At 72.2% G+C, this 56,560-nt stretch carries 55 protein-coding genes and 2 tRNA genes (2 of these 57 running past the window's edge); 36 read left to right on the forward strand and 21 right to left on the reverse strand.

All coding sequences use genetic code 11. The annotated features are described in order from the left end of the window. The 10 genes from gnd to ACF07V_RS29770 all read left to right on the forward strand — a co-directional run. On the forward strand, positions 1–409 hold the 3' end of the coding sequence (gene gnd / locus ACF07V_RS29725; RefSeq protein WP_026058396.1) for a phosphogluconate dehydrogenase (NAD(+)-dependent, decarboxylating). Its footprint begins 470 nt before the window's first position; the window shows 409 of its 879 coding nt (coding positions 471–879); its start codon lies beyond the left edge, outside the window; its stop codon occupies positions 407–409. A gap of 60 nt (positions 410–469) precedes the next feature. Continuing rightward, entirely contained in the window at positions 470–1,591 is a 1,122-nt protein-coding gene (gene recF, locus ACF07V_RS29730) for a DNA replication/repair protein RecF (protein WP_392158765.1), read from the forward strand. Continuing rightward, the gene (locus ACF07V_RS29735) at positions 1,588–2,142 is read left to right on the forward strand and encodes a DUF721 domain-containing protein (RefSeq protein WP_392158766.1); all 555 of its coding nucleotides are present in this window, start codon (positions 1,588–1,590) and stop codon (positions 2,140–2,142) included. The genes recF and ACF07V_RS29735 overlap by 4 nt, the downstream gene beginning before the upstream one ends. Before the next feature lie 379 nt (positions 2,143–2,521). Further along, positions 2,522–4,552 carry a DNA topoisomerase (ATP-hydrolyzing) subunit B gene (gene gyrB, locus ACF07V_RS29740; protein ID WP_392158767.1) on the forward strand — a complete coding sequence of 677 codons (2,031 nt, stop codon included), beginning with the start codon at positions 2,522–2,524 and terminating at the stop codon, positions 4,550–4,552. 41 nt (positions 4,553–4,593) lie between these two features. Further along, positions 4,594–7,191 (forward strand): DNA gyrase subunit A, encoded by a 2,598-nt coding sequence (gene gyrA / locus ACF07V_RS29745; protein WP_392158768.1) that lies wholly within the window; start codon positions 4,594–4,596, stop codon positions 7,189–7,191. Between the two features lie 106 nt (positions 7,192–7,297). Next, positions 7,298–7,858, forward strand: a complete 561-nt coding sequence (locus tag ACF07V_RS29750) for a DUF3566 domain-containing protein (RefSeq protein ID WP_392158769.1) — start codon at positions 7,298–7,300, stop codon at positions 7,856–7,858. Between the two features lie 101 nt (positions 7,859–7,959). Next, positions 7,960–8,033, forward strand: a tRNA-Ile gene (locus ACF07V_RS29755). Between the two features lie 161 nt (positions 8,034–8,194). Continuing rightward, positions 8,195–8,329 carry a DLW-39 family protein gene (locus tag ACF07V_RS29760; RefSeq protein WP_003958712.1) on the forward strand — a complete coding sequence of 45 codons (135 nt, stop codon included), beginning with the start codon at positions 8,195–8,197 and terminating at the stop codon, positions 8,327–8,329. Between the two features lie 155 nt (positions 8,330–8,484). Then, positions 8,485–10,407 carry a VWA domain-containing protein gene (locus ACF07V_RS29765; protein ID WP_392158770.1) on the forward strand — a complete coding sequence of 641 codons (1,923 nt, stop codon included), beginning with the start codon at positions 8,485–8,487 and terminating at the stop codon, positions 10,405–10,407. Beyond that, a complete protein-coding gene (locus ACF07V_RS29770; protein WP_392158771.1) occupies positions 10,404–11,720 on the forward strand; it encodes a hypothetical protein in 1,317 nt (438 codons plus the stop codon). Before ACF07V_RS29765 ends, ACF07V_RS29770 begins: the two co-directional genes overlap by 4 nt. Position 11,721: 1 nt before the next feature. Here the strand turns inward: ACF07V_RS29770 and ACF07V_RS29775 are convergent, their stop codons facing one another. Together ACF07V_RS29775 and ACF07V_RS29780 are read right to left on the reverse strand one after the other, a co-directional pair. Further along, the gene (locus ACF07V_RS29775) at positions 11,722–13,110 is read right to left on the reverse strand and encodes a protein kinase (RefSeq protein ID WP_392158772.1); all 1,389 of its coding nucleotides are present in this window, start codon (positions 13,108–13,110) and stop codon (positions 11,722–11,724) included. 63 nt (positions 13,111–13,173) lie between these two features. Next, complete coding sequence (locus ACF07V_RS29780) at positions 13,174–13,722, reverse strand: helix-turn-helix domain-containing protein (RefSeq protein ID WP_392158773.1); 549 nt, start codon at positions 13,720–13,722, stop codon at positions 13,174–13,176. A 130-nt stretch (positions 13,723–13,852) separates the two neighbouring features. Between ACF07V_RS29780 and ACF07V_RS29785 the strand changes: the two genes are divergently transcribed. Both ACF07V_RS29785 and ACF07V_RS29790 read left to right on the forward strand, forming a co-directional pair. Next, positions 13,853–13,925, forward strand: a tRNA-Ala gene (locus ACF07V_RS29785). A gap of 222 nt (positions 13,926–14,147) precedes the next feature. Further along, positions 14,148–14,990 carry a BTAD domain-containing putative transcriptional regulator gene (locus tag ACF07V_RS29790; RefSeq protein ID WP_392158774.1) on the forward strand — a complete coding sequence of 281 codons (843 nt, stop codon included), beginning with the start codon at positions 14,148–14,150 and terminating at the stop codon, positions 14,988–14,990. 21 nt (positions 14,991–15,011) lie between these two features. Here ACF07V_RS29790 and ACF07V_RS29795 read toward each other — a convergent pair whose 3' ends face one another. The 5 genes from ACF07V_RS29795 to ACF07V_RS29815 form a co-directional block, all read right to left on the reverse strand. Further along, positions 15,012–15,638, reverse strand: a complete 627-nt coding sequence (locus tag ACF07V_RS29795) for a response regulator (protein WP_392158775.1) — start codon at positions 15,636–15,638, stop codon at positions 15,012–15,014. A 28-nt stretch (positions 15,639–15,666) separates the two neighbouring features. After that, positions 15,667–16,851, reverse strand: coding sequence for a sensor histidine kinase (locus ACF07V_RS29800; RefSeq protein WP_392158776.1), 1,185 nt, complete (start codon positions 16,849–16,851; stop codon positions 15,667–15,669). 269 nt (positions 16,852–17,120) lie between these two features. Continuing rightward, a complete protein-coding gene (locus tag ACF07V_RS29805) occupies positions 17,121–19,427 on the reverse strand; it encodes a TOMM precursor leader peptide-binding protein (RefSeq protein WP_392158777.1) in 2,307 nt (768 codons plus the stop codon). A gap of 28 nt (positions 19,428–19,455) precedes the next feature. After that, positions 19,456–19,629 carry a hypothetical protein gene (locus tag ACF07V_RS29810; RefSeq protein ID WP_392158778.1) on the reverse strand — a complete coding sequence of 58 codons (174 nt, stop codon included), beginning with the start codon at positions 19,627–19,629 and terminating at the stop codon, positions 19,456–19,458. A gap of 142 nt (positions 19,630–19,771) precedes the next feature. Continuing rightward, positions 19,772–20,923: a glycosyltransferase gene (locus tag ACF07V_RS29815; protein WP_392158779.1), complete on the reverse strand. Its 1,152-nt coding sequence runs from the start codon at positions 20,921–20,923 to the stop codon at positions 19,772–19,774. A 222-nt stretch (positions 20,924–21,145) separates the two neighbouring features. Between ACF07V_RS29815 and ACF07V_RS29820 the strand changes: the two genes are divergently transcribed. The 6 genes from ACF07V_RS29820 to soxR all read left to right on the forward strand — a co-directional run bounded on the left by ACF07V_RS29820 (position 21,146) and on the right by soxR (position 27,385). Further along, positions 21,146–22,831 (forward strand): MDR family MFS transporter, encoded by a 1,686-nt coding sequence (locus ACF07V_RS29820; RefSeq protein WP_392158780.1) that lies wholly within the window; start codon positions 21,146–21,148, stop codon positions 22,829–22,831. Between the two features lie 467 nt (positions 22,832–23,298). Next, positions 23,299–24,360: a glucose-1-phosphate thymidylyltransferase gene (locus tag ACF07V_RS29825; RefSeq protein ID WP_392158781.1), complete on the forward strand. Its 1,062-nt coding sequence runs from the start codon at positions 23,299–23,301 to the stop codon at positions 24,358–24,360. Then, entirely contained in the window at positions 24,357–25,322 is a 966-nt protein-coding gene (rfbB, locus tag ACF07V_RS29830; RefSeq protein ID WP_392158782.1) for a dTDP-glucose 4,6-dehydratase, read from the forward strand. The genes ACF07V_RS29825 and rfbB overlap by 4 nt, the downstream gene beginning before the upstream one ends. 112 nt (positions 25,323–25,434) lie before the next feature. Continuing rightward, the gene (locus ACF07V_RS29835; protein ID WP_392158783.1) at positions 25,435–26,043 is read left to right on the forward strand and encodes a hypothetical protein; all 609 of its coding nucleotides are present in this window, start codon (positions 25,435–25,437) and stop codon (positions 26,041–26,043) included. A 147-nt stretch (positions 26,044–26,190) separates the two neighbouring features. Then, on the forward strand, positions 26,191–26,814 hold the full coding sequence (locus ACF07V_RS29840; RefSeq protein WP_392158784.1) for a DsbA family oxidoreductase: 624 nt from the start codon (positions 26,191–26,193) through the stop codon (positions 26,812–26,814). Between the two features lies 1 nt (position 26,815). Next, positions 26,816–27,385 (forward strand): redox-sensitive transcriptional activator SoxR, encoded by a 570-nt coding sequence (gene soxR / locus ACF07V_RS29845; RefSeq protein WP_392158785.1) that lies wholly within the window; start codon positions 26,816–26,818, stop codon positions 27,383–27,385. 346 nt (positions 27,386–27,731) lie between these two features. Here the strand turns inward: soxR and ACF07V_RS29850 are convergent, their stop codons facing one another. Next, positions 27,732–28,889: a hydrolase gene (locus ACF07V_RS29850; protein ID WP_392158786.1), complete on the reverse strand. Its 1,158-nt coding sequence runs from the start codon at positions 28,887–28,889 to the stop codon at positions 27,732–27,734. Between the two features lie 146 nt (positions 28,890–29,035). Between ACF07V_RS29850 and ACF07V_RS29855 the strand changes: the two genes are divergently transcribed. Both ACF07V_RS29855 and rfbH read left to right on the forward strand, forming a co-directional pair. Beyond that, positions 29,036–29,989, forward strand: a complete 954-nt coding sequence (locus tag ACF07V_RS29855; RefSeq protein ID WP_392158787.1) for an NAD-dependent epimerase/dehydratase family protein — start codon at positions 29,036–29,038, stop codon at positions 29,987–29,989. Positions 29,990–30,072: 83 nt separating this feature from the next. After that, positions 30,073–31,374 (forward strand): lipopolysaccharide biosynthesis protein RfbH, encoded by a 1,302-nt coding sequence (gene rfbH / locus ACF07V_RS29860; protein ID WP_392158788.1) that lies wholly within the window; start codon positions 30,073–30,075, stop codon positions 31,372–31,374. Positions 31,375–31,481: 107 nt separating this feature from the next. On the opposite strand, the gene ACF07V_RS29865 is transcribed toward rfbH, so the two are convergent. From ACF07V_RS29865 to ACF07V_RS29900, 8 genes are all read right to left on the reverse strand, one after another. Beyond that, positions 31,482–32,669 carry a DUF6365 family protein gene (locus ACF07V_RS29865; protein WP_392158789.1) on the reverse strand — a complete coding sequence of 396 codons (1,188 nt, stop codon included), beginning with the start codon at positions 32,667–32,669 and terminating at the stop codon, positions 31,482–31,484. Next, entirely contained in the window at positions 32,666–33,283 is a 618-nt protein-coding gene (locus ACF07V_RS29870; protein WP_392158790.1) for a dTDP-4-dehydrorhamnose 3,5-epimerase family protein, read from the reverse strand. The genes ACF07V_RS29865 and ACF07V_RS29870 overlap by 4 nt, the downstream gene beginning before the upstream one ends. Positions 33,284–33,304: 21 nt before the next feature. Beyond that, the gene (locus tag ACF07V_RS29875; protein WP_392158791.1) at positions 33,305–34,378 is read right to left on the reverse strand and encodes a Gfo/Idh/MocA family protein; all 1,074 of its coding nucleotides are present in this window, start codon (positions 34,376–34,378) and stop codon (positions 33,305–33,307) included. After that, positions 34,339–35,679: an NDP-hexose 2,3-dehydratase family protein gene (locus ACF07V_RS29880; RefSeq protein WP_392158792.1), complete on the reverse strand. Its 1,341-nt coding sequence runs from the start codon at positions 35,677–35,679 to the stop codon at positions 34,339–34,341. The genes ACF07V_RS29875 and ACF07V_RS29880 overlap by 40 nt, the downstream gene beginning before the upstream one ends. Continuing rightward, complete coding sequence (locus tag ACF07V_RS29885) at positions 35,676–36,440, reverse strand: DUF6081 family protein (RefSeq protein WP_392158793.1); 765 nt, start codon at positions 36,438–36,440, stop codon at positions 35,676–35,678. Before ACF07V_RS29885 ends, ACF07V_RS29880 begins: the two co-directional genes overlap by 4 nt. A 200-nt stretch (positions 36,441–36,640) precedes the next feature. Then, a complete protein-coding gene (locus ACF07V_RS29890) occupies positions 36,641–37,660 on the reverse strand; it encodes an LLM class flavin-dependent oxidoreductase (RefSeq protein ID WP_392158794.1) in 1,020 nt (339 codons plus the stop codon). Between the two features lie 33 nt (positions 37,661–37,693). Further along, on the reverse strand, positions 37,694–38,434 hold the full coding sequence (locus ACF07V_RS29895) for an SDR family NAD(P)-dependent oxidoreductase (RefSeq protein ID WP_392158937.1): 741 nt from the start codon (positions 38,432–38,434) through the stop codon (positions 37,694–37,696). A 53-nt stretch (positions 38,435–38,487) separates the two neighbouring features. Continuing rightward, positions 38,488–39,306, reverse strand: a complete 819-nt coding sequence (locus tag ACF07V_RS29900; RefSeq protein WP_392158795.1) for an SDR family NAD(P)-dependent oxidoreductase — start codon at positions 39,304–39,306, stop codon at positions 38,488–38,490. Positions 39,307–39,552: 246 nt separating this feature from the next. On the opposite strand from ACF07V_RS29900, the gene ACF07V_RS29905 reads away from it, so the two are divergent. From ACF07V_RS29905 to ACF07V_RS29920, 4 genes are all read left to right on the forward strand, one after another. Next, on the forward strand, positions 39,553–40,818 hold the full coding sequence (locus ACF07V_RS29905; RefSeq protein WP_392158796.1) for a beta-ketoacyl-[acyl-carrier-protein] synthase family protein: 1,266 nt from the start codon (positions 39,553–39,555) through the stop codon (positions 40,816–40,818). Then, entirely contained in the window at positions 40,815–42,077 is a 1,263-nt protein-coding gene (locus tag ACF07V_RS29910) for a ketosynthase chain-length factor (protein ID WP_392158797.1), read from the forward strand. The genes ACF07V_RS29905 and ACF07V_RS29910 overlap by 4 nt, the downstream gene beginning before the upstream one ends. Before the next feature lie 17 nt (positions 42,078–42,094). Beyond that, complete coding sequence (locus ACF07V_RS29915) at positions 42,095–42,352, forward strand: acyl carrier protein (RefSeq protein ID WP_392158798.1); 258 nt, start codon at positions 42,095–42,097, stop codon at positions 42,350–42,352. A 141-nt stretch (positions 42,353–42,493) separates the two neighbouring features. After that, entirely contained in the window at positions 42,494–43,471 is a 978-nt protein-coding gene (locus ACF07V_RS29920; RefSeq protein ID WP_392158799.1) for an aromatase/cyclase, read from the forward strand. 15 nt (positions 43,472–43,486) lie between these two features. Here ACF07V_RS29920 and ACF07V_RS29925 read toward each other — a convergent pair whose 3' ends face one another. Next, positions 43,487–44,272, reverse strand: a complete 786-nt coding sequence (locus tag ACF07V_RS29925; protein WP_392158800.1) for a DUF6081 family protein — start codon at positions 44,270–44,272, stop codon at positions 43,487–43,489. A 143-nt stretch (positions 44,273–44,415) separates the two neighbouring features. On the opposite strand from ACF07V_RS29925, the gene ACF07V_RS29930 reads away from it, so the two are divergent. Genes ACF07V_RS29930 through ACF07V_RS29940 form a run of 3 tightly spaced genes read left to right on the forward strand, consistent with a single transcriptional unit; the run spans position 44,416 to position 46,548 of the window. Then, complete coding sequence (locus ACF07V_RS29930) at positions 44,416–44,844, forward strand: nuclear transport factor 2 family protein (RefSeq protein WP_392158801.1); 429 nt, start codon at positions 44,416–44,418, stop codon at positions 44,842–44,844. A gap of 14 nt (positions 44,845–44,858) precedes the next feature. Next, a complete protein-coding gene (locus ACF07V_RS29935; protein ID WP_392158802.1) occupies positions 44,859–45,608 on the forward strand; it encodes a 4'-phosphopantetheinyl transferase family protein in 750 nt (249 codons plus the stop codon). A 19-nt stretch (positions 45,609–45,627) separates the two neighbouring features. Next, positions 45,628–46,548: an MBL fold metallo-hydrolase gene (locus ACF07V_RS29940; RefSeq protein WP_392158803.1), complete on the forward strand. Its 921-nt coding sequence runs from the start codon at positions 45,628–45,630 to the stop codon at positions 46,546–46,548. 215 nt (positions 46,549–46,763) lie between these two features. On the opposite strand, the gene ACF07V_RS29945 is transcribed toward ACF07V_RS29940, so the two are convergent. Beyond that, positions 46,764–47,297 (reverse strand): flavin reductase family protein, encoded by a 534-nt coding sequence (locus ACF07V_RS29945; RefSeq protein ID WP_392158804.1) that lies wholly within the window; start codon positions 47,295–47,297, stop codon positions 46,764–46,766. 254 nt (positions 47,298–47,551) lie between these two features. Here ACF07V_RS29945 and ACF07V_RS29950 point away from each other — a divergent pair, with 254 nt between their 5' ends. Beyond that, positions 47,552–47,929: a DUF6344 domain-containing protein gene (locus ACF07V_RS29950; protein ID WP_392158805.1), complete on the forward strand. Its 378-nt coding sequence runs from the start codon at positions 47,552–47,554 to the stop codon at positions 47,927–47,929. Positions 47,930–48,271: 342 nt separating this feature from the next. Here the strand turns inward: ACF07V_RS29950 and ACF07V_RS29955 are convergent, their stop codons facing one another. Continuing rightward, entirely contained in the window at positions 48,272–48,979 is a 708-nt protein-coding gene (locus ACF07V_RS29955) for a DUF5324 family protein (protein ID WP_392158806.1), read from the reverse strand. Positions 48,980–49,175: 196 nt separating this feature from the next. Here ACF07V_RS29955 and ACF07V_RS29960 point away from each other — a divergent pair, with 196 nt between their 5' ends. Both ACF07V_RS29960 and ACF07V_RS29965 read left to right on the forward strand, forming a co-directional pair. After that, entirely contained in the window at positions 49,176–49,703 is a 528-nt protein-coding gene (locus ACF07V_RS29960; protein ID WP_392158807.1) for a peptidylprolyl isomerase, read from the forward strand. A gap of 22 nt (positions 49,704–49,725) precedes the next feature. Beyond that, positions 49,726–50,589, forward strand: a complete 864-nt coding sequence (locus tag ACF07V_RS29965) for a rhomboid family intramembrane serine protease (RefSeq protein ID WP_392158808.1) — start codon at positions 49,726–49,728, stop codon at positions 50,587–50,589. A gap of 315 nt (positions 50,590–50,904) precedes the next feature. On the opposite strand, the gene crgA is transcribed toward ACF07V_RS29965, so the two are convergent. After that, positions 50,905–51,159 (reverse strand): cell division protein CrgA, encoded by a 255-nt coding sequence (crgA, locus tag ACF07V_RS29970; RefSeq protein WP_056565215.1) that lies wholly within the window; start codon positions 51,157–51,159, stop codon positions 50,905–50,907. Positions 51,160–51,299: 140 nt separating this feature from the next. Here crgA and ACF07V_RS29975 point away from each other — a divergent pair, with 140 nt between their 5' ends. The 6 genes from ACF07V_RS29975 to ACF07V_RS30000 all read left to right on the forward strand — a co-directional run bounded on the left by ACF07V_RS29975 (position 51,300) and on the right by ACF07V_RS30000 (position 55,673). Beyond that, positions 51,300–52,067 (forward strand): DUF881 domain-containing protein, encoded by a 768-nt coding sequence (locus ACF07V_RS29975; protein WP_392158809.1) that lies wholly within the window; start codon positions 51,300–51,302, stop codon positions 52,065–52,067. A 15-nt stretch (positions 52,068–52,082) separates the two neighbouring features. Further along, entirely contained in the window at positions 52,083–52,754 is a 672-nt protein-coding gene (locus tag ACF07V_RS29980; RefSeq protein WP_392158810.1) for a class E sortase, read from the forward strand. 64 nt (positions 52,755–52,818) lie between these two features. Beyond that, a complete protein-coding gene (locus ACF07V_RS29985; RefSeq protein ID WP_015034837.1) occupies positions 52,819–52,980 on the forward strand; it encodes a hypothetical protein in 162 nt (53 codons plus the stop codon). Next, positions 52,977–53,615, forward strand: coding sequence for an aminodeoxychorismate/anthranilate synthase component II (locus ACF07V_RS29990; protein WP_369145287.1), 639 nt, complete (start codon positions 52,977–52,979; stop codon positions 53,613–53,615). Before ACF07V_RS29985 ends, ACF07V_RS29990 begins: the two co-directional genes overlap by 4 nt. Beyond that, positions 53,612–54,958 carry a class E sortase gene (locus tag ACF07V_RS29995; protein WP_392158811.1) on the forward strand — a complete coding sequence of 449 codons (1,347 nt, stop codon included), beginning with the start codon at positions 53,612–53,614 and terminating at the stop codon, positions 54,956–54,958. The genes ACF07V_RS29990 and ACF07V_RS29995 overlap by 4 nt, the downstream gene beginning before the upstream one ends. 37 nt (positions 54,959–54,995) lie before the next feature. Further along, a complete protein-coding gene (locus ACF07V_RS30000; protein WP_392158812.1) occupies positions 54,996–55,673 on the forward strand; it encodes a class E sortase in 678 nt (225 codons plus the stop codon). A gap of 80 nt (positions 55,674–55,753) precedes the next feature. On the opposite strand, the gene pknB is transcribed toward ACF07V_RS30000, so the two are convergent. Continuing rightward, positions 55,754–56,560, reverse strand: partial view of a Stk1 family PASTA domain-containing Ser/Thr kinase gene (pknB, locus tag ACF07V_RS30005; protein ID WP_392158813.1) — the 3' end only. Its footprint extends 1,200 nt past the window's final position; 807 of the gene's 2,007 nt are visible here — the last part of the coding sequence; its start codon lies off the right edge, out of view; its stop codon occupies positions 55,754–55,756.

Raw genomic sequence — 56,560 nt, forward strand, 5'->3', positions numbered from 1 at the left:
CGGCGCCGGCCACTTCGCGAAGATGGTCCACAACGGCATCGAGTACGCGATGATGCAGGCCTACGCCGAGGGCTGGGAGCTCCTGGAGAAGGTCGACTCCGTCACCGACGTGCGCGAGGTCTTCCGCTCCTGGCAGGAGGGCACGGTCATCCGTTCCTGGCTGCTCGACCTCGCGGTGAACGCGCTGGACGAGGACGAGCACCTGGACAAGCTGCGGGGCTACGCGTCGGACTCCGGCGAGGGCCGGTGGACGGTCGAGGCCGCCATCGACAACGCCGTCCCGCTCCCGGCGATCACCGCCTCGCTGTTCGCGCGGTTCGCCTCCCGTCAGGACGACTCCCCGCAGATGAAGATGATCGCCGCGCTGCGCAACCAGTTCGGCGGCCACGCGGTCGAGACGAAGAAGTAATCCACAGGCTGTGCACCCCGCGGTGCACAGCCGCCGGGGGAAGAAGGTCGGCGCCCAACCATGCACGTCACGCATCTCTCGCTGGCCGACTTCCGCTCCTACGCCCGGGTCGAGGTCCCGCTCGACCCGGGCGTCACCGCTTTCGTGGGCGCGAACGGCCAGGGCAAGACCAACCTGGTCGAGGCCGTCGGCTATCTCGCGACCCTCGGCAGCCACCGCGTCGCCTCCGACGCCCCGCTCGTCCGCATGGGGGCGGAGCGCGCCGTCATCCGCGCCGCCGTCACCCAGGGCGAGCGCTCCCAGCTGATCGAGCTGGAACTCAACCCGGGCCGGGCCAACCGCGCCCGTATCAACAGGTCCTCGCAGGTCAGACCGCGTGACGTGCTCGGGATCGTGCGGACCGTGCTGTTCGCCCCCGAGGATCTGGCGCTGATCAAGGGCGACCCCGGCGAGCGCCGGCGCTTCCTCGACGAGCTGATCACGGCACGCACGCCGCGCATGGCGGGCGTGCGCTCCGACTACGAGCGCGTGCTCAAGCAGCGCAACACCCTCCTGAAGTCGGCGGCGATGGCCAGACGCCACGGCGGCCGGGGCATGGACCTGTCGACCCTGGACGTCTGGGACCAGCACCTGGCCAGGGCGGGCGCCGAGCTGCTCGCCCAGCGGCTCGACCTCATCGGCGTACTGCAGCCGCTCGCCGACAAGGCGTACGAGCAGCTCGCCCCCGGCGGCGGACCGATCCTCCTCGAGTACCGCCCCTCCGCGCCGGGCACCGGGCACACCCGCGAGGAGCTGTACGAGCAGCTGCTCGCCGCGCTCGCCGAGGTCCGCAAGCAGGAGATCGAGCGGGGCGTCACGCTCGTCGGACCCCACAGGGACGAGCTGCTCCTCAAGCTCGGCGACCTCCCCGCGAAGGGGTACGCGAGCCACGGCGAGTCCTGGTCGTACGCGCTGGCGCTGCGGCTGGCCTCGTACGACCTGCTGCGGGCCGAGGGCAACGAGCCGGTCCTCGTCCTCGACGACGTCTTCGCCGAGCTGGACGCGCGGCGGCGCGAGCGGCTCGCGGAGCTGGTGGCGCCCGGTGAGCAGGTGCTCGTCACGGCGGCTGTGGACGACGACGTGCCGGGCGTGCTCACGGGCACGCGCTACGCCGTGTCCGGAGGGACGGTGGAACGCGTATGAGCGAGGAGAACTCCCCACAGCCTGTGGACAGGCCGGCCGCACCCGAGCCGTCGGGTGTGGATCTCGCCCGGGTCGCGTTGCGCGCGGCCAAGGAGCAGGCCCGCGCGAAGGGCGCGGCCGCGGCGCAGAAGAAGCAGGCCCGGCGCGGGGGCGGTCTGCGCTCCGGCGCGCGCGCCGACGGACGCGACCCGATGGCGCTCGGCTCCGCGATCAACCGGCTGATCACCGAGCGCGGCTGGGAGACCCCGGCGGCGGTCGGCGGGGTCATGGGCCGCTGGCCGCAGATCGTCGGCGAGGACCTGGCGAAGCACTGCGTACCGCTGAAGTTCGACGACGAGCCGGACGCGCGGGTGCTGACCGTGCAGTGCGACTCGACGGCGTGGGCGACGCAGCTGCGGCTGCTCGCGCCGACGCTGGTGGCGCGGCTCAACGAGGACCTCGGGCACGGGACGGTGCGGCTCATCAAGGTGCTGGGGCCCGGTGCGCCTCGGCGGGGGTACGGGCCGCTTCGGGCGCCGGGGTCGGTCGGGCCCGGGGACACGTACGGCTAGAGCGCCGGGCGGATCGGTGCGGGGCCTCGCGCTGCGGGGTCTACCGCAAGGTCCTCGTGGTGCGGGTCCAAGCACGGGGCGCCGCGCGGGTGGCGTTGTGCCCACCCGTTCCGCCCTGCGGAACGATTGCCCACAACGCGGCGGCGGACGTGCCCACAGCCTGCTACTGCTCGAAGCGCTGGGTGGCCGTCTAAGGCCTCTGGGGCCCCTATCCGGATATGGGGAGTCGTCTCGCTCCCGCCCAGGGCGGCACATGCGCATTCAGGTACCGGCAAACCCCCATGAGTGTCGGCGCTACCGGTAGACTGGGAGACAATCCCGCCACCCTGCGGAACATGTCGAACGACGCAGCCGCTCCGGTATGCCCGGAGAACGGCCTGTGCTGTGCCAGAAAGGGCGCTTCGTGGCCGATTCCGGCGACCCCAACGAGAACAACCAGTACACCGCCAGCAACATCCAGGTCCTCGAAGGCCTGGATGCCGTGCGCAAGCGCCCTGGTATGTACATCGGCTCGACCGGCGAGCGCGGTCTGCACCACATGGTGCAGGAGGTCGTCGACAACTCGGTCGACGAAGCACTGGCCGGCCACGCCGACACCATCGACGTGACGATCCTGGCCGACGGCGCCGTGCGCGTGGTCGACAACGGCCGTGGCATCCCCGTGGGCATCGTGGCCTCCGAGGGCAAGCCGGCCGTCGAGGTCGTGCTGACCGTGCTGCACGCGGGCGGCAAGTTCGGCGGCGGCGGCTACGCCGTCTCCGGCGGTCTGCACGGTGTCGGTGTGTCGGTCGTGAACGCCCTGTCCACCAAGGTCTCCGTCGAGATCAAGACGGACGGCCACCGCTGGACGCAGGACTACAAGATGGGCGCCCCGACGGCTCCCCTCGCCCAGCACGAGACGACCGACGAGACCGGCACCTCGGTCACGTTCTGGGCCGACCCGGACATCTTCGAGACCACCGAGTACTCCTTCGAGACGCTCTCGCGGCGCTTCCAGGAGATGGCCTTCCTCAACAAGGGCCTGACGATCACGCTCACCGACGAGCGCGAGTCCGCGAAGGCGACCGTCGGCGCCGACGACCCGGACGCCGAGGCGGCCGCCGAGCCGAGCGCTCGCACGGTCAGGTACCACTACGAGGGCGGCATCGTCGACTTCGTGAAGTACCTCAACTCGCGCAAGGGCGAGCTGATCCACCCCACCGTGATCGACCTCGACGCCGAGGACAAGGACAAGAACCTGTCCCTCGAGGTCGCGATGCAGTGGAACAGCGGCTACAGCGAGGGCGTGTACTCCTTCGCCAACATCATCCACACCCACGAGGGCGGCACGCACGAGGAGGGCTTCCGTGCGGCGCTGACCTCGCTGATCAACAAGTACGCGCGCGACAAGAAGCTGCTCCGCGAGAAGGACGACAACCTCACGGGCGACGACATCCGCGAGGGTCTGACGGCGATCATCTCGGTCAAGCTGAGCGAGCCGCAGTTCGAGGGCCAGACCAAGACCAAGCTGGGCAACACGGAGGTCAAGACCTTCGTCCAGAAGGCGGTCTACGAGCACCTCAACGACTGGCTGGACCGCAACCCGAACGAGGCCGCGGACATCGTCCGCAAGTCGATCCAGGCCGCCACCGCGCGCGTGGCCGCGCGCAAGGCGCGCGACCTGACCCGCCGCAAGGGGCTCCTGGAGTCGGCCTCGCTGCCGGGCAAGCTCTCCGACTGCCAGTCGAACGACCCGTCCAAGTGCGAGATCTTCATCGTCGAGGGTGACTCCGCCGGCGGCTCGGCCAAGTCCGGCCGCAACCCGATGTACCAGGCCATCCTGCCGATCCGCGGCAAGATCCTGAACGTCGAGAAGGCCCGCGTCGACAAGATCCTGCAGAACACCGAGGTCCAGGCGCTGATCTCCGCCTTCGGCACCGGTGTGCACGAGGACTTCGACATCGAGAAGCTCCGCTATCACAAGATCATCCTGATGGCGGACGCCGACGTCGACGGCCAGCACATCAACACCCTGCTGCTGACCTTCCTCTTCCGCTTCATGCGGCCGCTGGTCGAGGCCGGGCACGTCTACCTCTCCCGCCCGCCGCTCTACAAGATCAAGTGGGGCCGGGACGACTTCGAGTACGCCTACTCGGACCGGGAGCGGGACGCGCTCGTCGAGCTGGGCAAGCAGAACGGCAAGCGGATCAAGGAAGACTCGATCCAGCGCTTCAAGGGCCTCGGCGAGATGAACGCCGAGGAGCTGCGCGTCACCACCATGGACGTCGAGCACCGCGTGCTCGGCCAGGTCACCCTGGACGACGCCGCCCAGGCCGACGACCTGTTCTCGGTGCTCATGGGCGAGGACGTCGAGGCACGGCGCTCGTTCATCCAGCGCAACGCCAAGGACGTTCGCTTCCTCGACATCTGAGTCGGTCTCAGCTGACCGTACGAAAGGACTGACGACCAGCAATGGCCGACGAAAACACCCCTGGCACCACCGAAGAGCAGGAACCCGTGCTGCGGATCGAGCCCGTCGGGCTCGAGACCGAGATGCAGCGCTCGTACCTCGACTACGCGATGTCCGTCATCGTGTCCCGCGCGCTGCCCGACGTACGGGACGGGCTCAAGCCCGTCCACCGGCGCGTGCTGTACGCGATGTACGACGGCGGCTACCGGCCCGAGAAGGGCTTCTACAAGTGCGCCCGCGTCGTCGGTGACGTCATGGGTACGTACCACCCGCACGGCGACTCCTCGATCTACGACGCGCTCGTCCGCCTCGCCCAGCCCTGGTCGATGCGCATGCCGCTCGTCGACTCCAACGGCAACTTCGGCTCCCCGGGCAACGACCCGGCCGCCGCCATGCGCTACACCGAGTGCAAGATGGCGCCGCTGTCGATGGAGATGCTCCGCGACATCGACGAGGAGACCGTCGACTTCACGGACAACTACGACGGCCGCAACCAGGAGCCGACGGTCCTCCCGGCCCGGTTCCCGAACCTGCTGGTCAACGGCTCCGCCGGCATCGCGGTCGGTATGGCCACCAACATCCCGCCGCACAACCTGCGCGAGGTCGCGGCCGGCGCCCAGTGGGCGCTGGAGCACCCCGAGGCCAGCCACGAGGAGCTCCTCGACGCGCTGATCGAGCGGATCAAGGGCCCCGACTTCCCCACCGGCGCGCTCGTCGTCGGCCGCAAGGGCATCGAGGAGGCGTACCGCACCGGCCGTGGCTCGATCACGATGCGCGCGGTCGTCGAGGTCGAGGAGATCCAGAACCGCCAGTGCCTGGTGGTCACGGAGCTGCCGTACCAGACCAACCCCGACAACCTCGCGCAGAAGATCGCCGACCTGGTGAAGGACGGCAAGATCGGCGGCATCGCCGACGTCCGCGACGAGACCTCGTCCCGGACCGGCCAGCGCCTGGTCATCGTGCTCAAGCGCGACGCGGTCGCCAAGGTCGTCCTCAACAACCTGTACAAGCACACCGACCTGCAGACGAACTTCGGCGCGAACATGCTGGCGCTCGTCGACGGCGTGCCGCGCACCCTCTCGCTCGACGCGTTCATCCGCCACTGGGTGACGCACCAGATCGAGGTCATCGTCCGCCGGACGAAGTTCCGGCTGCGCAAGGCCGAGGAGCGCGCCCACATCCTGCGCGGTCTGCTCAAGGCCCTCGACGCGATCGACGAGGTCATCGCGCTCATCCGCCGCAGCGAGACCGTCGAGGTCGCGCGGACGGGCCTGATGGACCTCCTCACGATCGACGAGATCCAGGCCAACGCGATCCTGGAGATGCAGCTCCGCCGGCTCGCCGCCCTGGAGCGCCAGAAGATCATCGCCGAGCACGACGAGCTCCAGGCGAAGATCAACGAGTACAACGCGATCCTGGCCTCCCCGGAGCGCCAGCGGGCGATCGTCAGCGAGGAACTGGCCGCGCTCGTCGAGAAGTTCGGCGACGACCGCCGCTCCAAGCTCGTGCCCTTCGACGGTGACATGTCCATCGAGGACCTGATCGCCGAGGAGGACATCGTCGTCACGATCTCGCGCGGCGGCTATGTGAAGCGGACGAAGACCGAGGACTACCGCTCGCAGAAGCGCGGCGGCAAGGGTGTGCGCGGCACGAAGCTGAAGCAGGACGACATCGTCGACCACTTCTTCGTCTCCACCACCCACCACTGGCTGCTGTTCTTCACGAACAAGGGCCGGGTCTACCGTGCCAAGGCGTACGAGCTGCCGGACGCCGGCCGGGACGCGCGCGGCCAGCACGTGGCCAACCTGCTCGCCTTCCAGCCGGACGAGCAGATCGCCCAGATCCTGGCGATCCGCGACTACGAGGCCGCGCCGTACCTGGTGCTCGGCACCAAGGCCGGTCTGGTGAAGAAGACCGCGCTGAAGGACTACGACTCGCCCCGCTCCGGCGGTGTCATCGCGATCAACCTGCGGGAGCGCGAGGACGGCAGCGACGACGAGCTGATCGGCGCCGAGCTGGTCTCCTCCGAGGACGACCTGCTGCTCATCTCGAAGAAGGCGCAGTCGATCCGCTTCACCGCCACGGACGACGCGCTGCGTCCGATGGGACGTGCCACCTCGGGCGTCAAGGGGATGAGTTTCCGTGAGGACGACGAGCTGCTCTCGATGAATGTCGTCCGGCCCGGTACTTTCGTCTTCACCGCGACCGACGGCGGGTACGCGAAGCGCACCCCCGTCGACGAGTACCGCGTCCAGGGCCGTGGCGGCCTCGGTATCAAGGCCGCCAAGATCGTGGAGGACCGCGGCTCGCTCGTGGGCGCGCTGGTGGTCGAGGAGACCGACGAGATCCTCGCCATCACGCTGTCCGGCGGTGTGATTCGTACGCGAGTCAACGAAGTCAGGGAGACCGGCCGTGACACCATGGGCGTCCAGCTGATCAACCTGGGCAAGCGCGATGCCGTCGTCGGCATCGCACGGAACGCCGAGGCGGGCAGCGAGGACGAGGACATCGACGACGCCGAGGGCGTGGTCGAGTCGGTCGAGGTCGACGCCGAGGCGGTCGAGGGCACGGAGCCTTCGACCGGGGAGCACGAGGAGTAAGAGCGTGAGTGGAGCCACGGGCGCCGGATCGGCGGCTGCCGGAGCTTCTGCTGGTGCTGGAGCGAACGGCGCCCGTGGCCCCGCCACGGACTCCCAGGGGGTTGCGGTGACGGACACTCGGGGGCAGCAGCCCTCGTACGAGACCTACAACGGGCCGCTGCCCGGCGAGCGCCCCCAGGGGCAGCCGGGCGGGCCCTACCACCCGCCGCAGGCGTACGGCACGCCTGCGGGCGGTACGCAGGGCGGACAGACCGGGGCCGTGCGCCGGCCGCGGACCGGGGCGAGCACGACGCCCAGGACGCGCAAGGCGCGGCTGCGGGTGGCCAAGGCCGATCCGTGGTCGGTGATGAAGGTGAGCTTCCTGCTCTCCATCGCGCTGGGCGTCTGCACGGTCGTGGCCGCGGCGGTGCTGTGGATGGTCATGGACGCCATGGGCGTCTTCTCGACGGTCGGCGGCACGATCAGCGAGGCCACGGGCTCGAACGAGTCCAACGGCTTCGATCTGCAGTCCTTCCTGTCGCTGCCGCGGGTGCTGATGTTCACCTCGGTGATCGCCGTGATCGACGTGGTCCTGATGACCGCGCTGGCGACGCTGGGTGCCTTCATCTACAACCTGTCGGCCGGTTTCGTGGGCGGTGTCGAGCTGACGCTGGCCGAGGACGAGTGACGTGCGCGGGGGCCGGGGAAGGAACCGATTTTGGGACTGGCCCCCACGTGCGCTAATGTTCAGGAGTCAGCGCGGCGGACACGAAAACCGCAAAGCGCGGCGGGGCTATAGCTCAGTTGGTTAGAGCGCATCCCTGATAAGGATGAGGCCACAGGTTCAAATCCTGTTAGCCCCACAGTTCAGATCGACCCGGATGGTTCCTCCATCCGGGTCGATTTGTTTGTGCGCGGGTTTGAAGCGGGGGTACGAAGACCGCACAGGTCACCGATCGGTATCGGTCGATGTGTAGAGTGGGCGTCAGAAGTCTCCTACGTCAACGAAAGACGAGGTCGCGCGGTGAAGAAGCTTCTCCTGGTCGCACTGGCCGCCATCGGCGGGCTCCTCGTGTACCGCCAGATCCAGGCGGATCGCGCCGAGCAGGATCTGTGGACGGAGGCGACCGACTCCGTGCCCGCAGGTTCCGGTGTCTGAGAGACACACACTCTGTGGGTGAAGCCCCGGCAGCGCGTGAGCGCCGCCGGGGTTTCGCTGTTCCAGGACCGTGACACGGGTTCCCTTGAGTTCGCCACCGCAAATCACTAGCTTGCTAAAGCAAAGTTGAGTGATCGCGAACAAGGGGGACGACCGTGAGAGTTCGACTGCTTCGACTTCGGCGGGGGATCGCGGGAGGGACGGTCGCCGGGCTGTGCGCCCTGCTGCTCGCACCCGCCCCGGCCGCGGCCGCCGAGACCGCGCGCGAGCCGGGCGGGGGCAGCCTCGTCCTGGTGCTCGACTCCTCCGGATCCATGGCCGATCCGGTGGGCGGCGGGGATCCCGGCCGTACGAGGATGGCGGCGGCCCGCGACGCCGTCGGGACCGTCGTCGACGGCCTCCCCGACGGCCACCCCACCGGCCTGCGCGTGTACGGCGCCGACCGGGCGAGCGGCTGCACCGACACCCGGCTCGTGAAGCCGGTGGCCCCACTCGACCGGGCCGGCCTCAAGGCGGCCGTGGCCGCCCTCACGCCCAAGGGGGACACCCCCATCGGGCTCTCGCTGCGCAAGGCCGCGGAAGACCTGCCCGCACCGCCTCCCGGGGCCATCACGACCCGCACGATCCTGCTGATCTCGGACGGCGAGGACACCTGCGGCACCCCGCGGCCCTGCGAGGTCGCCGCCGAACTCGCCCGCCGGGGCATCGGGCTGCGCATCGACACCGTCGGCTTCCAGGTGAAGGGCAAGGCCCGGGAGCAACTGGAGTGCGTCGCCGAGGCCGGGAACGGCCGCTACTACGACGCGCCCGACGCCGACGCGCTCGCCCGCCAGCTCCAGCGGGCCGCCCGCCTCTCCGCGGACGGCTACCGGCTGCGCGGCACCAGGATTGAGGGCACGCCCACCAGGGACGGCGCGCCCGCGCTGCCGCCCGGCCAGTACCTCGACACCATCGGACCCGGCGAGAAGCGGTACTACGCGGTCGACATGGACGACGCGTCCACGGTGAACCTCGCCGCCACGGCCGTACCGCAGCCCGGGGCGGCGGTGGACACCGTCGACAAACTGACCACGACCGTCGTCTGGGTCTCGGGCACCGGCGACGAAGGGGGCTGCGCGACGCGGTCCCAGATCTTCCATCAGGACGAGGGCGCCGTCCCGCTGACCTCGGCCGTCTCCCGCATCCCCACCGAGACCCGCTACTCCACCTGCGACAACGCCGGGCGCTACTGGCTGCGCGTCACGCGGGAGAGCAAGCCGGGCTCCGACGCGGCCCGCTGGCCCCTGGAGATCGTCCACGGCGTCGAGAAGCCCCTGCCCGCCGGGACCGTCCCGGCGCAGTCGCAGCCCCAGTACGGCGCCGGCGGCCCGGCGGCCGCCCTGCCCACCGGCGACCCCGAGGACGTACGGGGCGGCACCGGCTTCAACGACGCGAGGGAACTCCGCCCCGGCGTCTTCCGCGACCGGCTGCTGCCCTCCCAGACCCTCTGGTACAAGGTGCCGGTCGGCTGGGGCCAGCAGCTGCGCTACGACGTCGAGTTCGCCGACGAGCCGACCGTCGGCGACGACGGCTCCCCGGCCCGCTCGTACGGCGGCACCGAGGTCTACACCCCGTCACGCCACCCGGTCGGCGGCGGCACGGGCGTCTTCACCTCCGAGACGGCGTACACCGGCGAACCGATCGCACTGAGGATGGGCACGGTCCCCGTCGCCTGGGCCAACCGCTACGAGGCCGACCCGAACGTGATCGCCACGCACGCGCCCGGCGGCCACTACATCGCCGTCACCCTCGGCGCCGACGCGGCCCGGATCGCGCGGAACCCCGAGATCGCCGTCGTCCTGCGGATCGCCGTCCTCGGTGAGGAAAAGGCCGGACCCGAGCACCACGCGCGCGTGAAGGCGCCCGCGAAGCAGGACGAATCCACCGCGCGGGCGGACACCGGCGGTGCGGGCGGGGCAGGATGGACCGGCACCACGGCCGTCGCGGTGGGCGGCGGGGCGCTGGTGCTGCTCGCCGGGGTGCTGATCGCCCTCGGGCGGGCGCGGCGCAGGGCGGGAAGGAACGGGAGAGACGCGTGAGCACGCAGGCCGGCAGGCGGACCGGGAACGGCCGGAGGGCGGGAGCTGGAGCCCTGATCGCGGCGGCCGCGGCCGTGGGCGCGGTGACGGCACTGCCCGTCCAGGCCACGGCGGCCGAGGGCGCGGCGGTGCCGCCGTACGCCTTCGACGGCTCGGCCCAGCGGATCCAGGGCGCCGCCTCCAGCCTCGACGCGAAGGCCCTGAAGACGGGGCAGACGTACCGGGACACCGTCAGGAAGGACGGCAAGCTCTACTACCGGGTCGACCTCGACGACAAGCGGAACTCGTACGTCTCCGTCGTCGCCGTGCCGAAGCCCGGCGGGAAGGTCGAGTACGGCGACGGGTTCAAGGTGTCCATGCAGGACGGCTCCGGCGCCGAATGCAGCTACCAGCAGGTCAACTTCTCGTCGGCCGAGTACACGCGGCCCCTCGCCGCCTACGCCCGCCGGATCGTCGACGCGGACAGCTCCAGCTGCCAGCGGGCGGGGGCCTTCTACGTGCTCGTCGAGCGCTCCTCGAAGGCGACCTCCTCCCCGGACGACTGGGAACTGGAGATCCGGCACCTGTCCGAGCCGCCGCTGAAGAAGGCCGGGCCGACCGAGCTCCCGTCCGCCTGGCCCTCCGCCACGCCCGCGCCGCCGACGGGAGGCCCCAGGCCGCGGCAGGGCGGCTCCGGCATCCACGACGCCGCCTCGCTGACACAGGGCGAGTGGCGCTCCGACATCCGGCCCGGCCAGACGCTGTTCTACCGGGTGCCCGTCGACTGGGGACAGCAGCTCTTCACCACCGCCGAGCTCGGCAGCAGCTCCGCCTCCGACGCGTACGTCTCCAACGCCCTCGTGCTCTCCCTGGAGAACCCGGCGCTCGGCCACGTCGACGAGAACACCGTCACCTACGACGGGAAGCCCGCGACGGTGACGCTCGGCCCGCAGCGGCCGGTGGCCCACGCGAACCGCACCTCGTACGACGACACCACCAGCGGCATGCGGTTCGCCGGCTGGTACTACCTGTCGGCCACCCTCAGCCCGGCCGTCGCCAAGGACTACGGCGACAAGCCGGTGCCGCTGACGCTGCGGGTGAACGTCATGAACAAGGCCGGGTCCGGTCCCGGGTACGACGGGGACCCCGGGCCGTTCGCCGTGACCGCCGACGACAAGGAGGCGGCCGCGAGCGGGTCCAGCGGCGCGCAGGTGGAGGAGGCCGCCGAACGGAGCGGCTCGATGAGGATCGTCGCCGCGGCCGGGATCGGCACCGGGACCGTCCTGCTGCTCGGGCTCGGGGCGTGGACCCTGCTGGCCCGGCGGCGGGCCTGAGTCAGATCTGCGTCAGGGCCCAGAACCCGACCGCGAGCGACACCAGCGCGAGCAGGAGCACCGGGACCGTCACCTTCGGGGGCGGTCCCGGTCGGCGTACGGGGGCGAGCGCGGTGGGTGCCGTGTGCGGGGCGGGAACCTGATCGGGCCGAGCGGTGTATGGATGAGTGGGGGCTTGTCCGTACGGCGCCGCGGAGGTGGGCGCCTGCTCGAAGGAGGGGGTCGGGTGCGCGACCGGGGGAGGCAGGTGGAAGCTGCCCGTCTCGGAGGGCCCGGGCGGCGTCGGGGCCGCCGGAGCGTGGACGGTCGGCTGGTACGGCTGGTGGTGCGGCTGTACGGGGGGTGCCGCGGGCTGTCCGGGGTGCGCGAGGTGCGCCGGGGGCTGCACCGGCTGTGCGGGCCGCTCCTGGGGCGGTACGGAGGCGGGTGCCGGCGCGTCGAGGTCCGTTGTGGCGGTGCCTGCGGGGGCCGTGGTGGCGGGGCCTGCGGTGCCCGCCGTGCCTGCGGGGGCCGTGGGGCCTTCCGGGCCGAAGCCGGAGGGGAGCGGGCCGAGCTGGTCGAAGATCTCGACCGGCTCCTCGCCGGAGCCCGTCTCGGGCAGCATCTCGACGGCGGCGCTCAGCGCCTTCCGCGCGCCCGTGGCCGTCCGGAACCGGGCCTGCGGATCGGGCTGCAGCAGACCGGCGAGCACCTGCCACAGGGGCTCGGGAATGCCCTCGGGGGCACCCGGGGTGCCGTGCGCGAGGAAGTGCTCGACCAGGGCCTGGGAGTCCGGCTTGCGGCCCTGGAGCAGATAGAGCGCGACCAGCCCGACGGCGAAGAGGTCGGCGGTGAAGTCCGGCTCGGCGCCCAGGAGCTGCTCGGGCGCGAAGTAACCGGGCGTCCCCACCACGTAGTTGGTCTCGGTGAGGCGGGGTTCGCCCTTGCGCATGGAGATGCCGAAGTCGGACAGCCGCAGATGCGGCCGCCCGGTGCCGGTGACCTCCATGAGGATGTTGGCGGGCTTGATGTCCCGGTGCACGACCCCCTCGGCGTGCACCGTGGCGAGGCCCGAGAGCAGCTGGTCGAGCAGCGTGCAGACGAAGCGGGGCGGCAGCGGGCCGTAGTCGCCGATGACGTGGGCCAGCGAGCCGCCGGCCACCAGGTCCATGGTGAAGAGGACCTTGTCGTCGTCGGCTGCCCAGCTGGCCGGGGCGAGGACGTGCGGATGATCGATCCGCAGCGCCTGCTCACGGACGAAGCGGAGCAGCGTGTGCGCGTCGCTCTGCAGGAGCACCTTGGCCGCCACATAGCGGCGGCGCCGGTGGTCCCAGGCACGCCACACCGCGCCCGCCCCGCCGCGTCCGATCGGGTCGATCAGCTCGTACCGACCAGCGAAGACCTCACCCATCGCGCTGCGCCCGCTCCCCGTGTGCGTCGTCTCTCCGCGGTGCCGGCCGGCCGCCGGCCCGCGTCAGTTCTGGTGCGACTCGTAGTGGGCGACCGCTTCGGCGGTGCGCCCGGCGCCGTACACCCTGAGGAACTCTGCCAGTTCCGGGTGGGCCGGGGCGAGCGAGTCGGCGGCGTCGATGATGTCGCCGGCGGCCGCAACGGAGCGCAGCAGCGACTGGATCTCGCGGACCACACGGCGCACGGTCGGCGCGCCGGATCCGGTGGTGGTCTGGCCCGTGCCGGTGAGGACGGAGCCGCCCTGCGACTTCTTGATCTCGTCCATGCGGTCGGTGGCCTCGGCGGCGCTGACGCTGCCGTCGGCGACCTGGACGGCGAGCTCCTGGAGGGCCTGGACGCGCTGGACGACGGCCGGGTTGCCGATCTTGGCCCGCTGGCCGCTCATCAGCTGGGACAGCATGGGCGCGGAGAGCCCGAGCACGGCCGCGAGCCTGGCCTGATTGAGCCCGAGATCGTCGATCAGGCGACGGAAGAGCGCCCCCAGCGGCTCTCCGTACCAACTGCGCTGAAGCTCTCTGGCTCTCGCCGTGGCTTCCTGCTGCGCTGCGTCCATTACTTACTCCCCATCCCTTAGGTTCGCCACTGCGAACCTCGGTCAGCATCTTACGGAGAGTGGTCGCCGACCGGGAGTCCCAATCCTTTTGCCGGACATAGGGGTGGACCCGGTACGCTGTCCTCGTTCCGGGGCCTTAGCTCAGTTGGTAGAGCGCTGTCTTTGCATGGCAGATGTCAGGGGTTCGACTCCCCTAGGCTCCACCGGACGAATGCCCCCTGGCCTGTGGAGAACGCAGGCTCAGGGGGCATTTTCGATGTGCGCGGAGGCCCGGCCCCTGGACTCGTGCTCGGGTCTCGCTCGAGTGAGGCGGTCATGGTCCGATCCATGACGACGGCCCTGGGAGGCGCGGACCGGGCGTGCGATCGTCGATACCGACATCGCTGATCAGTCCCTCCGATATCGGAGCACTCCGGGGGAGTTTCATGGATGTGGGGATTCTCGGGCCGCTCGCGGTCCGTCTCAATGGACAGTCGATCGTTCCCAGCGCGGGCAAGCCGCGCCAGTTGCTCGCGCTGCTCGCCATCAGAGCGGAGCGGGTGGTGACCGTACCGACGCTGATGGAGGAGATCTGGGGGGACGCGATCCCCAAGAGCGCGGCCACCACTCTGCAGACGTACATCCTTCATCTGCGCCGGAAGGTGGCCGCGGCGCTGCGCGCCGGTGCGCCGGGCGGTGGGCTCGACCGGGGCGGGGACGCCAAGGAGGTGCTCACGACCTGTTTCGGGGGCTACCGGCTCGCCGTGCGTCCCGAGGACAGTGATCTGAGGGAGTTCCAGTCACTGGCGGCCCGCGGCTCGGTGGCGCTGGAAGCGGGTGACGCGCGGGCCGCGTCCGTGACGCTGGAGCGGGCGCTCGGGCTCTGGCGGGGGCCCGCACTGGTGGATGTGCCGGTCGGGCGGGTCCTGGGGGTCGAGGTGCTCGGGATGGAGGAGCAGCGCACGCGTGTCCTCGAGCAGCGGATAGAGGCGGATCTGCTGCTCGGACGGCACGCCTCGCTCCTGGCCGAGCTGCGGATGCTGGTCGCCCGGCATCCGATGAACGAGAACCTGGCCGCCCAGCTGATGACGGCGCTGTACCGCTCGGGCGGGGTGTGGCGGGCCCTGGAGGTGTTCCAGGAGCTGCGCCGGACGCTCGTCGAGGAGCTCGGGGTGGAGCCCTCGCACCGGCTGCGGAGGCTGCACCAGGCGGTGCTCTCCGGTGAGCCCGAGCTGGAGCTGGGGCGGGAGCAGGCGGGGTACGCGGGCCTTCATCTGATGCGTACCTGAGGCGTACGAGTCCGGCCGGCGTCAGACCAGCCAGCCGGACTCGTGCGCGATGCGCACGGCGTCCACCCGGTTGCGGGCGTTCAGCTTGGTGACCACGGAGGTCAGGTAGTTGCGGACGGTTCCCGTGGACAGGTGCAGCCGGGCGGCGATCTCCGGGGCCTCGTCGCCCGCGGCGGTCAGGCGGAGCACCTCCAGCTCCCTCTTGGTGAGCGGACTCTCGGCGCCGTCCCAGGCCGCGAGGGCGAGCTGGAGGTCGATGGCGCGGTGCCCGGCCGCGATCCTGCGGATCGCCTCGGCGAGGTCCTGCGGGGAGGCGTCCTTCGGCAGGAAGCCGGCCACCTTGGCGTCCAGCGCCCGGCGCAGGACGGCGGGGCGGCTGAGGCTCGTCAGGATGAGGGTGCGGCAGGAGGGGAGTTCCTCGGCGAGCAGTGCCGCGGCCGTGAGGCCGTCCATGCCGGGGAGTCCGATGTCGATGATCGCCACGTCGGGGCGGTGTTCCAGGGCGGTCGGGAGGATTCTGTCGCCGCGCTCGACCTGTGCGACGACGTCGAGGTCGTCTTCCAGGCTCAGGAGCGCGACCAGCGCGCCGCGGATCATGCCCATGTCCTCGGCCAGCAATATCCGTATCACTGTGGTGAATCCCCCCATGCTATGACCGTATGCACACTACAATTGTTTACTTCTGTGCGTTCTCCTTCCGGTTAAGGTCGACTGTGTCAGGTCGACCGGACAGTGGTGCGCGGGCGGTCATTTGGAACCAACCGTCGTCGCTCAGTTCGGTGGTGAGGCTGCCGCCGACACGGCCGAGGCGGTGGGTGAGATTGCCCAGGCCGGTGCCGCCGGGTTCGTCCACCGCCGCCTGCAGGGGCGTGGGATCGGCGTCGTCCGGGCTCCGGCCGGCGAGCTCCACGCCGTCGTTGGCGATGCTGAGCGTGATCAGGCCCTCCTCCTCCCAGCACCGGATCGTGCACTGGTGGACATGGCTGTGTCGCAGCGCGTTGGTGACGCCCTCGCGCAGCACGGTGGCGAGCACCGTGTCGATCTCCGGCGGCAGCGCGCCCGTGTCGATGGCGGTCACCACCTCGATCCCCGCGGCCTCCAGCATCGAGCGGGTGGCGGTCGCCTCCTCGCGCAGCGACATGTCGCGGTAGCCGGTCGCGACCTTGCGCACATCGGCGAGCGACTGCCGGGACAGGGCGAGTATGGAGTCGGTCTCGGCCCTGGCGGGGCCCGGCATCTCCGGCACCAGCCGGCGGACCAGTTCGGTCTTCAGGGTGATCGCGGACAGGTTGTACCCGAGCAGGTCGTGCAGGTCGCGGGAGAAGCGGAGCCGCTCGTCGGCCACGGCCAGCCTGGCCAGGTCGGCGCGCTGTGCGTGCAGCCGGGTCACCAGACCGGTCAGGCTGCTCAGCCCGAACACCACGAGCCCGGTGACGAGGGTGGTCTCCAGCGCGTAGACGCTGTCGAACAGCCCGCGGTCCGCGACGAGCGCCGCGTACCCGAAGAGGGAGAGTCCGATCGCCACGTACAGCGGCCAGGCGGTCCGGCCGGGGAGGAGCAGGAGGACGGAGCCGGCCAGGAAACCGGACATCGCTCCCCAGGCCAGGTGGAACAGGGCGAGCGGTAGGAAACAGCACACGGCCTGGGCGCCGAGGGTGGTGACGCGCCATCCGTACGAGCTCTGCCGGGCCTGGGGCCTGGAGTGCACGAGCTGGAGGCCGAACATCACGAGCAGGGCGAGGAATCCGAGGCCGGTCTCGACGGGGGATGCGCGGGTGCCGAGGATGTTCACGGCGGTGACCAGGGAGTATCCGGCCAAGGTGGCCAGCAGGACCGAGCGGGCCAGGCGGGGGGCCAGCACGGTGGAGCCGTCGTGGGAGGGGTGTGGGACGGGGTCGTTCGGATCGTCTGACTGATGGTCACGCGCGTTCATCGGAGGTGACGACCTCTCTGTGGGGGTAGAGACGTACCGGAAGGTATCGCGATGCCGATCATGGAAATATCGGACCGCGCTGTCCGGGTCTCCATCGGCTCCGACCTCGGTGAACAGTCCCCGAACAGCGGCCGATTCCCCACCCTCGGAAGGGCGGTGGCCGAGAGGGGCGGTCGGCACGGCCGCCGTCGCCGGTGTCAGACGAACAGCGGCAGGGGGTTGAGGAGTTCGTACGGGGTGGGGGCGGCGAGCCGGCCCAGGGCGACCGGCACGTCGAAGAGACGGCCCGGCGCGAAACGTGGCCAGAACTGGCGCATGCCGGGAACGATGACCTTCATCACAGGGAGCCCGATGTCCGGGCGTGTCTGGTCCAGGACCAGGACGTCCAGACCCCGTTCGGCGGCGAGCGCGGTGAGTGCCGCCACGTCGTCGGCGAGGTCCGCGCGGGGGATGTACGGGTGGGTCCCGGGGCCGCTCGGGGCGAGCCGCGGGTCGGGCAGCAGATGGGGCTGACCGGCGACGGTCTCCTCGCGCCACCAGGCCAGGGCCTGGGGATCGTCCACGGCGTAGCCCGAGCCGTCCGGGCGCGCGTCGACGACCGCGGGCAGCATCTGGCCCATCTCGGTGAGCGCGCGGCGTACCGCGATGCGCGGGTCGAGGTGGGCGCCGAAGCCGAAGAGGACGTCCTCGGCGGGGCCGTCGGTGCGCCGGGACAGGGCGGCCACCACCGGGATGCCGAAGTCCGAGGTCAGGTCCAGGGCCCAGACCTCGCGGCCGATCGAGCGGTAGCCCGCGCGCAAGGGCTCGATCCAGGTGTCGCCGGCGGCGGCGAAGGCGTCGAGGTCGCAGGCGGGGGCGAGGGTGCGGTTGTACCACCACAGGGCGACCGCGTCGCGCTCCACGAGCTCCAGGAAGCCCTGCACGAAGGCGTCCTCGCGACTGGACCCGGCGGCGTTGCCGTTGGAGTCCCCGCGCAGCGGGGCCGCGGGATCGCTGTCGAAGTACAGGAGGGAGGTGGGCAGCAGCCGCTGGGTGCGGGAGGTCAGGGACCAGACGGGCGTCCAGTCGAGCGGCGCGTCCTCGTCGAAGGGACGGCCGACGTACTGGAAGGGCGAGCCGGCCGCGTTCCAGGCGTCCCGCTCGCGCAACTGCCGGGGGTCGTACAGCCGTACCGTGTCCGGGTGGACCGCGGCGGGGCCGAGCGCGCGGAAGCTGTCGCGGACCACGGGTTCGTCGCCGTGCCGCGAGCCGCTGTAGCGCTCGACGGCCTCGCACAGGGCGCTGACCGTCGCCTCCTCGGGCGTGAGGCCCTTGCCGCCGCTGAGCGCGCGCAGTCCGGCGCTGTGCCCGTCCAGGGTCGACGCCCGCATCGCCAGGTTGTGCCCGGAGAGGAAGCTGTGGGTGAAGGCGGGGCTGCGCGGGTCCCGTCGCACCTCGCGTACGACGCCGGTGACGCGGCCCACCAGATGGCCGTACCGCTCCAGCATCTGCCCCGGGGACAGGGCGCGGTGGCCGTTGCCGCCGTCCGCCGCCTTGGGGCGGGGCCGCGGCACGAAGGGCTCGCGCACCCGGGCGGCCACGAGCCCGGGGTCGCCGCAGACCGGGCACTGGGGGCGGCGGGTCACCGGATGCAGTTCCCCGGCGAGGGTGAGGGCGTCGAAGGTGTGGACGGCGTCGCGGGTGGGTCCGGCCGCGCCGGCCAGCCACTTGGCGGTCTCCAGGACGGCGGTGTGCAGGCCCGTCGCACGGCTCGCGGCGATCGAGGCGTCGGGGCGGGAGACCGGGTCCGTACTGCCGAGGGCGCGGTGCAGGGGGGCCTCGGCGCCGCGCTGCAGGCGCAGGCGTTCGGCGAGGCAGTGCCAGCAGGGGCCGTCGCCGGGCCGCAGGACGGGGCCGGTCCACGACTCGGGGCCGCCGGGCTTGGCGAGGATCCAGGGGCGGCCGGCCGCGCGCTGCCGCGCGTCGACGCCGGCGAGCCGGGGGTCCAGGTAGTCGGCGCAGAGCACCAGGGTGACCTCGGCGTCCTCCGCTTCCGCGGTGGGCGGCGCGAGGGTGAGCCCGGAGGCGGCGCAGGCGTCCCGTGCCTCCCCGGGGGAGACCGGGCCGTCCAGGACGACGAGCCGCACGGCCGCCGTGGCGGGCGGGGCCGTGGCTCCGGCCAGGTCCCAGAAAGCCTCGTCCGAGGCGCCGGGGGAGCCGGCTTCCGGTGTTCCCGGGTCGCGGAGCGGTGCCGTGTGGGCGCGCAGGAGGTGCGCCGACCAGAGTTCGGCGAGCGCGCCGCGCAGCTCCCGCGGGCCGGCGCCGGGTGTGGCGGTGGCGGCTGCCTCCCGCAGCACCTGGTCCGGCGTGCGGGTGCCGTCGAGCAAGGGGGCCAGTGCCTCGGCCGGGGCGCCGCGCACGGCGCGGACGCCCCGCGCGGAGACGAGGTAGACGGCCTCGCCCGGTACGACGAGGCTGCGCAGATGGCTGCGCCAGCCGATCCGCGGTCCGCCGTCGACGGCCACCGGTCCCCCTTGTTCGTGTGCCGAGGCGTCAGGCCGCGACGGCCTCGGTCGGCTCGGGAGCCATGATGCACCAGGTGAACAGGGCCGCCGCGTCGGCGGGGACCGCGTCCAGGTCCTCGATCGACAGCATGGCCGGGGACTCCTCCTGGGCCGGGGTGAGGACGGCGGCCCAGGCGGGGTTCTCGGCGAGGACGTGGTTCATGGGGGTTCCTTCCAGGAGCCTGCGGTGTCTTCCAAGAGGACGGACGAGCTGAAGACGCGGTGACGCAGCGCCCTCGCTGGATTCTGCGAACACCTCATGACCGCCGACCAGTGTTCCCGTCACGAAATCGGGTGTGACGGATTCACATCCCCCCGCGCGCGTGGACCATGTCGGCGATGGCGACCGTGACGTCGTGGGGCGTGGGCAGGCCCGCGATCTCCCTGCTCAGCTCCTCGGTCCTGGCCTTGTACGAGGGGTCTTCGAGGAGTTCCCGGCACATCTTGGCGACGTTCTCGGGGGAGTCGTCCTGCCCCGCCGTCAGCATGATCGCGGCGCCGTACTCCGCGAGCCGGGCCGACATCCCGACCTGCTTCGGCATGGCCGGGATCAGCAGCTGCGGGACGCCGCACACGATCGCGTGCAGCATCGTGTTGCCGCCGGCCCGGTGCACGAGCAGGTCGCAGGTGCGCAGCACGACGTCGAGCGGCAGCCAGCCCGCCCGTACGTTCTCCGGCAGGTCGCCCAGGGCGTCCGCGATCTCCTGCGGCGCCGCGATCAGCAGCTCCACGTCGAGCCCGGCGACCTTCTCCACCAGGGCGGACAGGGCGTCGGCCTCGTAGTCGGCGGTCACGCGGCTGCCGGCCGAGACGAGGACGCGCGGCCGGTCGCCCGTCCTGGAGTACATCCAGGGTTCCAGCGCCCGCTGGGTGTTGAAGGGCACGTACCCCATGAACTGCGCGGGGCCCGCGTCGGGGCGGCGGGCGCCGGGCGGGCAGATCTCCACGTACATGTCCGGGTCGGGGATCGCGGACAGGCCCATCTCCTCCAGCTCCGGCGCCAGTTCGGCGGCGGCGGACAGGTCGATGATGGACGGCTCCCCCATGTTGAGCGCGTGCCGCACCCAGGGCAGACCGAAACGGTGGGCGACGAGCGGCGCGGCGTACGAGAGGGCTCCGGCGACCAGGACGTCCGGCTGCCAGCGCTCGACCAGCGGGACGAGCCCCTCCATGCTGCCCAGGGCGAGGCGGGCCATGCCCCGGCCGTTGAACAGGTTCCGCTCGTGCGGGTCCTTGGGGATCTCCAGCGGATTGCCGTGCCGGTCGCGCTGCATGAAGTCGAACATGGTGCGCGAGGTGATCGGGGCGCCGGGCAGACCCGTCGCGGCGACCAGCGGCATCACGTTCTCGGTGGCCCCGACGATCACCTCGTGACCGGCGTTGCGCGCCGCGAGTGCCAGCGGGGTGATGGGGAAGACCGCCCCCGCGCTTCCTCCGGACACAAAAAGGAATCTCATGGCCGCGGACGCTAGGGAGCGGGGGTCGAGCACTCCTGGAGCGCCGCTGGAAGCGGCGGGGCGCGCGGCGGTGCGGGAGCGCGAGGAGGGCTGTAGTCGCGCCCTAGCGGGGCGCCGCACGATGCCCCTTGACCTCCAGCGCGCTAGAGGTTTCATCCTGGTCCGGACGCAGCGGCCCGACCCCTCCCGACGTACCTTCCGAATCCGAAGGAAGAACTTCCGATGACAGACACAGCGAAGCCGGGTTCCCCCGCGCCCGATTCCGGTGCCGAGGCGGCCGGGGCGGTGGACAGACGAAGGATCCGGCTGATCATGACGGGTCTGCTGCTCGGCCTGTTCATGGCCGCGCTCGACCAGACGATCATCTCCGCGGCGCTGCGTACCATCGCCGACGACCTGGACGGCCTCTCCGAGCAGGCGTGGGCGAACACCTCGTACATGATCACTTCGGTGATCACGACGGCGCTCTACGGCAAGCTCTCGGACATCTACGGCCGCCGGCCCGTCTACATCACCGCCGTCGGCATCTTCGTCCTCGGCTCCGTGCTCAGCGGCCTCGCCCAGTCCATGACGATGCTCGCCGTGTTCCGCGGCGTCCAGGGCGTCGGCGCGGGCGGTCTGATGAGCCTCGCGTTCGCGATCCTCACCGATCTGGTGCCGCTGGCCGAACGCAGCCGCTACCAGGCGTGGTTCGGCGCGGTCTTCGGTGTCTCGGCGGTCATCGGCCCCGTCGCGGGCGGCTTCTTCGCCGGGCTCGACTCCTTCCTCGGCGCGGCCGGCTGGCGCTGGGCCTTCTTCATCAACGTGCCCATCGGCGTCGCCGCCGCGGTCCTCATCGGCACGCTGGTGCGCGTCCAGCCGAACCGCACCCGGCACAAGTTCGACATCGCGGGCCTGCTCGCGCTGATCGCCTGCCTGCTGCCGCTGCTCTTCGCGGTCGAACAGGGCCCGAAGTGGGGCTGGACCGACACCGGAACGATTCTGCTGTTCGTCCTGGGAGCGATCGGCCTGATCCTCTTCCTGCTGGCGCAGAAGCGGGCGGCCGACGCGGCCCTGCTGCCCACGCCGATGTTCCGCAACCCGCTCTTCTCCGTCTACAACGGCGTCAACGTCCTCGTCGGCGCCGCCGTGTTCGGCGCGCTGTCCGTCCTGCCGCTGTACTTCCAGATGGTCAAGGGCCTGTCCCCCACCCAGGCCGGACTGATGATGCTGCCGCAGACGCTGGGCATCGTCGTGGCGGGCCGGATCGCCGGTCCGTACGTCACCAAGTCGGGCCGCTACAAGGTGGTCCTGCTCAGCGGACTCGTCCTGATGGTCGTCGCGACCTTCCTCTTCGGGACGCTCACCCTGGACACCTCGCTGTGGCTGACGGGCGTCGCCGCCGGCCTGATGGGCTTCGGCATCGGCCTGGCCTGGCAGGTCATGCTCATCGCCATCCAGACGGGCGTCGCGCCGCAGTACATGGGCGCCGGCATGGGCTCGTTCACCTTCTTCCGCCAGATCGGCGGCACCGCGGGCATCGCCGTCTTCCTGTCGATGTTCTTCGGCGCGGTCGGCGAGAAGGTCGCCGAGGCCTACCGCGACGCCGCCTCCGACCCCGCCTTCGCGGCGGCCGCGAACGACCCCTCCGTGACCGGGCAGGCCGCCAACAAGGTGGTGCTCGCCGCCCGGGACGGCGTCGTACCGCTGGACGACAGTTCCTTCCTCGACCACGCCGACCCGCGGCTCGCCAAGCCGTTCCTGGAGGGCATGGCCGAGGCGATGCAGACCGTCTTCGTCGTCAGCGGGGTCATGCTGCTGATCGCCCTGGTCCTCGCCGCCGTACCGAAGGAGAAGCGCCGTGAGCCCGCCGCCGGCGCGCCGGGCGGCGCCAAGGAGGAGGGCAAGCAGCCCGCGGGCAAGAGCTGACCGACCGCCGCGCCGGGACACCCGGGGGCACGACCCCGGGGCCCCGGCCGCGCACCCGCGTGCCGCCCGCCCCACCGGCGGGCGAGCACGCCCCCGTACGGACACGTGCCATTCCCCCGTCGCACGTGTCCACGAAGGGGGCCGGCCCGCGCCGGCCCCCTTCTCCGCGTTCGCGGACGCGCCCCCGGCGCGCGGGCACACGCCGGGGCACGGTGGGCAGAGGGTGGGCAGACGCCGGGGCACGGTGGGCACAGGGTGGGCAGACGCCGGGCGGGCGCAGGACACACGCCGGGCTCGTACGCAGGACACACGCCGGGCTCGTACACCGGGCACACGGCCGGGCTTACGAGCTCGTACGGGTAGGAATCGCGCCGGGTCCAGCTGGATTGGACCGGCTCTCTAGGTCGGCTTCGCAGAATCGTTCCCGTAACCAAGGCAAGGGCCGAAGGCGGGAGTGAAGGGTTGCCATGAAGGCACTGATTCTGTCCGGAGGGATGGGGACCAGACTACGTCCCTTCACCTATTCCATGCCCAAACAGCTGGTGCCCGTCGCCAACAAGCCGATCCTGGTGCACTGTCTGGAGAACGTCCGCGCCATCGGTGTCGAGGACGTCGCCGTCGTCGTCGGCGACCGCGCCGAGGACGTCCGCGCCGTCGTCGGAGACGGCTCCGCCTACGGACTGAACGTCACCTACCTCCAGCAGGAGGCCCCCCTCGGCCTGGCGCACGCCGTCGCCATCGCCGAGGAGTTCCTCGGGGACGAGGACTTCGTGATGTACCTGGGCGACAACATCCTCGCCGACGGCATCGCCGAGTCCGCCCGCGACTTCCGGGCCGAGCGCCCCGCCGCCCGGCTGCTGCTCGCCAAGGTGGACGACCCGCGCGCCTACGGCGTCGCCGAGATCGACGCCGAGGGCCGGGTCCGCGCGCTGGTGGAGAAGCCGCGGCAGCCGCGCAGCGACCTCGCCGTGATCGGCGTGTACTTCTTCACCGCCGCCGTGCACGAGGCGGTCCGCGCCATCGAGCCCAGCGCCCGCGGCGAGCTGGAGATCACCGACGCCATCCAGTACCTCGTGGAACGCGGCGACCGCGTCGTCGCCGGCGAGTACACCGGCTACTGGAAGGACACCGGCAGCCCCGACGACCTGCTCGACTGCAACCGGGTGCTGCTCAGCGGACTCCACCCCGGCGTACACGGCGAGGTCGACGCGGCCAGCACCCTCGAAGGGGCCGTGGTCGTCGAGGCCGGAGCCCGCGTGGAGCGCTCGCACCTCGTCGGACCGCTCGTGGTGGGCGCGGGCAGCGTCGTGCGGGACAGCGAGCTCGGCCCGTACACCGCCCTCGGCCGCGACTGCGTCCTGGAGGACGCCGGCATCCGCGACTCCATCGTCCTCGACGGCGTGACCATCCAGGGCGTGCGCGGCCTGTCCGGCTCCCTCATCGGCCGCTCGGCCGACGTGCGCGGCGGCGAGGCCGCCGGACGCCGGCTCATCATCGGCGACCACACCCGGGCGGAGGTCGCGGCATGAGGCTCCTGGTCACCGGCGCCGCCGGATTCATCGGCTCGCACTACGTCCGCCAGATCCTCGCGGGCGCCTACCCCGAGACCGAGGACGTCCACGTCACGGTCGTCGACCGGCTCACCTACGCGGGCCGCCGCGACAACCTGCCCGAGGACCACGACCGGCTCGACTTCGTCCACGGCGACATCTGCGACCGCGGCCTCCTCGACCGGGTCGTCCCCGGCCACGACGCGATCGTCCACTTCGCGGCCGAATCCCACGTCGACCGCTCCCTCACCGGCCCCGGCGAGTTCGTCCGCACGAACGTCATGGGCACCCAGCAGCTGCTCGACGCCGCCCTGCACGCCGGGGTGGACCGGGTCCTGCACGTCTCCACCGACGAGGTGTACGGCTCGGTGGACAGCGGCACCTGGACCGAGGAGAGCCCGCTGCTGCCCAACTCGCCCTACGCCGCGTCCAAGGCGTCCAGCGACCTGATCGCCAGGGCCTACCACCGGACGCACGGACTCGACGTCCGCGTCACCCGCTGCTCCAACAACTACGGGCCCCGTCAGCACCCCGAGAAGCTCATCCCCCTCTTCGTCACACGGCTGCTGACCGGTAGGACGGTCCCGCTGTACGGCGACGGCCGCAACGTGCGCGAATGGCTGCACGTCGACGACCACTGCCGGGCCCTGCAGCTGGTGCTCACCAAGGGCCGGGCCGGCGAGATCTACAACATCGGCGGCGGCAGCGGCATGAGCAACCGCGAGATGACCGCCCGCCTGCTCGACCTCCTGGGCGCGGACTGGGACATGGTGCGCCATGTCGAGGACCGCCTCGGACACGACTTCCGCTACGCGATCGACGACTCCAAGATCCGCGAGGAGCTGGGCTACGCGCCCCGCTGGTCGATCGAGAGCGGACTGGGGGCGGTCGTGGACTGGTACCGCGACCACCCCGACTTCTGGCGCGCCCACGCCTCCTGACAACGGGACGCCGAGTGCCGCCGGTCGGCACCGGCGCGCCATCCACACCACCCACTCAGCCACCGGCACCCGGCCGGCGGCACGCTCTCGACGAGAACGGAAACCCATCACCATGTCCGCACTGCGCAGCCGTGTCCGCACCGCCGCGATCGCCGTCCCGCTGGCCCTGGCCGGTGTCGCGGCCACCACGTCCGGCGCCCAGGCCGCCCCGGTGAAGACCTACTTCGACTGCCGGGTCGGCACCGTGACCGGCCTCGCCTACTCCACCTACGTGGACGCCGTCGCCCCCGCGACCGTCCGGCCCGGGGCGACCTTCGACGTCACCCTCGACCCGGCCCCGATCACCCCGAACCCGGCCTACAACAAGGAGGTCAAGAACGTCGCCCTGCAGTTCAAGCTGCCGGCCGGCGCGACGGTCGTCTCCTACCAGGTCGCCGACGGCGGCGCCGCGGGCACCCCGGAGCTGCAGATAGACGGCACCAAGGCCGTGCTGCGCGCCGCGGGCCCGTACGTCTCCAACACCCCGTTCGACCTGCCGAAGATCACCATCAAGCTGAAGGCCCCCTACTCCCGGACCACCCTGGAGACCCGCTTCGGCGGCACCTCGCACGACGACCCGGGCTTCAGCTGGACCTTCATCTCCCCGAACTGGTCCGGCGAGGCCCAGCTCGCCTGCTGGCCCGACCAGCCGATCGCGCTGACCACGACGGTCGTCAAGTAGCGGCTTCGCGGGTGCGCCGCGCCGGCCGGTCCCCGAGCGGGGCCGGCCGGCGCGTTTTCCGTGCGGCCGACCTCGAGTGCGCTTGACCTCCAGCGCACTCGAGGTTGCAGCCTGAGACGTACAACCGGAAGTGGGGAGAGACCGTCCGTGAAGATCGAGATCTGGTCCGACATCATGTGTCCGTGGTGCTACATCGGCAAGGCGCGCCTCGACAAGGCGATCGAACGCCTGGAGGACCGCGAGGCCGAGGTGGTGTGGCGGAGCTTCGAACTCCGTCCCGACCAGCCCCGTACGCCCGGTGCTACGCTCGGCGAGATGATGCGGGAGAAGCTCGGACTGCAACCCGGGGAAACGGTCGAGCTGTTCGAGAAGATCCGGGTCCTGGGCGAGGCCGAGGGGCTGGACATCCGCCTCACCGGCGTCCGCCCCGTGAACTCCTTCGACGCGCAGCGCCTGGTGCACCTGGCCGCCGAGGACGGTCTCGCGCACAGGATGAAGGGCGAGCTGTTCCGCACCTATCTGACGGAACAGCTGAACGTGGCGGACCACGAGGTCCTGCTCCGCACCGCGACGGCCGCCGGGCTCGACGCCGACCGCGTCACCGCGGTCCTGGCGACGGACGCCTACGGCGAGGACGTCCGCGAGGACGAGCGGGCCGCCGCCCGCCTCGGGGTCACCGGCGTCCCGACCGTCTTCGTCGACGGCGTACGGGTCACCACCGGCGTCCCCTCCGTGGACCAGCTGCACCGGGCCCTGGTGGAGGCCGGCTGACATGACCGTCGCCCGGCCCGCGTACCACGTCACCGAGCTCACCGTCGGACAGCTGTCGGCGCGCAGCGGCGTCGCGGTCACGGCCCTGCACTTCTACGAGTCCAAGGGCCTCATCAAGAGCCGCCGCACGCCCGGCAACCAGCGCCGCTACACCCGGGACACGCTGCGCCGCATCTCGGTGATCCGGGTCGCCCAGCGCATGGGAATCCCCCTGAGCACGGTCGCCGAAGCACTGGCCGAGCTGCCCGAGGAGCGCACGCCCAACCGGGACGACTGGGCACGGCTCTCGCAGCGCTGGCGCGCGGATCTCAACGCGCGCATCGAGCAGCTGCTCGCCCTGCGCGACGGCCTGGAGGACTGCATCGGCTGCGGCTGTCTCTCGGTACGGGACTGTCCGCTGACGAACCCGTTCGACGAGCTCGGCGAGGAGGGTCCCGGCCCGCGCAGGCTCCTGCGCGAGCCGACGGGGGCCGCGACCCGGGGCGGCCGGCACCGCGCCCCCACGGAGGATCCGTGCGGCGGCACGAGCCCGAGCTGCCAGGGCGAGGCGCAGGACGAGACGCAGGACTGAGGGGTACGGGGCCGGGCGCCGGGGCCGGTGACGGTGAGGGCCGCAGGGGTACGGGGCCGGGTGGCGGGGCCTGTGGCGGTGAGGGCCGTGGGGTACGGGGCCGGGCGCCGGGGCCTGTGACGGCGGGCGCGCCAGGGCTGTGACGGTGGTTGCCGTGGAGGTACGGGGCCGGGCGCCGGGTCCTGTGACGGCGGGCGCGCCAGGGCTGTGACGGTGGTTGCCGTGGAGGTACGGGGCCGGGCGCCGGGTCCTGTGACGGCGGGCGCGCCAGGGCTGTGACGGTGACCGCGCCGGGACCGTGACCGGGGCGCGCCTGGGCCGTGACGGTGGGCGCGCCGGGTCTCGGTCAGTTCGCGGCGTGCGGCGCGTGGAGTTCGCGGGCGTACGCCTCGGCCGCGGCCTGGAAGCCCAGGACCACGTGGCCGGACGCGGTGTGGGCGTCCCGCCAGTGGCGCTGCAGAGGGGCCGAGTCCTGGTGGGCGCGGGTTCCCGCGGAGGCGAACAGACGGTCCACGGCGGACGTGGCGAGTTCCGCCGCGAGCGCGCAGTCCCGGCCGGCGCGGGCCGTGTCGGAGGCGGTGACCTGTCCGGTGTCGGCGGTGCGCGCCGCCGCCTCCAGGAGCAGCGCCGCCGCGTCCGCCTCGCCCGCCGCGCGGCCGAGGACGACCGCCGCCGCACTCTCCAGACCGCCCGAGGCCGAGGTGTGGCGGGGGGCCGTGCCCTCCCGCCAGGCCGCAAGGGCGGCACGCGCGGCGCCCAGTACGGGGGCCGCGAAGCACAGCCCGTTCACGGCCTTCAGGGGCACACGGTGGCAGGGCGCCTCCTCGCCCTCGGCGATGCCGGTGGCGAGGGCGTCACGGGTGAAGGTCAGCTCGTCCGGCACGAACACCCCCTCCACCGACAGCGTGTTGCTGCCGGTGCCGCGCATCCCGACCGACGACCAGGTGTCCTCGGTGCGCCAGTCGCCGCGCGGCACGGCGAAGAAGCGGGCGGTCGGCCGGTCCTCGGTCGTCATCGCGCACACCAGCGCCCAGTCCGCGTAGTCCACCGCGCTGACGTACGGCCAGGTGCCGTCGATCCGCCAGCCGCCCTCCTCGCGCCGGGCCCGGCCCAGCGGCATGAGCGCGCCCACGATCAACGTGTCCGGACCCCCGGCCCAGACCCGCCGCTGTCCCGCCTCGGGGAGGTACGCGGCCATCCGGCCGAGGGAGGCGGTCAGCGAAGCCGCCCAGGCGGCCGAGGTGCAGCCCTCGCCGACCACGGCGACCGCCCGCACGATCTCCTCGAAGGTCCCGGCGTCGCCGCCGTGCCGGCGCGGTACGAAGTGGCGCGCGAAACCGGCGTCCAGCAGGGACCGCACCACCTCCGGGGCGAGCCGGCGATCACGCTCGGCGGCCCGCGCGTGCTCCGCGGCGGTCTTCGCGACATCGGCGGCCGCGACCACCACGGCGGCGGATTCGATGGGGGACGACACCTGTCGTGCCGTCAACTCCTGAGTCGGCATCCTGGTCTGCTCCTTGTGAGTGGCGGCCGGGGCCGGTCGCCCGGTCCCGTACTCCTCGCGCCAGCCTCACGTGGGCCGCTCGAGCGGGACTACAGGCCGCCCTGGAAGGCTCCGGCCCCGGCAGCAGCCCCGAAGGAGGCCCCGACATGGCAGCCCGTTCCGTCCCCGCGCCGCGTGTGCTCGTCCTCGGCGGCAGCGGATTCGCCGGGGGGCACGTGTGCGCCGCGTTCCTGGCCCGCGGCTGGGAGGTGCACGCCTGGTCCCGGCGCGCCCGGGCACCCAGGGGTGTCACGGCGCGTGCGGTCGACCTGGTGCGGGCCGGGCCCGGACGGCTCGCGGACGAGCTGGCCGCGCTGGCGCCGCAGGTGGTGGTCAACGCCGCCGGCGCGGTGTGGGGCGCGAGCGAGGCCGAGATGGCGGAGGCCAACGAGCGCGCGGTGCTCCGGTTCACGGCGGCCGTGACCGCCCTGGGGACCCGGGCGCCCCGGTTCGTCCAGCTCGGCAGCGTGCACGAGCACGCGGCGGCGACCGTCTACGGCCGGACGAAGGCGGCGGCCACCGCGTGCGTGACGGCGGCGGGCGGCACGGTGCTGCGGCTGCCGAACCTGCTGGGCCCGGGCACCCCCGAGGGCAGTTTTCTGGGCGGGGTGGGCGCGAGGCTCGCCCGGGCGGCACGCACCGGCGAGGCCGTGACCGTGACGACCCTCGCGCGGCGCGAGCGGCGCGAGTTCCTCGACGTGCGGGACGCGGCCGACGCCGTGCTCGCCGCCGTGGCGCCGCCGGCCGCCTCGCGGGTGCGCGGCCGGGTCCTCGACCCGGGAACGGGCCGCCCGGTCGACGTACGCGACCTCCTCGACCTGCTCATCCGGCTCAGCGGGGTGCCCGCACGCGTAGAGGAGCGCCTCCCGGAGCCGGGGTACGCGCCGCCCGGTGGCCTGTCCGGGGTGGAGCAGGGCCCGTCCCACGAGATCGCGGAGAAGCTCCTCGGCTGGCGGGCGGTGCGCGGCCCGGAGGAGTCGCTGCGGGGACTGTGGGAGGCGGCGTCCGGGCTTCCAGCGGGGCTCGAGCAGGGGACCAGCGACGGGCTAGCGACCGGCTAGTGGACGGCCTCAGGGTGACGGGGTCCGCGGTGGCACGTCCGCGCCGCACTCCCTGTCAGCCCAGCGAAAGGCCAGTGGATCCGATGGACGCGGAGAAGACGCACATCCTGGCGAAGGTGCGCGAGTACCACCGGGCGACGGAGGAGCGGGAGTTCGTACCCGGGGTGACCCCGGTGCAGCCGGCGGGCGCGACGCTCGACGCGAACGACCGGGTGGCGCTCGTCGAGGCGGCGCTCGACCTGCGGATCGCGGCCGGGCCCAGCAGCCGGCGCTTCGAGCGCGACTTCGCCCGCTACTTCGGGCTGCGCAAGGCGCACATGACCAACTCCGGTTCCTCGGCCAACCTGCTCGCCCTGACCTCGCTGACCTCCCACACCCTGGGCGGGCGCAGACTCCGCCCCGGGGACGAGGTGATCACCGTGGCGGCCGGGTTCCCGACGACGGTCAACCCGATCATCCAGAACGGCCTGGTTCCCGTCTTCGTCGACGTCGAGCTCGGCACGTACAACACGACCGCGGAGCGGGTCCTCGCCGCGGTCGGCCCCCGGACGAAGGCGATCATGATCGCGCACGCGCTGGGCAACCCGTTCCCGGTGGCGGACATCGCCGCGATCGCCGCCGAGCACGGTCTGTACCTCGTGGAGGACAACTGCGACGCGGTCGGTTCGTACCACCAGGGAAGGCTGACCGGCACCTTCGGCGACCTGACGACGACCAGCTTCTACCCGGCGCACCACATCACCACGGGCGAGGGCGGCTGCGTCCTCACGCGGAACCTGGCGCTCGCCCGGATCGTGGAGCAGCTGCGGGACTGGGGCCGGGACTGCTGGTGCGAGCCGGGCCAGGACAACACCTGCTTCAAACGCTTCGACTACCAGCTGGGCACGCTGCCGCACGGCTACGACCACAAGTACATCTTCACGCACCTCGGCTACAACCTGAAGGCCACCGACATCCAGGCGGCGCTCGGCGTCAGCCAGCTGACCAGGCTGGACTCCTTCGGCAAGGCCCGCCGGGCCAACTGGCAGCGCATGTACGAGGGTCTCGCGGAGGTCCCCGGGCTGCTGCTGCCCCGGGCGACGGAGCACAGCGACCCCAGCTGGTTCGGTTTCGTGCTCACCGTGCGGCCCGACGCCCCCTTCACCCGGCGCGAACTGGAGGGGTTCCTGGGCTCCCGCGCCATCGGCACCCGGCGGCTGTTCGGCGGCAACCTGACGCGTCACCCCGCCTATCAGGGCCGTGAGTTCCGGGTGGTGGGCGAGCTGACCAACTCCGATGTCATCACCGAGCGCACCCTGTGGGTGGGCGTCCATCCGAGTCTCACGGACGCGATGATCGACCATGTGACCAGCAGCATCCGGGAGTTCGCCGCCGCCGCGCGGTGACCCGCGGATCCGGGCCCCGGCGTGCGTCGGCGTCCGTCGGCTGTGTCGGTGTGCGTCGGTGTGCGTCGGCTGTGTCGGTGTGCGTCGGCGTGCGTCGATGTGCGGGCTCAGCCCAGGCGGCGCACCGCCTCCGCGAAGATCTCCGGTATGGCGGGCAGCGCGTCGAGCGCCGCCAGGTAGCGGGCGCGTCCCTCCGCCAGCCGGGCGCGCTCCCCGGGGTCGTTCAGGACCGCGTCGACGGCCGCCACCGTCCCCTCGGTGTCGAGGAGTTCGGCCTGCCGAAAGGTCTCGGTCAGCGGGTTGTCCGCGAGCAGTGGCCGGACGACGGAGTTCCAGCGCAGCGGCCACATGCTGTACGGGGCGAGGGCGTCCGGCCCCTCGGCGTGCGGGCCGCTGTGGCCGACGTACACCGCGGGCAGGTCCGAGAAGACCGAGCGGACCAGTGCCGAGGCGGGCACGTGCAGCGAGAGGACGGCGTCCGAGGCGTCCAGGAGGTCCTGGTAGCGGTCGGGCGGGCAGGACGGCACCCGGTGGGTGCGCTCGGCCGGCAGCCCTTCGAGACCCCCCAGGTCGGGCCCGACGACCAGGAAGCGGGTGGTGGCCGGCAGCCGCCGCAGCGCCGCGGCGACACGCTCGGGCACCCGCCGGGCGAGCCCGCGCGTCACCGGGTCGTCGACCGACTGGGCGTGACGCTGCCAACCCGAGACGGACAGGGAGAGCAGCCGGTCCTCGTCACGCAGTCCGAGGGAGGACCGCACGGCCCGGCGCTCCTCGGTGCCGGGGCGGGGCAGCGGGCGCATGAACGGGTAGACCAGGGCGCGGCTGCCGGGGCCCGGGTCGGGGCGGGCCCAGGGCGCGGGCCGCAGCGCGACCGGCATCCCGAGGATCCGCCGGTCCACCTCCAGGCCGAGCCCGAAGTGGTCGATGCGGAAGTCGGTGTTCTCCCACTCGTACAGGTCGAGCGGGATCACCGGGACCCCCAGCCGCTCCACGAACCAGGGGTCGGTGCGGTAGACGCGGTGCATCATCAGCCAGTACGAGAGGTAGTCGCTGAGCACGATCACGTCGGGCCGCTCGGCCCGTACGGCGGCTTCGACGACCGCGCGGACATCCGCGCCCATCGACGCGTCGATGACGGTGCCGGGCACGCCGGCGGCCTTGAGCTGCGGTGCGTTGTGGGTGTCCACCACGAAGTGGGCGGTGATGCCGGCGGGTGCCAGGAGCCGGGCCAGGCCCAGACCGGTGGTGACCTCGCCGTGGGTGCCGACGACCGGCGCGAGAAACAGCAGCTTCATGGTGTCCCGTTCTTTCGGTGGGCCCCGGAGGGCGCGGTGCCGGTGGCGGGCCAGAGCGGGAGGATGCCTCGCTCCAGAGCGGTGCGCAGCGAGGGTGCCCGGGCGTCCTTCTCGGACAGCAGCGGTGGTTCCTCGTGGCCCCAGGGAAGCGCCAGTTCGGGGTCGAGCGGGTCGATCTCGAACTGGGTGCCCGGGACGTGCGCGGTGGACAGGGCGTAGGAGATGCAGGTGTCGTCGGTGAGGGCGAGGAAGCCGTGGCCGAGACCTTCGGTGACGTGCACGGCCACCCCGTTCTCGGGGGTGAGCAGGGTGCTCGCGCTCTGCCCGAAGGTCGGCGAGCCGACCCGCAGGTCCACCACCATGTCGCGCAGCGCGCCGCGTACGCAGGTCACGTACTTCGCCTGACCGGGCGGGATGAGTACGCCGTGGATGCCGCGCAGGGTGTTCCTGCGAGAGGTCGAGTAGTTGATCTGCCGCACCTCGAAGGGGCGCCCGACGGCCTCGCTGACCAGGTCGGTGCGGAGGGACTCGAAGAAGGTGCCGCGCGGGTCGGGCCACTGGCGAGGGGTGATCACGTAGGAGCCCGGGACCTGCGGGATCTCTCGGATGTCCATGTCCGTCGTCCGTCCCTCCGCTCAGATCTTCACGACGTGGGCTGCCCGGCGGATCTCGTCCACCAGCCGGGCCTGACGCATGACGTCTGCCGCGCCGGCCGTCTCGCCCGTGCCGGCCGTCCGGCCGGTGTCGCCCGCGTCGGCCGTGTGCGCCGAGTCGCTCGTGGGCCCTCGTCGTACGGCCTCGGCGAAGGCGGCGACGGCGGTGGCCGCCTGGTCGTGCGCCGGCAGGACGCGTTCCTCGACGCCGCCCGCACGCTCGATCCGCAGCACCGGGTGGTGCCCGGACGGCGGGGAGTAGGCGCGGTCGAGGGCCAGGCCGCCTTCGCTGCCGAGCAGCCGCCAGCCCGCCGTGTACCCGTGCTCCATGCCGAAGACCAGCTGGGCGCTCGCCCCGGTGACGGGTTCGCCGAGCAGGGCGCTGCCGCCCAGGTCGACGCCGCGCGCGCTGTCGTGGCGCAGGACGGCGCCGTGCACGCGCAGCTCGGGACCGAGCAGCAGGGAGGCCAGTCGGACCGGGTACACGCCGATGTCGAGAAGGGCCCCGCCGTCCAGGTCGGCGCGGTAGCGGATGTCGTCGGCGGGACGCGGTGGGATCGTGAACGAGGCGTGCAGCGCGCGTACGTCGCCGATCACGCCTTCGGCCACCAGGTCCCGTACGGCCGTGTAGGCGCTGTGGTGGACGAACAGGAAGTTCTCGGCGAGGGCGAGACCGCGCTCGCGGGCGAGGGCGAGGAGGCGGGCGGTGTCCTCGGCCCGCGCGGTGAGCGGCTTCTCGGCCAGGACGTGCTTGCCCGCGCGCAGCGCGCGTTCCGTCCACCGGGCGTGCAGGGCGACCGGCAGCGGTACGTACACGGCGTCCACGTCGGACCGTTCGAGCAGTGCGTCGTAGCCGACGACGGCCGCGCAGCCGAAGGCGGAGGCGGCGGCCCGGGCCTTCTCGGCGGTACGGCTGGCGATCGCCGTCACGACCGTGTGGGGGGAGGCCGTGAAGGCGGGCACCATGCGGCGCAGGGCGATGTCGGCGCAGCCCGCCACCCCGATCCGCAGCGCGCTCACCGGGACGCCCCGTGGCCGGGCAGGGTACGGACGCACGCCAGGAGGGTGCGGGCCTCGACGTCGACGAGGTTGCCGATCCGGCCGGCGCGGGTGAGCTGGCGGACCGTCATCCATGTGTAGTCCTCGGGAACGTCGAGGGGGACCTCGGTTCCGTCCACCACCAGATAGCGGTTCTCCGCGTGGTAGAAACGGCCGCCCTCCTCGGAGTGCACGGTGTCGAACAGCACCTGCTCGGGCCGGGCGGCCAGCACCGCGTCCAGATACGGCGGCCGTCGCGCGGACTCGGTGAGATTGCCCGGGTTGCACTGCACGCTGGGCCCGATCTCGACGGTGTCGAAGGTGCCCGCCTCGGCGCGGGCCTGCACCAGCAGATGACGCTCCCCGTGGATCTCCTTGCTGACGAAGGCGACGACCCCCCGTCCCACCGGCGCCAGCATCGGCTGGGACCAGGAGGGCACCTCGCGGCTGTCGGCCTCCACGTCGACGCCGATGATCCGGAAGTACCGCCCCGCCTCGTGGACGATCTCGCCGCGCTCGTCGTCGCGACGCCAGCCGCCGACCCGGCTCAGCGGGAGCGTCGTGCGCTCGGGGCGGTGGCGCACCTTGGCCTCGGTGAACCAGTGCAGCAGCGCCGCGGTGTCGTGCAGCGGCTTCTCCGGTGCCCGCCCGGAGAGCGGAGCCCCGTCGTCGGCCCCGTCGTCGGGCAGCCCGGCGAGCACGGTGCGCGAGTCCATGTTGATGAGGTTGTCGACCCGCAGCAGCTCCGCGAGGACCGGGCGCGGCACCCAGCAGAAGTCCTCGTGGACCGGGACGTCGGCGGTCGTCTCGACGACGATGTTGCGGTTGCGCTTGCCCAGGAACCACGAGCCCTGCTCGCTCTGCAGGGCGTCGTAGTGCACCCGGTCCGCGGCGCCCGGGGTGAGGAAGTGGTCGATGTAGCGGACGGCGGCGCCCCGGTGCACCCGGGTGTAGTTGCTGAACGTGGCCTGCACCGTCGGTGAGAGCTGGAGCGTGGTGATGTTGCCCGGCTCCATCTTGGCCTGCATCAGCAGGTGGGGGACCCCGTCGAACCGCTTGAGCAGCACGCCCAGGATCCCGGTCTCCGGCTGCCGGATGATCGGCTGCGTCCAGGCCGCCGCGTCCGGGGCGGCCGGCTCGAACCGGAGGCCCTCGATGGAGAAGAACCGGCCGCTGCGATGCCGGACGTCGCCGGTGGCGGGGTCGGTGTACCAGCCGTCCAGGTCGTGCAGGGGAGTCGGGGTGATGCGGTACCGGTGGGCGGCGCCTCGACCGGCGAACCAGGAGTGGAAGCCGGCCGCGTCCTCGATACGGGTCACGACGCCACCTCGCCGGTGACCGACAGCGCGCCCACGGTGAGACGCAGACCCTGTCCGTGCGGACGGTCGCAGATCAGCGCCAGGCCGGGCACGAGCGCCGTGGGGCGCACGAGGCCGAGCGGGCCCGGCGACGTCGAGTCCGCACGGACCTCCTCCGGCAGGGCCAGGCCGAGGCCTTCCACGGAGAACATCTCGGTGCCGTCGAGGAACCAGCGGGCGGAGGCCGCCGCCGTGTCCACCACGAGGGAGCAGCGGTGCGTGTCCAGAGGGCCGCGCTTGGCGAGCGGCACGCTGTACGAGAAGCCGCCCCGTGTGCCGTCCGGGCCGGGCACGCGGCCGTACAGCGCCCAGACCCGGCCGCCGGTCAGCGCGAAGTCCAGGACCAGACCGGCGTCACGGTCCAGTACGACGAGGGCGCCCGCCCCGTCCGGTACGTCGTCCCCCGCCTCCCCCAGCGGCTCGGCCGAGAGCGTCGCCGACACGGTGACCGTGGCGCCACCCGTCGGGCACGAGGGGCCGAAGGCGGCCCAGCGCAGATGGTCGAGGGGCTCGCCGTCGGGCGGCACCACGAAGGCCGGGCGCCCGGTGTCGGGGTCCGTGCCGGTCGGCTCCACCAGCAGGCCCGCGTCCGTGGTGCGCGCGATCCCGTCCCCGGCCGTCAGCGCACCGGCGGGCCGCAGTGCCCAGGGACCGTCGGTCCGGGCTTTCGGGGAGCGCACCCGCAGCCCTTCGGTGAAGTCGTCGTGGAAGAGGATCGTCATGGCGTTCTCCGTGCGGTGAGCCGGGCGGTGACAGGGGATGACGGGGCGGGCGGAGGCATGGCGGGGCCGTCCCGTTTCACGTGAAACACGGTGGCTGGGGGCGCTCTCGTTTCACGTGAAACGAGGCAGGGGGTGACGGTCCTGTTTCACGTGAAACAGGCCAGGCCGGGGGCTCGTTTCACGTGAAACAGGACCGTCGGTCAGCCGGTGGCCGTGCCGGAGCGTTCCAGGGCCTGGGCGGCCGCTTCGAGGATGGACAGACGGCCCTCCAGGCCGGTCGCTGCGGCCGAGACCATGACCCCGAGGGTGGTCACGCCCGCGTCCGCGTAGGCGCGCATCCGGTCCGCGATCCGGTCGACGGGGCCGATCAGCGCCGTACGGTCGATGAAGCCGAGCGGGAGCGCCGCGCCGGCGCCCGCGCGGTCGCCCGCAGCGAGCCGGTCGAGGAAGGCGGCGACCTCGGCCTCGTACCCCATCGAACGCGCCATCGCGCAGTAGAAGTTGCGCTCGGGGTCGCCGATGCCCATGAGGTACACGTACTGGCCACGCAGTGCGTCCGCCGCCTGCTCCGCGGTGTCCGCGACGGCGGTGGGCAGGCTGGGCAGCACGTCGAACCCGCTCAGGTCGTTCGTTCCCCGGCCCTCACGGATCTCCGCGACGGCCTGGGAGACGGCCTCCGGCGAGGTGAAGACCCCGAGCCAGCCGTCCGCGATCTCACCCGCGAGCCGCAGATTGCGCGGGCCGACCGCCGCGAGCAGCACCGGCAGCCGGCCGGGAGGCCGTTCGGTCAGCAGGTGCAGGGGGGCCGGTCCGCCGACCTCGAAGTATGTGCCCCGGTGGGTGACGGGCCCGCCGTCCAGAGCACGGCGGACGACGTCGACGTACTCCCGGGTGCGTTCGAGCGGTCGCGTGAACGGGACGCCGTACCAGCCCACCGACACATCGGGGTTGGAGACCCCGAGGCCGAGCCGGAAGCGGCCGCCGCTCAGCGAGTCGAGTGTGGCGGCGGTCAGGGCGGCCATGGCGGGCGGCCGGCCGGGGATCTGCATCACGCCCGAGATCAGGGCGATGCGTTCGGTCACCCCCGCCACGAGGCCCAGCACGCTGGCCGCGTCGGAGCGGTAGCCCTCGGGGGCCAGCGCGGCGGCGTAGCCCAGCCGTTCGGCGGCGCGGGCGAGGTCGCCGGCACCTTGGTGGACGAGGTTCACGGCGAGCCGCACGATGGAACTCCTCGGAAGGCGGGGGTGGATGGTTCAGAGCAGGTGGGCGCCGCCGTCCACCAGCAGGACCTGCCCGGTGGTGTACGTGGCGCGGATCAGCCCCAGAACGGCTTCCGCGACGTCCTCCGGCCGACCCGTGCGACGCAGCGGAGTGGTCTTCCGCACGTGCTCGGCGATCGGCGCGAAGAAGTCGCTGTTCTGCGTCCAGGGCGTCTCGATCAGCCCGGGCGCTACCGCGTTGACGCGGACGGCCGGACCCACCGTGTTCGCGAGGAGCCGCGTCATGTGCTCGATGGCCGCCTTGCTCACCGCGTACGGGATGGAGCTGCCCGCCGGGCGGCTGCCCGCGATCGAGGACACGTTGACCACGGCGCCGGCTCCCGAGCGGGACAGGTGCGGCATCGCGGCGACGGTGGTCTGCCAGGTCCCGATCACGTTGAGGCCGAGGATCTCCCGCCACACCTCGGGCGTGGCGGCGGCCAGGTCGGCATGCGGGATGGCGCGGGTGCGTCCGGCGTTGTTGACCAGGACGTCCAGCCGGCCGTAGTGCGCGACGGCCGCCTCCACCAGGCGGTGCGCGTCCGCCTCGTCGGAGACGTCCGCCCGGACGTAGAGCGCGTCGGGGAGTGCGGCGGCCGTCTTCTCGCCCTCCTCCACGGAGCGGGCGGAGTTGACGACCACGCGGTAGCCCGCGCCGGCCAGCCGCTGGGCGACGGTCTGCCCGATGCCGGAGGAGGAGCCGGTGACCAGGGCGACGGGTGCCACGGACGCCACCCGTGCGGCCGGGGCGGGCGTCGTGTCCGGTGTCGTGCGAGCTTCGGGGGCCATCAGTAGTTGCCCAGCCCGCCGCAGACGTTGAGCGCCTGCGCGGTGACCGCGGCCGCGTCGTCCGCCACCAGGTACTCGACCATCGCGGCGACCTCGCGGGTCTCGACGTACCGGCCCATCGGCACCCGGGCGGTGATGCGGTCGAAGGTCTCCTGCTCGGACACCTGCCAGATGCCGGCGTAGTGCTCGCGCACCCGCTCGGCCATCGGGGTCTCCACGAAGCCGGGGCACACGGCGTTCACGGTGATGCCGGTACGGGCCAGCTCCAGGCCGAGGGCCTTGGTCAGACCGACGACACCGTGCTTGGACGCCGAGTACGGCACCGCGTGCACGACGCCCTGCTTGCCGCCCGTGGACGCGATGTTGATGATCCGGCCGCGCTTCTTGGCCAGCATCCCACCGGCGCCCAGCACCTCCTTCGTCATGAGGAAGACGCTCGTCAGGTTGGTGTTGATGACGTCGAGCCACAGCTCGTCGGGGATCTCGGCGGTCGCGCCGCCGCCGCTGCGGCCGGCGTTGTTCACCAGGATGTCGACCGTGCCGTACCGCTGGACGGCCGCCGCGACATAGGCGCGGATCTGCGCCGGGTCCGCCACGTCGCACACCGTGCCGTCCACGTCGAAGCCCTCGGCCTGGAGCTCCTTGACCGTCTCCGCGAGCCGCGCCTCGTCGCGGGCGCACAGGAAGGTGCGGGCGCCGAGTGCGGCGAGCCGCCGCGCGATCGCCAGACCGATGCCGCTGGTGGCGCCGGTCACCAGGGCCACCGGCTTCGCCGGAGCGGTGGCCTCGGCCGTGTCCGTCGCTGTCTGCGTCGTCATGCTGCTCGTCTCCCTTGGGTCCCTCGGGCGGGTGCGGGGTGGTGCGTGCGGGGCGTCCTGCCGTCCACCCGAGAGCGTGGTCGCGGCCCCTTGAGCGGGGCTGGAAGGCGGCTCGCGGGCGCCCACGAGCGCACCATCGGCCCGCGAGCCGCTCTCGAGCCGGGCGGGGGAGTGTGCGGCTGTGTCAGAGAGGTACGGCGGGCGAAAGGAGCCCCACGCGATGCCCAGCAGCACAGGAGGACGACGGTGACCCGACGCGTAGTGATCACCGGGGTCGGGGTGCGCGCCCCTGGCGGCTCGGGGACGAAGGGTTTCTGGGACCTGCTCACCGCGGGCCGTACGGCCACCCGGCCCATCAGCTTCTTCGACGCCGCGCCGTTCCGGTCCCGGATCGCGGGCGAGGTCGACTTCGACGCGCGGGCGGAGGGCTTCTCCCCGCGCGAGATCCGGCGCATGGACCGCGCCACCCAGTTCGCCGTCGCCTGCACCCGGGAGGCGCTCGCCGACAGCGGCCTGGAGAGGGACGCGCTCGACCCCTCCCGGATCGGTGTCGCCCTGGGCAGTGCGGTCGCCTCCGCGACCAGCCTGGAGAACGAGTACCTCGTGATGGCGGACGCCGGCCGTGAGTGGCTGGTGGACCCGGCGCACCTGTCGCCGTACATGTTCGACTACCTCAGCCCGGGCGTCATGCCCGCCGAGGTCGCCTGGGCGGCCGGCGCCGAGGGCCCGGTCACCATGGTGTCCGACGGCTGCACGTCGGGCCTCGACTCGGTCGGCTACGCCGTCCAGCTGATCCGCGAGGGCAGCGTGGACGTGGCGGTCGCCGGCGCGGCCGACACCCCCGTCTCGCCGATCGTCGTCGCCTGCTTCGACGCCATCAAGGCGACGACTCCGCGCAACGACGACCCGGAGCACGCCTCCCGGCCCTTCGACGGCACCCGCAACGGCTTCGTCCTCGCCGAGGGCGCCGCCATGTTCGTCCTGGAGGAGTACGAGGCCGCCAAGCGGCGCGGGGCGCACATCTACGCCGAGGTCGGCGGCTACGCCACGCGCTGCAACGCGTACCACATGACGGGTCTCAAGAAGGACGGCCGCGAGATGGCCGAGTCCATCCGGGCGGCGCTCGACGAGGCCCGCCTCGACGGCACCGCCGTCGACTACGTCAACGCGCACGGCTCCGGCACGAAGCAGAACGACCGCCACGAGACGGCCGCGTTCAAGCGAAGCCTCGGCGACCACGCGTACGCGGTGCCCGTCAGCTCCATCAAGTCCATGGTGGGCCACTCGCTCGGCGCGATCGGCTCCATCGAGATCGCCGCGTCGATCCTGGCCATCGAGCACAACGTCGTACCGCCGACGGCGAATCTGCACACCCCCGACCCCGAGTGCGACCTGGACTACGTGCCGCTCACCGCGCGCGAGCAGCGCGTCGACACCGTCCTCACGGTGGGCAGCGGCTTCGGCGGCTTCCAGAGCGCGATGGTCCTGCACCGCCCGGAGGTGGCCGCGTGAGCACCCCGTCGAGCATCGAGTCCGGCACCTCCGGCCACAAGCGGGTCGTCGTCACCGGCCTCGGCGTCACCGCGCCCGGCGGCATCGGCACCGAGCGCTACTGGAAGGCGCTGCTGACCGGCGAGAACGGCATCGGAGAGCTGTCCCGCTTCGACGCCTCGCGCTACCCGTCCCGCCTGGCCGGCCAGATCGACGACTTCGAGGCCTCCGACCACCTGCCCGGACGGCTGCTGCCGCAGACCGACGTCTCCACCCGCTACGCCCTCGTCGCCGCGGACTGGGCGCTCGCCGACGCCGGCGTGGGCCCCGACACGGGCTTCGAGGACTACGACCTCGGCGTCGTCACCTCGACCGCGCAGGGCGGCTTCGACTTCACCCACCGGGAGTTCCACAAGCTGTGGAGCCAGGGACCCGAGTACGTCAGCGTGTACGAGTCGTTCGCGTGGTTCTACGCCGTCAACACCGGCCAGATCTCCATCCGCAACACCATGCGCGGCCCCAGTGCCGCACTGGTCGGGGAGCAGGCCGGCGGCCTCGACGCGATCGGCCACGCCTGCCGCACGGTCCGCCGCGGCACCCGGCTGGTGCTCACCGGTGGCGTCGACTCCGCGCTCGACCCCTGGGGTTACGCGTCCCAGCTCGCCGGCGGCCTGGTCAGCACGGTCACCGACCCGGAGCGCGCCTATCTGCCCTTCGACACCGAGGCCTCCGGCCATGTGCCGGGCGAGGGCGGCGCCGTGCTCATCGTCGAGGACGCCGACTCGGCGCGCGAGCGCGGGGTCGAGCGGATCTACGGCGAGATCGCCGGCTACGCCGCGACCTTCGACCCGGCGCCCGGCTCCGGCCGGCCGCCCGCCCTCGGCCGCGCCGCCGAACTCGCCCTCGCGCAGGCGGGTCTGACGCCCGCCGACGTCTCCGTGGTGTTCGCCGACGGCGCGGGTGTCCCCGAACTCGACCGGGCCGAGGCCGAGGCGATCGGCCGGCTCTTCGGACCGCACGGCGTCCCCGTGACCGCGCCCAAGGCCCTCACAGGGCGCCTGTGCGCGGGCGGTGGCCCCACCGACCTCGTGGCCGCCCTGCTCGCCCTGCGCGACCAGGTGATCCCCGCGACCGGCCGGACCGCGCGGGTGCCCGACTCCTACCGGCTCGACCTGGTGACCGGGCAGCCCCGCGAGGCCGCCCTGAGCAGCGCCCTGGTCCTGGCCCGCGGCCGCCACGGCTTCAACTCGGCCGTCGTCCTCACCACCCACCGACCCTGAACCCAAGGAGCCCCACGATGGCACAGCTGACCCTCGACGCACTGCGCACCATCCTCGTCGCCTGCGCCGGAGAGGACGACAGCGCCGACCTCTCCGGCGACATCCTCGACGTCACCTTCGAGGACCTCGGCTACGACTCCCTGGCCCTCATGGAGAGCGCCGCCCGGATCGAGCGCGAGTTCGGTGTCTCCCTCGACGACGACGACGTCAACGAGGCGCTCACCCCGCGCCTCCTGCTCGACCTCGTCAACGGTTCCGAGGTGCGGGCCGCCTGACGCGGTCCCACCACCGGTCGGCCGGACGGTCGGCCGGACGGCCGGCCCCGGGGGCACGGCACGCGCCGCCCGTGCGTGCGGTGCCCCCGGGGCCGGCCCGGCGCCGTCCCGTACGCATCCCCCGCCCAAGGAGTACGCCCCATGGCCCGCACCGCCGCCCTCCCCACCCCGACCGTCCACCGCAGCGAGCACTCCGTGACGGTGGCCGCGCCCGCCGAGACGCTGTACGCCCTCGTCGCCGATGTGACCCGGTGGCCCGCCGTGTTCGAGCCGACCGTGCACGTGCGGCACCTCGCCCAGGAGGGACGGACCGAACGGTTCGAGATCTGGGCCGAGGTGAACGGCGAGATCGCGCACTGGCGCTCGCGCCGCGTCCTCGACCCCCGACGGCTGTACGTGTCCTTCCGCCAGGAGCACAGCAGGCCGCCCGTCACGTCGATGTCCGGCGGCTGGCTCTTCCGGCGGCTGGCCGACGGCCGCACCGAGATCGTGCTGCGCCACCGGTTCACGGTCGCCGACGACGACCCGGCCGCCGTGGCCCGGATCGAGGAGGCCCTCGACCGCAACAGCGCCCGCGAACTGGGCGCCCTCGCGACACTCGCGGAGACCGGACACCCCGTGGACGACCTGGTCTTTTCCTTCACGGACACGATCCCGCTCACCGGCACCGCCCAGGACGCCTACGCCTTCGTCGAGCGGGCCGAACGCTGGGCGGAGCTGCTGCCGCACGTCGCCCGCGTCACGCTGACCGAGCCCGAACCGGGCGTGCAGTGGCTGGAGATGGACACCGTCACGGCCGACGGCTCGGCCCACACCACGCGCTCGGCGCGGATCTGCCGCGCGCCGGAGTGGATCGCGTACAAGCAGCAGCGCACCCCCCGGCTGCTGTCCGGCCACAGCGGCGAGTGGACGTTCACGCACACCTCCCAGGGGGCGGTGGCGACCGCGCGCCACACGGTCGCCGTCGACCCGACGGGCATCACCGAGGTGCTCGGCCCCGACGCCACCCTCGCCGACGCCCGTACGTATGTGCGGGAAGCCCTCGGCCGCAACAGCCTGACCACCCTCCGCCACGCGGCCGAGGCGGCCGAGGCGGCGGAAGCGACCACCGCCGACTGACCGCCGCGCCCCGGCTCAGGCCCGACGGTGACCTGCACCCGCCGCCAGCGCCACGCGGCGGGCCCGCAGACGCACCCCCTGGCCGTACACGGCCGTGGCGAGCAGACCGAAGCCGACGGTCAGCCGGTCCGGGGCGACCTCGACGCGCGGACCCGGCGTGGACCGCTCCAGATGGCGGCCGTGCCGGCGGGCGTCGAGCCCCAGGCCCGTACGGTCCACCGCGAACACCTCCTCGCCCGCGAGCAGCCACCGCGCCCGCCCCGCGGCCGCGTCCACCTCGACCGCACAGCGATGCCACGCCTCCGGAGTCCGGGGCGCCACCGGAACGGCGTACGCGAACGAGCCGTGCGCCGCACCGGGGCGCGGCAGCCGCTCGTACAGCGCCCACACGAACCCGTTCGTCAGCGCGAAGTCGAAGGCCAGGCCCGAGACCATGTCCACGCAGATCAGCGCGGCCATCGCACACGCCGGGCCGTCCCCGTCCGGGTGCCGGTCCGCCGACAGCACCCGCGCCGACAGCTCCGCCTCCGCCCGGAACGGCCCCGGCCCGCGCGCCTCGGGCTCCGCGAACGCGGCCCACCGCAGATGCGCCGCCTCCTCCTGCCCGGCCGGCGCCCGAGTGAACGCCGGCTGCTCCCCGAGCCCCGCGCCGTACCCCGACTCCACGCACAGCCCGTCACCGTCCCCGGGCGTCCGGACCCGGGCGTCGCCCTGCGCGAGCCACGGCAGCGGCCGCAGCCGCCAGCGGGCCGCGCGCCCCGGCGCGCCCCAGTCCTCGTGGAAATCGTCCTCGAACAACATGCCCGGCTCCCGTGTGTCGGCTCGGTGGCGAGGTGACATGACGCACCGAGGCTCCCCGGCCCGGCTCAAGCCGCAGTGGAGGACCCTTCGAGCCCGCCCGGCGAGGGTGACGCCATCGACCGTCCCGCGCTCCGGAGGAACCAGTGACCGCCACCACCGTCCGTACCGACGTCTACGCCCAGGTCCAGCACTTCTACGCCCACCAGATGCAGGCCCTCGACGAGGGCCACTTCACCGACTACGCGGCCACCTTCACCGAGGACGGCACCTTCCAGCACTCCCCCGCCGCCCAGCCGGCGGTCGGCCGGGCCGGGATCGTCGCCGAACTGGTGGAGTTCCACAAGCGCTTCGAGAACGACCCGGTCCAGCGCCGCCACTGGTTCAACCACATCGCCCTGGAGCCGCAGGCCGACGGCTCGCTGCGCTCCACCGTGTACGCCCTCGTCGTCACCGTCCGGCCCGGCGGAAAGCCCGAGATCACGCCCAGCTGCGTCGTCCACGACGTCCTGGTCGTCACCGACGAGGGCGTCCACACCCGCTCCCGCCTGGTCACCCACGACCAGCTGGCCTGACCGCCCGCACCGCCGTGTGGACACCACCGGGCCCGGCCACCGGGCCCGGCCCCGGCCCCCGACCCGGGCGGCCCCTGCTCAGACACGGCAGCATCGAGGAATGGGCCCGGGCCGCCGAGGCCCGCGGGGGACCGCAGCGGCCCGAGGACACCACCCGCCTGCGCGCCCTGCGCGACGACCGGCTGCGCCGCCGCTTCCTGGCCTCCCGGCTGCTGCTGCGCACCACACTCGGCGCGCTCGCCGGCCGCGACCCCGACGGCATCGTGCTCGCCCGCACCGCGCTGGGCCGCCCCTACGCCCCCGGCCTGCCCGACCTGGACTTCAGCCTCAGCCACACCGGCTCCCTGCTGGCCGTCGCGGTCGTCCGCGGCGGCCGGGTCGGCGTGGACGCGGAACGCCCCGGCCGCCCCATGTCCGTACTGGAGCACCGGATGTGCACGCCCCACGAACGCGCCGGACTCACCGCGCGAGGGCTCCGCGGCACCGCGCGCGACGCGGAACTCCTGCGGCTGTGGACCCTCAAGGAGGCGTACGCCAAGGCGCTGGGCACCGGGCTGCGCCACCCGCCCCGCACCTTCGGCCTCGACCCGGCGGACCCGGCCGGCCGGCCCGCGCTCCCCGGCACCCTGAGCACCGCCACCCGCACGCTGCCCGACGGGACGGTCGTCAGCGTGGTCAGCACGGCCGGCGGGGGAGACGCGATCAGCTCGACCGGGTTCGAGCGGGGCTCCAGCCCCTCAGCCGACGATGAGCCAGTTCCATGATGTCGAGGAGGAGACCCACATGACCGGAATCACCGCCGGCGCCGTCCCGACCGAGCTGACGGAGGTCGCCGACGGGGTGTTCGCCCACGTCCAGCCGGACGGAGGCTGGTGCCTCAACAACGCCGGCCTCGTCGTCTCGGGCGACCGCGCCGCGCTCGTGGACACGGCGGCCACCGAGGCGCGCGCCAGGGCCCTGCGCGAGGCGGTGCTCCGGGTCTCCCCGGCCGTCCCGCAGGTCCTGGTCAACACCCACTTCCACGGCGACCACACCTTCGGGAACTTCGTCTTCCCGGAGTCCCTCGTCGTCGGCCACGAGCGCACCCGTACGGAGATGACCGACGCGGGCCTGCACCTGACGGGCCTGTGGCCGGACGTCGAATGGGGCGACCTGCGACTCGTCCCGCCCGCGCTGACCTTCCGCGACCGGCTCACCCTGCACATCGGCGAGAAGACGGCCGAGCTGCTGCACCTGGGCCCGGCGCACACCAGCAACGACACGGTGCTCTGGCTGCCGGCGGAACGGGTGCTGTTCACCGGCGACCTGGTGATGAACGGCGTGACGCCGTTCTGCCCCATGGGCTCGGTCGCCGGCTCCCTCGAAGCCCTGGACGCGATGCGCGCCCTCGCCCCGGAGGTGGTCGTCACCGGTCACGGCCCGGTCGCGGGCCCCGACGTGTTCGACGAGACCGAGGGCTATCTGCGCCTGCTCCAGGACCTCGCCCGGCAGGGCCTCGCGGACTCCCTCGACCCGGTCGAGCTGGCCCGGCGCACGGACCTGGGCGGGTACGCGCGCTGGCTCGACTCCGAGCGGCTCGTCCCCAACCTCTTCCGCGCGTACGCCGAGGAACAGGGCGAGCCCCGCGGCTCCAAGGTGGACATGAGCGAACTCTTCGCCCGCATGATCGACTACCACGGCGGCCTGCCCACCTGCCACGCCTGACGCCCCACCAGGCTGCCGCTCGGTCCCGCCCGACGGCCCGACAGCCCGCCGCCCGGTCCCGCCCGACGGCACGCCAGCCTGTCGGCCCGTCACGCCCGGGGCCCCGGCGGGCTGTCGGCGGGTCGCCGGGACCTCGGTGGGCTGTCGGTCCGTCCCGCCCGGGCGCCCGGCGGGCTCCCCGCTCCCCGCACCCGGGCGAGGAACCCGCCGCCCGCTCACGTGCCCGCGGCGATCCGCGCCGGTGCGGCGGCCGCCCGCAGGGAGTCCCATGCGGCGAAGGTCCCCCGCCGGTACAGCAGCGGGCGGGCCTCCTCGCGCAGGACGACCCGTTCCATGCGGCCGATCAGCAGCCGGTGGTCCCCGGCGGCCAGGCTCCGCTCCAGCGTGCACTCCGCGTGGCCCAGCACCCCGTCGAGCAGCACCGGGCACGTGGGCACGGACTCGCCGCGCCGCCATGCCACGCCGTCGAACTTCCGGTCCGAACGTCCCGCGAAGGTACGCGCGAGCTCCTCGCCCCCCTCGGCGGACAGCAGATGCAGCGCGAACGCCTCCGCGCCGAGCACCGCGGGCAGGGTGCGGGATCCCTCGTCCACGCAGACGAGCAGCTGGGGCGGGTCGAGGGACACCGCGCTGAACGCGGTGCACGTGAAGCCGAGCGGTCTGCCGTCGGGGCCGGCCGTGGTCACCACCGCGACGGCCGCCGGTACGGATCCGAAGAAGTCGCGGAATGCCTCGGGCCCCAAAGCCATGCCTCTCACCGCCGTCGTCTCGCAGCTGCGCAGCACCGGGGTGGACCCCCGGGGCTCTGACAGCGTCGACGGGACGTCTGGAGGCCCTCTGGACTTCCACTGGAGCTGGGCCGGACGGGTGTTGTTCATCGGAAGAACTGCGCGGCGGCGGCGTCGGTCCATGGAAAACCGAGGCGCATCCACATCATGAGAAAAGTACGTAAAGCGCGCAACCCGAAATGAACCATCTGAGAACGTCACGAAAGTGAGGGGTCATGGCCACCGCCAAGGTCAAGCAGTTCTGGACCGCCTTCATCTCCGTCCTCTTCGCCCTGCTCGCCTCCGTCGGCCTGGCGAACACCGCCGCCGCGGCCGGGCAGCCCGCCGTCCAGCAGCCCGAGGAGCCGGCCCCGCCCGCCGCCGTCCGCGCCGCGACCGCCGGGGAGCGCGCCCTCGCCTCCGTACCGGCACAGCGGACGCATCAGTGGCCCGTCGTCGGGGACCGCTCCCTGCCGCCCACCATCAAGCAGCGCATCGCCGCCGAGGCCCACGGTTCCTCCCCCTCCGCGCGTCAGCGGTCCTCGTCGACGGCCGGCGTCGAGAGCGACCCGGCCGCGCTGACGGACCTGGCGCTCGCCGCCGCGGCGGCGTAGGGCGCGGGGAGACGACGACGCGTACTCCCCACACCCCACGCGCAGGACCTCAGCGGCCCGGCAGGGCCGCAGCAGAACCAGGCAGGACCGGTAGAGCCCCAGCAGGACCCAGCAGGACCAGTAGAGCCCCAGCAGGACCCAGCAGGACCCAGCAGGACCGGTAAAGCCCCAGCAGGACCCAGCAGGACCGGTAAAGCCCCAGCAGGACCCAGCAGGACCGGTAAAGCCCCAGCAGGACCCAGCAGAACCCCAGCAGGACCCCAGCAGGACCCGGTAGAACCCCAGCAGTACCCCGGTAGGACCCGGTAGGACCCGGTAGGACCCGGTAGGAGTGGCGGTCGGTCAGCGGCGTTCGTCGCGTTCGGCGGCCTCCGCGGCGGCTGCGGCATCGTCATCCGCCTCGGTCTCCACGTCCGCGTCCTCGTCGGGAGCCCCACTGCCGTCGACGGACGACAGCGGTGAGCCCTCGTCCATCTCCGTGGGAGCGGGAGGTTCGACCAGCCAGTCGGGATTGGCCTGCTTGTCCCACCACTTCCAGGCGAGGAACGCGCCGCCGACCAGTACGCCGAGGACGACGAGTCCCTTGGCGAGGCGTCCGGCCCTGGCCCGACGCTCGTGCTTCTTCATGATCTTCTGGATTTCCCTCGGCGTCACCTGACCGCGCAGCGCGGCCCAGGCGGCAGTGGAACGCGATCCGGCCTCCTCGAGGACGGGACCGGTCGCGGCGACCGCGCTCTCGACGCGCGGAACGGTGTAGTCGGCCGCCTGACGGGCGGCCTCGCGGGTCTTGACCGCCGCACGATGTGCGGCCGCGTCGACCCGCGGCGGTACATGCGGTGCGACATAGCAGTCGTACTGCGCGCGAGCCTGTGTACGGGCCTGATGAGCGGCCTTCGAGAGCTTCGGGCCGATCACCACCCGCGCCTCGTGCGCGTAGTGCGTGGCCTGGTCCTTGGCCGTGCCGGCGTACGGCGCCACCACTTCCGCGGCGTGCAGGACGCTCTCCTTCGCCGAACCTGTCGCGGCGCGCACGCTGTCCATGCGGGTCACGGGATTCCTCCTCCTCGGTGGCGATGTCGGTTTTTCACCTTTCCATCCTTTTCGGAATCATGCCCGCCGGAGCGGCGTCCGGCATGTGGGGCTGGCATCCGGGGCATGCGAGGATCGGACACGCCAGAGAACAGACGTGACATGACGCGGGACGCGGCACGACGCGACGCGACACGACGTGGGACGGAAGGCGACCGTGGCCGAGCAGCTGTACGCGATCCTCAAGACGAGCCTGGGCGACATCGAGGTGCGGCTGATGCCGTTCCACGCCCCGAAGACGGTCCGGAACTTCGTCGAGCTCGCCTCCGGCGAGCGCGAGTGGACGCACCCCGCCACCGGCACGGTCTCCTCGGACCCGCTCTACGACGGAACGGTCTTCCACCGGGTCATCAAGGGCTTCATGATCCAGGGCGGCGACCCGCTGGGGAACGGCACGGGCGGCCCCGGCTACGAGTTCGCCGACGAGTTCCACCCGGAGCTCTTCTTCGACCGCCCCTACCTGCTGGCCATGGCCAACGCGGGCCCGGGCACCAACGGCTCCCAGTTCTTCGTCACCGTCGGTGCCGCGACCTGGCTGAACCGCAAGCACACCATCTTCGGCGAGGTCGTCGACAAGGAGAGCCGGAAGGTCGTGGACGCGATCGCGAGCACCGCGACCGACCCCCACACCGAGCGCCCGCTCCAGGACGTGGTCGTCGAGTCCGTGGTGATCGAGAAGCGCTGAGGCGGAAGGGACGGAACCCGTCATGGACACGCAGCCCGGTCTGCTGCGCTGCTACCGCCACCCGGAGGCCGAGACCGGCATCCGCTGCGCCCGCTGCGACAGGCCCATCTGCACGCAGTGCATGATCTCCGCGTCCGTCGGCTTCCAGTGCCCCGAGTGCGTACGGGATGGCTCGGGCACCGGCCACGCCGCCGGGGCCAACCAGCCCCGGACGCTCGCGGGCGGCCGGGTGGCGACGGACGGGCGCCTCGTCACCAAGATCCTCATGGCGATCAACCTGGCGCTGTTCATCGCCGTCCAGGTGGTCGGCGACCGGCTCCTCGACGACCTCGCCCTGATCGGCGGCGCCTACCTTCCGAGCGGTGAGCCGGTCGGGGTCGCCGACGGCGAGTGGTACCGGCTGCTGACCTCCGCCTTCCTCCACCAGGAGATCCCGCACTTCCTCTTCAACATGCTGGGCCTGTGGATGATCGGCGGGATCGTCGAACCCGAGCTGGGGCGGATCCGGTACACGGCCCTGTGTCTGCTCTCCGGGCTCTCCGGCTCCGCGCTCGCCTATCTGCTCTCCCCGCAGAACCAGTTCTCGCTCGGCGCCTCCGGCATCGTCTACGGCCTGCTCGGCGCCTGGATCGTGCTGGCCCGGCGCCGGCGGCAGGACATGCGTCCCGCGCTCCTGTTCGTGGCGCTGAACCTGCTCATCACGTTCACCCGTCCGGGGATCTCCTGGCAGGCGCACATCGGCGGTCTGGTGGCCGGTGTCCTGGTGACGTACGCGATGGTGCACGCGCCCCGGGCCCGGCGGGCCCTCGTGCAGTACGGGGCCTGTGCCCTGGTGCTCCTGATCGACCTGGGGATCGTGCTCGCCCGATCGGCCGCGCTCACCTGAGCACAGGGGCCTGTGGAAGAGCTCTTCTGTGAGCTTTCCCCAGAGTTATCCACAGCGTGTGGCGAATCTTTCCCGCACTGTGGGGAAAGACCGCGCCCCTCGCCTCTGACCTGGTATTTCTCCAGGGAGGCGAGGGGCGTCGCATGTTCTGCCGAGGGTGATTCCGGTCATACCGCCGTCAACCTCGTGCGAGTTATCCACAGATCTTCGTAAGTTATCCAGTGCTGTGCACAACGCTGTGGATAAGCTCGGGGGAGAGCTTGACGAGAGGCCGCCGCGACCGCTACCGCGACCGCCGCACCGACCGGCCCGCGGCTACTTCCACTGCGTGGAGACGCCGAACCCGGCCGCGATGAAGCCGAAGCCCACCACGATGTTCCAGTTCCGGATCGACTCGACCGGCATGGAGCCGTCGGTGACGTAGAAGACCACGATCCACACCAGACCGATGGCGAACAGGGCCAGCATCACGGGCGCCACCCAGCTGCGATTGGTCAGCTTGATGTTGGTGGCCTGCTTGGCGGGCGGAGGCGTGAAGTCGGCCTTCTTGCGGATCCGTGACTTCGGCACGAGGGACTCTCCTGTCGATGCGCTGCGTGACCGCGCAGGGAACTGTGGCTGGCGCCGGGATGTGACGAAGGAGGACGACTGCGTCCCCCAGGCGTCCGTTAGCGTAGTGGTTCCGAGGCACCGAAGGGGATCAGGGTACGTTGAGCAATTCCGCCGACACTCCCGAAGGGCCGGGCCGCACCACGAGGTGGCGCCCCGTCCGAGTGCTGACCCTTGCCGTTTTCGCCCTCGCCGGACTGATCTTCGTGACGAGCTTCAACACGGCCAAGGGCACCAACATCCGCACGGACGCCTCGCTCCTCAGGCTCTCCGACCTGATCGAGGAACGCAGCCACAAGAACGCCGGCCTCGACGAGTCCACCGCCACCCTCCGCGGCCAGGTCGACTCCCTCGCCGCCCGCGACGACGGCTCCACGCGCGCGCAGGACGAGAAACTCGACGCGCTCGAAGCGAAGGCGGGGACCACCGAGGTCTCCGGCTCCGGCCTCACCGTCACCCTCGACGACGCCCCGCCGAACGCCCAGGCCGCCCCCGGCTACCCCGAACCGCAGGCCAACGACCTGGTCATCCACCAGCAGGACCTCCAGGCCGTCGTCAACGCCCTGTGGCAGGGCGGCGCCGAAGGCATCCGGGTCATGGACCAGCGGCTCATCTCCACCAGCGCCGTGCGCTGCGTCGGCAACACCCTGATCCTCCAGGGCCGCGTCTACTCGCCGCCCTACAAGATCACCGCCGTCGGCGACCGGGGCAGGCTGACCAAGGCGCTGGCCGACTCCCCCGCGCTCCAGAACTACCAGCTGTACGTCAAGGCGTACGGGCTCGGCTGGAAAGTGGACGAGCACAAGGCGGTGACTCTTCCCGGGTACTCGGGCACAGTGGACCTCCACTACGCGAAGCCGGTGAGCTGACAGCGGGAGGGCCGCTTGCGTCTCCTCGTGAGGACCCTCAGCGAGCTGTGCATCACCGCCGGCGCCCTCATCGTCCTCTTCGTCGCCTACCTCCTGTACTGGACCGGCGTCCAGGCCGACAGCGCGAGCGCCGCCCAGATCGACACCCTCCAGCGGGAATGGGCCGACACCCCCGTCGCCGCCGTACCCGCACCCGCGCGCGTACCGCCGCCGTACGTCACCGGCAAGGGCATCGCCGTGATGTACGTCCCCCGGCTCGGCCGCGACTGGAAATGGCCCGTCCTCGAAGGCACGGGCCCCGACGTCCTGAAGAAGGGCCTCGGGCACTACACCCGCACCGCCCCGCTCGGCGGCACCGGCAACTTCGCCGTCGCCGGCCACCGCCGCACGCACGGCGACCCCTTCAAGGACTTCCCGCGCCTGCGCCCCGGCGACGCGGTCGTCCTCACCGACGGCACGACCTGGTTCACCTACCGGATCGACCGCGGCCCCTACCGGACCGTCCCCGGAGACACCGCCGTCGTCGACCCCGTCCCCAGGAAGTCGGGCTTCGACGGGCCCGGCCGCTACCTCACCCTCACCACCTGCGACCCCGAGTGGGGCAGCAGCCACCGGCTGATCGTCTGGGCGCACCTCGACGCCACCCGCCCCGTGACCGACGGCCGTCCACAGGCTTTGGACAGCTGACCCCTCACGGCGCCCTCGCCCCGTACTCTGGTCCCCGTAACGAACGGAAGGGGCGGTCCACGTCATGTACGGCTGGATCTGGCGGCATCTGCCGGGCAACGCGTGGGTACGGGCGCTGATCTCGATCGTGCTGGTCCTCGCGGTCGTCTATGTCCTCTTCCAGTACGTGTTCCCCTGGGCGGAGCCTCTGCTTCCGTTCAACGATGTGACGGTGGACGGCCAGTGAGCGCGCGAATTCTCGTCGTCGACAACTACGACAGCTTCGTCTTCAACCTCGTTCAGTACCTCTACCAGCTCGGCGCCGAGTGCGAAGTCCTCCGCAACGACGAGGTCGAGCTGAGCCACGCCCAGGACGGCTTCGACGGCGTCCTGCTGTCCCCCGGGCCCGGCGCGCCCGAGCAGGCCGGCGTCTGCATCGACATGGTCCGGCACTGCGCCGACACCGGTGTGCCCGTCTTCGGCGTCTGCCTCGGCATGCAGTCGATGGCCGTGGCGTACGGCGGAGTCGTCGACCGCGCGCCCGAGCTGCTGCACGGCAAGACCTCGCTCGTCACGCACGAGGGCAAGGGCGTCTTCGCCGGTCTGCCCTCGCCGTTCACCGCGACCCGCTACCACTCGCTGGCGGCCGAGCCCGCCACCGTGCCGGCCGAGCTGGAGGTCACGGCACGGACCGAGGACGGCATCATCATGGGGCTGCGCCACCGTGAACTCCCCGTCGAGGGAGTGCAGTTCCACCCCGAGTCGGTCCTCACCGAGCACGGGCACCTGATGCTCGCCAACTGGCTGGAGCAGTGCGGCGACAAGGGGGCGGTCGGCCGGTCGGCGGGGCTCGCTCCGGTGGTGGGCAAGGCCGTCGCGTGACGACGGGCTCGCCGTGGTTCCGGCCGACGAACGGGCCGGGGCGGGGGCCGGAGCCGGAGCCGATACCCGGGGACCCGTACGCGCCCGCCGAACCGTACGCACCGGCCGCGCAGCACGCACCGGCCGCGCAGCACGCACCGGCCGCGCAGCACGTACCGGCCGAGCAGTACGGGGCCGGAGACCAGTACGGGGCCGGTGACCAGTACGGGACAGGCGCGACGTACGGGGCAGGCACCGCGCACGTACCCGCCGAGGCGTCGTACGCGCCCGCCGAGCCGTCGTTCGCGGCGGCCGAGCCCTATGCGCCGCCCGCCGAGCAGCCGTACGCCCCCGAGAACTCCTACGCGCCCGCCGCCACCCCCGCCGAGCCGTACGCCCCCGAGGCCCCCTACGCGCCCTCGTACGGGGCGTACGAGGCGGAGGAGGCCCCGGTGGCCCCCCGGGACGAGACGATGCCCCTGCGGGCCCTGGAAGAGCCCTCCGGGACGTCCCCCGAGGCGCCTTCCGAGCCGGGCCCGGGGCCCGGGCGTGCCGAGCGCCGTCGCGCCGCCAAGGGCGGCCGTGGCCGAAACCGGGGCGGCACCCCCGCGACCCCGGCGCCGTCCGCGGCCGAAGGGCGGCCCCTGTCCCGCGTCGAGGCGCGGCGCGCCGCCCGCGCCGCGAAGGAGAGCGTCGGCGTCGTCGCCAGCCGGGTCGTCGGAGAACTCTTCATCACCTTCGGCGTCGTCATGCTGCTCTTCGTCACGTACCAGCTGTGGTGGACGAACGTCCTCGCCGGCCAGGAGACCGACCGGGCCAAGGAGCAGATCGAGGACACCTGGTCCCAGGGCGGCGGCGAGGACAAGCCCGAGGCCTTCGAGCCCGGCAAGGGCTTCGCCATCATGTACATCCCCAAGCTGGACGTGGTCGTCCCCATCGCCGAGGGCATCAGCAAGACCAAGGTCCTCGACAAGGGCATGGTCGGCCACTACGGCGAGGGCAAGCTCAAGACGGCCATGCCGGCCGACAAGCAGGGCAACTTCGCGGTGGCCGGCCACCGCAACACGCACGGCGAACCGTTCCGGTACATCAACCAGTTGAAGCCCGGCGACCCGATCGTCGTCGAGACGAAGAGCGCGTACTACACGTACGAGATGGCGAGCGTCCTGTCGCAGACCTCGCCCTCCAACGTCTCGGTGATCGACCCCGTACCGAGGCAGTCCGGCTTCAAGGGACCCGGCCGGTACATCACGCTGACCACCTGCACACCGGAGTTCACGAGCACGTACCGCTTGATCGTGTGGGGCAAGCTGGTCGAGGAACGCCCGCGCAGCAAGGGAAAGCCGGAAGCGCTCGTAGGCTGAGACCCCACACCTCCGGACGGGACGACGGGACGACCTAGTGGCACGCGCGCGCAACCGGATCGCCGGGATCATCAGCCTCTTCGGCGAACTCCTCATCACTGCGGGCCTGGTACTCGGCCTCTTCGTCGTCTACTCGCTGTGGTGGACGAACGTCCTCGCCGACCGCGCCGCGGACAAGGACGGCGCACAGGTCCGCGACCAGTGGGCCGACCAGGGCCCCGGGGCGCTCGACACCAAGGACGGCATCGGCTTCCTCCACGTACCCGCCATGAAGAACGGCGAGGTCCTGGTGAAGCAGGGCACCGGCACCGACGTCCTCAACCACGGTGTCGCCGGCTACTACACGGACCCGATCAAGTCCGCGCTGCCGCAGGACAAGCAGGGCAACTTCACGCTCGCCGCGCACCGGGACGGGCACGGGGCGAAGTTCCACAACATCCACAAGTTGAAGACCGGGGACGCGATCGTCTTCGAGACGAAGGACACCTGGTACGTCTACAAGGTCTACAAGACCCTGCCCGAGACCACGAAGTTCAACGTGGACGTCCTCCAGCCCGTCCCGAAGGAATCCGGGAAGAGCAAGCCCGGCCGCTACATCACGCTGACCACCTGCACCCCGATGTACACCTCGGACTACCGCTACATCGTCTGGGGCGAACTGGAACGCACGGAGAAGGTCGACCGCGACCGCACCCCGCCGGCCGAGCTGCGCTGAACCCCGGCACACGGGAGAGCCCCGGCATCCGTCCTGGATGCCGGGGCTCTCCCGTGTGTGTACCGGGTGCCTGCGGGGCGTCAGCCGAAGAAGCCGCCGCCGGGGTTCCCGTTGTTGTTGTCCCCGCCGCCGCCGATGGTGTTGACGGTGATCGGCTGGTTGGTGGGGACCGTCGAACCTTCCGGCGGGTTCGTGTTGATGACCATGGCGTCCTCCTTGTCGGAGCCCACCTGGGTGACCGTGAAGCCCATGCTCTGCAGCAGGTCCCGGACGTCCTTGAACTTCTTGCCGGTCAGTCCCGTGGGGATCTGGGCCGTCTGCTGCTGCGGGCCCTTGGAGACCTTCAGCGTGATCTGGACGTCCAGCGGCTGGTTCGACGGGCCCTGCGGGGTCTGGTCGATGACCGTGCCCGCGGGCTCGGGCGAGTCGACCTCCTCCTTGTTCACGTTCTTGAAGCCGATCGCGTTCAGCTGCTGGAGGGCCTGGTTGTAGTCACGGGTCTTGACGCTGGGAAGCTCGGACAGCTGCTTCTTCGCGACGGTGATCGTGATCGGGGAGTTCTGCTCGGCCTTGGTGCCGCCCTCCGGGTTCTGGCGCAGGACCGTACCGGGCTCCTCCTCGGACTCCTCCTGCTCGACCTTGACCTTGAAGCCCTTGTCCTTGAGGGTCTGCTCGGCCCGCTCCTGCGACTGCTCCATGACGTCCGGGACCTCGACGAGCGGGGAGCCCTCGGAGACGAACACCTGGATCGTGCCGTCGGCGTCCATCGTCGCGGTGCCGTTCGCGGCCGGATCCTGACGGCAGATGGTGTCCTTGGGCTGGTCGCAGCGCTCGGTGCCGGCCTGCTGGACCTTCACCTGGGCGTTCTTCGCGCGGTCGGTCGCCGC

Source organism: Streptomyces sp. NPDC015661, assembly GCF_043077765.1.
Classification (GTDB): Bacteria; Actinomycetota; Actinomycetes; order Streptomycetales; family Streptomycetaceae; genus Streptomyces.

Excerpts from the sequence above, each read along its gene's own strand:
- ACF07V_RS29735 (WP_392158766.1), top strand. The coding sequence starts at position 1,588 with ATGAGCGAGGAGAACTCCCCACAGCCTGTGGACAGGCCGGCCGCACCC.
- ACF07V_RS29820 (WP_392158780.1), top strand. The coding sequence starts at position 21,146 with ATGACAGACACAGCGAAGCCGGGTTCCCCCGCGCCCGATTCCGGTGCC.
- ACF07V_RS29950 (WP_392158805.1), top strand. The coding sequence starts at position 47,552 with ATGGCCACCGCCAAGGTCAAGCAGTTCTGGACCGCCTTCATCTCCGTC.
- ACF07V_RS29900 (WP_392158795.1), bottom strand. The coding sequence starts at position 39,306 with ATGACGACGCAGACAGCGACGGACACGGCCGAGGCCACCGCTCCGGCG.
- ACF07V_RS29835 (WP_392158783.1), top strand. The coding sequence starts at position 25,435 with ATGTCCGCACTGCGCAGCCGTGTCCGCACCGCCGCGATCGCCGTCCCG.
- ACF07V_RS29850 (WP_392158786.1), bottom strand. The coding sequence starts at position 28,889 with ATGCCGACTCAGGAGTTGACGGCACGACAGGTGTCGTCCCCCATCGAA.
- soxR (WP_392158785.1), top strand. The coding sequence starts at position 26,816 with ATGACCGTCGCCCGGCCCGCGTACCACGTCACCGAGCTCACCGTCGGA.
- recF (WP_392158765.1), top strand. The coding sequence starts at position 470 with ATGCACGTCACGCATCTCTCGCTGGCCGACTTCCGCTCCTACGCCCGG.
- rfbB (WP_392158782.1), top strand. The coding sequence starts at position 24,357 with ATGAGGCTCCTGGTCACCGGCGCCGCCGGATTCATCGGCTCGCACTAC.
- ACF07V_RS29855 (WP_392158787.1), top strand. The coding sequence starts at position 29,036 with ATGGCAGCCCGTTCCGTCCCCGCGCCGCGTGTGCTCGTCCTCGGCGGC.
- ACF07V_RS29985 (WP_015034837.1), top strand. The coding sequence starts at position 52,819 with ATGTACGGCTGGATCTGGCGGCATCTGCCGGGCAACGCGTGGGTACGG.
- ACF07V_RS29965 (WP_392158808.1), top strand. The coding sequence starts at position 49,726 with ATGGACACGCAGCCCGGTCTGCTGCGCTGCTACCGCCACCCGGAGGCC.
- ACF07V_RS29815 (WP_392158779.1), bottom strand. The coding sequence starts at position 20,923 with ATGAGATTCCTTTTTGTGTCCGGAGGAAGCGCGGGGGCGGTCTTCCCC.
- ACF07V_RS29925 (WP_392158800.1), bottom strand. The coding sequence starts at position 44,272 with ATGTTGTTCGAGGACGATTTCCACGAGGACTGGGGCGCGCCGGGGCGC.
- ACF07V_RS29810 (WP_392158778.1), bottom strand. The coding sequence starts at position 19,629 with ATGAACCACGTCCTCGCCGAGAACCCCGCCTGGGCCGCCGTCCTCACC.
- ACF07V_RS29915 (WP_392158798.1), top strand. The coding sequence starts at position 42,095 with ATGGCACAGCTGACCCTCGACGCACTGCGCACCATCCTCGTCGCCTGC.
- ACF07V_RS29945 (WP_392158804.1), bottom strand. The coding sequence starts at position 47,297 with ATGGCTTTGGGGCCCGAGGCATTCCGCGACTTCTTCGGATCCGTACCG.
- ACF07V_RS29865 (WP_392158789.1), bottom strand. The coding sequence starts at position 32,669 with ATGAAGCTGCTGTTTCTCGCGCCGGTCGTCGGCACCCACGGCGAGGTC.
- ACF07V_RS29940 (WP_392158803.1), top strand. The coding sequence starts at position 45,628 with ATGACCGGAATCACCGCCGGCGCCGTCCCGACCGAGCTGACGGAGGTC.
- ACF07V_RS29775 (WP_392158772.1), bottom strand. The coding sequence starts at position 13,110 with ATGGGTGAGGTCTTCGCTGGTCGGTACGAGCTGATCGACCCGATCGGA.
- ACF07V_RS29870 (WP_392158790.1), bottom strand. The coding sequence starts at position 33,283 with ATGGACATCCGAGAGATCCCGCAGGTCCCGGGCTCCTACGTGATCACC.
- ACF07V_RS29920 (WP_392158799.1), top strand. The coding sequence starts at position 42,494 with ATGGCCCGCACCGCCGCCCTCCCCACCCCGACCGTCCACCGCAGCGAG.
- ACF07V_RS29825 (WP_392158781.1), top strand. The coding sequence starts at position 23,299 with ATGAAGGCACTGATTCTGTCCGGAGGGATGGGGACCAGACTACGTCCC.
- ACF07V_RS29780 (WP_392158773.1), bottom strand. The coding sequence starts at position 13,722 with ATGGACGCAGCGCAGCAGGAAGCCACGGCGAGAGCCAGAGAGCTTCAG.
- ACF07V_RS29885 (WP_392158793.1), bottom strand. The coding sequence starts at position 36,440 with ATGACGATCCTCTTCCACGACGACTTCACCGAAGGGCTGCGGGTGCGC.
- ACF07V_RS29790 (WP_392158774.1), top strand. The coding sequence starts at position 14,148 with ATGGATGTGGGGATTCTCGGGCCGCTCGCGGTCCGTCTCAATGGACAG.
- rfbH (WP_392158788.1), top strand. The coding sequence starts at position 30,073 with ATGGACGCGGAGAAGACGCACATCCTGGCGAAGGTGCGCGAGTACCAC.
- ACF07V_RS29795 (WP_392158775.1), bottom strand. The coding sequence starts at position 15,638 with ATGGGGGGATTCACCACAGTGATACGGATATTGCTGGCCGAGGACATG.
- gyrA (WP_392158768.1), top strand. The coding sequence starts at position 4,594 with ATGGCCGACGAAAACACCCCTGGCACCACCGAAGAGCAGGAACCCGTG.